The sequence below is a fragment of the Variovorax nivicola genome (assembly GCF_051216475.1).
In the GTDB taxonomy this organism is placed as follows: Bacteria; Pseudomonadota; Gammaproteobacteria; order Burkholderiales; family Burkholderiaceae_C; genus Variovorax.
The window spans coordinates 1-56564 of record NZ_JBPJZK010000009.1 but is presented as its reverse complement, the minus strand read 5'-3'; the positions used below and the strand labels follow the sequence as shown (position 1 = coordinate 56564).

Here is a 56564-nt window from a genome sequence, read left to right as displayed (position 1 = left end):
CGACGCGGTTGAAGGTGATGGTTATCACACCGGCTTCGGTGTGGACGAGGATGTCGCTCATGGGTAGTGTCCTTGGATGAAAAAGGTTGGCGCCGCGGTCAGGCGCAAAGGGCTTCGCGGACGAAATCGAGGCGGTCTTGCCCCCAGAACATCTCGCTGCCGACGAACATGGTGGGAGCGCCGAACACGCCGCGCTCCGCGGCTTCCTGTGTGACGGCCTTGAGGCGGTCCTTGGTTTCCTGCACGCCGGCCAGCGCAAGCAGGCCCGCGGCATCGAAGCCCGCATTTTGCAAGACGGCACCGACGGTTGCCGGGTCGTTGAGGTTCTTCGGATCGACCCACATCGCGTGGAAAACCGCATCGACGTACGCACCGAAACGCGCCGGCTCCTTCATCTGGATGCCGGTGGCGCCGCGCATCAGCAGCAGCGTGTTGATCGGGAAGTGCGGGTTGTGCACGAAGGGCACGCCGTAGCGCTTCGCGAAGCGCTTCAGGTCGGTCGTCATGTACGGGCCCTTGGGCTTGATCTCGGCGGGCGAGTGATTGCCGGTGGCCTGGAACACGCCGCCTAGCAGCATGGGCTTCCACACGAGTTCGGCGCCTGTGTCGGCGCAGATATGCGGCAGCTGTGTTGCGGCCAGGTAGGCGGCTGGACTGCCGAAGTCGAAATAGAAGTCGACTTGTTTTGTCATTGATGTCTCCTTGTTGGTGCTCTCTGGGCGCTTGTTGTTCGGGGTGCGTGCGAATGACACCGGGTACTCCCCTCCGCGAATGTCCCCCGGCCTTCGGCCTCCTCCTTTATTTCGCTGCGGGGAGTACCCGGTGCCATTCGCACATGGACGCGGCTGTGGTGCTGGCCGATCAACCAGTGCTCTGAAACGATCACGTCGATGGTGTGCTCTGCGCAGCGAAATAAAGGAGGAGGCCGAAGGCCGGGGGACATTCGCGGAGCAGAGCACGCCGTCGGCGTGATCGCGCCCTGAACAGCAAAGTCTCATTTCAGAACTTCTCTGACCACGGCCGCAAATCGAGCTCATGCGTCCACGCGTCACGAGGCTGCGAATGCAGCATCCAGTACGCGTCGGCGATGTGGTCTGGGTTGAGGATGCCGTCGCTCTCCTTCAGCGCATAGCGCTCGGGGAAATTGCTGCGGATGAACTCGGTATCGATGGCGCCGTCGACCACCACATGCGCGACGTGAATGCCCTGCGGCCCAAGCTCGCGCGCCATTGACTGCGCGAGCGCACGCAAGGCCATCTTCGCGCCCGAGAACGCGCCGAAGTTGGCCGCACCGCGCAGCGATGCCGTCGCGCCTGTGAAGATGATCGTGCCGCGATGCCCACCTTGCGGAATCTCGCGCCCCACCATCCGCTTCGCCACTTCACGTCCGTTGAGAAAGCCCGAGAAGCAGGCCATCTCCCACACCTTGAAGTACTTGCGCGCCGTCTCGCTAAGGATGCTCTCGGGCACGTTGGCGCCGATGTTGAACACCATCACCCCGATCCGCCCGATGGTCGATTCGATCTGCTCGACGAGCGCGACCACTTCCTCTTCCTTGCGCGCATCGCAGGCAAAGGCATGCGCGCGGCCGCCGTCGGCATCGATCTGTGCGACCAGCGGTTGCAGCTTGTCGAGGCTGCGCCGCGTGACGCAGGTGGCGAAACCTTCGCGCGCGAAGCGACGGGCAATGGCACCGCCGGTGGCATCGCCAGCGCCGACGATGAGTGCGACTTTCTGCAGGGTGGTCATGTCTCTTTATTCCTTGTAATAGACGATCTGGTTCGAGGTGGCGAGCAGCACGCCCTTCTCGCTCCACAGATGCGCTGTCTGATCGAAGAAACCGTTGAAGAACTGCTGCCCCGCCGCGCGGCCCAGCAGATAGCCCGTGCCGACCTCGGCCAGTTGCGCCGGCCCAACGTGGAAGTAGGTGGTGATCGACACCGTGCCCGCAGGCACGTGCTTCGCGCGGCGCAGCCACACGCGCGGGTAGAACATGTCGCTCATCGCGGCGAGCGATGCAAAGTCGAGCGGCCGTGGCTGTGCGTCGCGCAGCCAGATGCGGGTCTCGCTGTGGTTCAAGCGGTCGTCCCACTTCGCGGGAATGCCACCGCTGAAGGGGCGCATCTCGTACTGGTTGATCCAGGCCACACCGGAGGGGCCAATGCTCATGCGGTCGACCGTCTCGGGCCTTGGCGCCTCGGGCATCGGCATGTCGCTCTCGCCCCAGGTGTCGCGGCGCGCGGCCGTCACCACGGTGGCGGTGGTCGTCATGTTGGGCGCGCCGCTGGGGCCGGCCTGCGTGATCTGCACCGTCCAGTGCTGCGTCGAGCGGTTGGTGCGCACGGCCGTGGCCTGGATGTCGAACGCGCCGGCTTCGATTGCAGCCGCGTAGTTGACGGTGAGCGCGATGGGCGTGCCGAGCACGTCGGGGTGCTGCATCACCGACTGCAACGCAAGGGCTGCAGTGGTGCCGCCGAAGGGCCCGACCATGTTCCAGTAGTCGGGGCTGGTCATGCCTGTGAAGTGCCCCACGCGGATGTCGCTGTGGTGGATCGTCAGGGCTTTGTCGAAGGGGTGCTGCTGCGTGCTCATGATCGGCAGTGTGCCTCCGGTAACCAGCGTCACGCAGTCGTGTGCGGGACGTTGGCGTGCTGCACCGCAGTACGTTCGGTCAACGCGGCCAGCCTGTGCAGCTTGTCGACCGTGCTTGGCCACAGGCTCTGGCTGAACTGTTCGCGGAAGAAACCGAAGTGGCCGATGCGCCGGGCCTGCACGTCGGCTGGCGCGATGCGCTCGACCGCGGTCGGTGCACCTGCGTACAGGCTCACCAGGCTTTCGGTGCCGGCGAGCGTCATGAGTTCGTCGTCGGTGATCGACAGTGCAAGCACTGGGAAGCGCACGCGCCCGTAGCTCTGCGATGCGAGCTCGCCCTCGGCGCCCACGCTGTAGCGTGGGTTGAGGCACCAGCGCCGCCATTGCAGGATCACGCCGCGCGGCAGGTCGCCAACCTTCTTCAGCTTGCGGCCGGGGAAGTAGCCGCACAGCCGCGTGGCCAGCGGCACGAGCACGAGCCAGAAGTAGAGGATGCTGCGCTTGAGCTTCGGCGCGTTCTCGCGCCAGTAGCCGCTGCCGGCCGCGATGCTGACAAGGCCGTCGACTTGCTCCGGGCGCTGCAGGAAGCCCGGCAGCTGCGCACCGAGGCTGTGGCCCAACAAGTAGAGCGGTTCACCGGGCAACGCGGCCTTGGCGGCATCGATCACCGCCTCGTAGTCGCGCGCCCAGTCGAACAGGTCGGCCTTGAAGCCTCGTAGCGATGCATCGCCGAGCGAATCGCCCGAGCCCCGGTAGTCGAAGGTCCAGACGCACAGGCCCTGCTGGTCTGCAAGCCACTGCGCGAAGGGTTCGTAGAACGACTGGCGCACACCCATCGCGCCGCCGATCACGATGCTGGCGCGCGGTGCGCCGACAGGCTCGTAGCGACGCACCGCCAGGTGCTGTGCGCCGCCGTCGACCGGGAGCTGCTGCGTCTGCATGGGGCTGCGCGGTTCAGACGCGCTCGAAGATCCCGGCGGCGCCTTGGCCCATGCCCACGCACATCGTGACCATGCCGTACTTCAGGTTCTCGCGGCGCAGCGCATGCACCACGGTCGCCGAGCGGATGGCGCCGGTAGCGCCGAGCGGATGACCCAGCGCAATAGCGCCGCCCATCGGGTTGACCTTCGACGGATCGAGTCCCAGCGTGTTGATGACGGCCAGCGACTGCGCGGCAAAGGCTTCGTTGAGCTCGAACCAGTCGATGTCCTCGTGCTTCAGGCCGGCATAGCGCAGCGCGGCCGGAATGGCCTCGATCGGGCCGATACCCATGATGTGCGGCGGCACGCCCTTGCTGGCGAAGCTCACGAAGCGCGCGAGCGGCGTGAGGCCGTACTGCTTCACGGCTTTCTCGCTCGCCAGGATCAGCGCACCGGCGCCGTCCGAGGTCTGCGAGCTGTTGCCTGCCGTGACCGTGCCGCGCGCAGCGAACACGGTGCGCAGCTTGGCGAGGCCTTCGATGCTGGTGTCGGGGCGCGCGCCTTCGTCGAGGTTCACGGTGCGGGTCTTGGCAATCGACTCGCCGGTCTCGAGGTTCGGCGTGCGGTCGGTCACTTCGATGGGCGTGATCTCGTCGGCGAACTTGCCGGCCTTCTGCGCGGCCAGTGCCTTCTGGTGCGAGGCAAGCGCGAACTCGTCCTGCGCCTCGCGGCTCACCTTCCACTGCTGCGCAACCTTCTCGGCCGTGAGGCCCATGCCGTAGGCAATGCCCACGTCGCCCTCGCGCTCGAAGATCGAGGGCGACAGCGAGGGCGAGTTGCCCATCATCGGCACCATGCTCATGCTCTCGACACCGGCCGCGATCATCACGTCGGCCTCGCCGACGCGGATGCGGTCGGCGGCCATCTGCACGGCCGACAGGCCCGAAGCGCAGAAGCGGTTGACGGTGATGCCGCCGACGCTGGTCGGCAGGCCGGCCAGCACCGCGCCGATGCGCGCGACGTTCAGGCCCTGCTGCGATTCGGGAATCGCGCAGCCGCAGATGATGTCTTCGATGGCCTTCGGGTCGAGGCCGGGCACGGCGGCGAGCGCGGCGCGCAGCGTGGTGGCCAGCAGGTCGTCAGGGCGGTAGTTGCGGAAGTAGCCGCGGTGCGACTTGCCGATGGGGGTGCGGGTGGCGGAGACGATATAAGCGTCTTGTACTTGCTTGCTCATGAAATCTGTCCTTAGTTGCGCACGGGCTTGCCGGTGCTGAGCATCCCCATGATCCGCTCCTGCGTCTTGGGATGCACGATGAGCGAGCAGAACGCCTTGCGTTCCAGCGTCATCAGGTATTCCTCGGTCACGAGCGAGCCTGCGTCCACGTCGCCGCCGGTGACCACGTTGGCGATCAGGCTCGCGATGTGGAAGTCGTGCGCGCTGATGAAGCCGCCGTCGCGCATGTTCACCAACTGGCCCTTGATGGTCGCGGCGCCGCTGCGGCCCGCCACGCGGAAGGTGCGGCGCAGCGGTGCGCGGTAGCCGGCGTCGGCCATGGCCTTGGCCTGCTGCAGCGCCACGTACAGCAGCTCATCCTTGTTCGGCACGATCACGTCGCTGTCGAGCAGGTAGCCCAGCTTCTTCGAGTCGAGCGCACCGGTGCCTACCTTCGCCATCGCGGCGGCGGTGAAGCCTTCGGTGAGGAACGGCAGCAGGTCGGTGCCCGTGGAGGCCGAGGCGTTCTCGGCCGCACGGCGTGCGATGTAGGTCAGGCCGCCCGCGCCGGGGATCAGGCCCACGCCGACTTCGACCAGGCCGATGTAGCTTTCCATCGCCGCCACGCGCTTGGCCGAATGCACGGCCAGTTCGCAGCCACCGCCCAGCGCCATGCCGCGCACGGCGGAGATCACCGGCACGCTGGCGTAGCGGATCTTGAGCATCACGTTCTGCAGCTCTTCCTCGGCGCCTTCGACCGCACCGATGCCCGCGACCACGAAGGCCGGCAGCATCGCCTGCAGGTCGGCGCCGACCGAGAACACCTCGTCGGGCGACCAGATCACCAGGCCCTTGTATTCGGCCTCGGCCAACTCGACCGCGGCACCGAGCGCCTCGGCCACGTCGGGGCTGATGGCGTGCATCTTCGAATGGATGCTGGCGATGAGCACTTCGCCGTCGAGCGTCCATACGCGCACGTCGCCTTCGTCGCTGATCGTGGTGCCGGCCGTGTTGGCGTCGGCGGCGTTCGCGCCGAGCACGCTCTCGGGGAACAGCTGGCGGTCATGCACCGGCAGCCTGCGCTGCGGCACGAACTTGTTCTGCGATGCGCTCCACGAGCCTTCGGGCGTGTGCACGCCACCCGCTTCGGCCACCGGGCCTTCGAACACCCACTTGGGCAACGGAGCAGTGCTCAGCGCCTTGCCGGCGTCGATGTCTTCCTGCACCCACTTGGCGACCTGCGCCCAGCCGGCTTCCTGCCACAGCTCGAACGGGCCCTGCTTCATGCCGAAGCCCCAGCGCATGGCGAAGTCGATGTCGCGCGCGCTCTCGGCGATGTCGCCCAGGTGCACGGCTGCGTAATGGAAGCCGTCGCGCAGGATGGCCCAGAGGAACTGGCCCTGCGGTCCTTCGCTCTCGCGCAGCAGCTTCAGGCGTTCGCCCGCGGGCTTCTTCAGCATGCGGCCGTACACCTCGTCGGCCTTGGCGCCGGCGGGCACGTACTCGCCGCTCTTCAGGTCGAAGCGCAGGATGTCGCGGCCGACCTTCTTGAAGAAACCGGCCTTGGCCTTCTGGCCCAGGTTGCCCAGCTCCAGCAGCTTGGCGAGCACCGGCGGCGTCGCGAAGTTGGCATAAAACGGATCGGTCTCGGCGTTGAGGTTGTCCTGCAGCGTCTTCACGACGTGGGCCATCGTGTCGAGGCCCACCACGTCGGCGGTGCGGAAGGTGCCCGAGCTCGCGCGGCCCAGCTTCTTGCCGGTGAGATCGTCCACCACATCGGGCGTCAGGCCGAACTTCTCGACTTCCTTCAGCGTGGCCAGCATGCCGGCGATGCCGACGCGGTTGGCGATGAAGTTGGGCGTGTCGTGCGCGCGCACCACGCCCTTGCCGAGCGTGCTGGTGACGAAAGCTTCGAGGTCGTCGAGCACCTGCGGCTGCGTGGTGGGCGTGTTGATCAGCTCCACCAGGAACATGTAGCGCGGCGGGTTGAAGAAGTGAATGCCGCAGAAGCGCGGCTTCAGCGCTTCGGGCAGTGCCTCGCTGAGCTTGGTGATCGACAGGCCCGAGGTGTTCGAGGCCAGGATCGAATGCTTGGCCACGTGGGGCGCGATCTTCTTGTAGAGATCGAGCTTCCAGTCCATGCGCTCGGCAATGGCTTCGATGATGAGGTCGCACTCGCCGAGCTTGGCCAGGTCGTCTTCGTAGTTGGCCTGTTCGATCAGGCCCGCGTCGGCCACGTCGCCGAGCGGCGCGGGCTTGAGCTTCTTGAGGTTGTCGATGGCGCGCGTGACGATGCCGTTCTTCGGGCCTTCTTTTGCGGCCAGATCGAACAGCACGACAGGCACGCGCACGTTGACGAGGTGGGCCGCAATCTGCGCGCCCATCACGCCGGCGCCGAGCACGGCGACCTTCTTCACTTGAAATCGGGACATGTTGCTTGGTATTTCTTGGATTGGTTGCGCGCAGACTTACTGCACGCGGTTCCAGGTTTGAGTACGCCAGAAGGGGCCCAGATAGCCGCGCACTTCGAGCTTCTTGCCGCCGTCGACGGGTGTGTAGCTCGCGCGGTATTCCTTGCCGTTCTCGGGGTCGAGGATCTTGCCGCCTTCCCAGACGTCCTTGCCCTCGGCTTTCTTGCCGCCGCGGATGATGTCCAGGCCCACCATGGGCTTGCCCTTGCGGTCGTCGCTGCATTCGTCGCAAGTGGCGCCGGGCTTGGCGTCCTTGCCCAGTGCCTTTTCGATGCGGCCGAGCAGCGCACCGCTGGTTTCATCGATGCGGATCTCGGCCTTGACCTCACCGGTCTTGTCGTCAACGTTGCGCCACAGGCCGACCGGCGTCACCTGGGCCATGGCCGAGGCTGCGGTGACGGCGAACAGAACGGCGGCGAATGTTTTCTTCATGCGTGTCTCCCGGCGAAGTGAAGGAGGAAAAGGCGAAGGCAAAGGGCTTGCTTCAGGCCAGTGCTGCGTCGGTGTCCATCAGCACCTTGCTGCCGGCGCGCGCGGTGCGCATCAGCGTTGCGGTCTCGGGGAACAGCTTGGCGAAGTAGAAGCGCGCGGTCTGCAGCTTGGCGACGTAGAACGGGTCGGTGTTGCCGGCGGCGATTTCGCGCAGGGCCACTTGCGCCATGCGGGCGAACAGGTAGCCGAACACGAAGTGACCGGCCACGCGCAGGTAGTCGACAGCGGCGGCGCCCACTTCGTCGGGGTTCTGGAAGCCCTTGAAGCCGATCTCGGTGGTGAACTTGGTGAGCTGGTCGCCCAGCATCGCAATCGGGTTGATGAACTCGGCCATCTTCTCGTTGACGCCTTCTTCTTCCACCAGTTTCGCAACCAGCTTGCCGAACTTCTTCAGCGAGGCGCCGTTGTTGCCCAGCACCTTGCGGCCCAGCAGGTCCAGCGACTGGATGGTGTTGGTGCCTTCATAGATCATGTTGATGCGGTTGTCGCGCACAAACTGCTCCATGCCCCATTCCTTGATGAAGCCGTGGCCGCCGAACACCTGCATGCAGGCGTTGGTCGCAACGTGGCCGTTGTCGGTGATGAAGGCCTTGACGATGGGGGTGAGCAGCGCGACCAGCTCGCCGGAGTCCTTGCGCACCTTCTCGTCGGGGTGGTTGTGCTCCTTGTCGAGCAGCAGCGTGCAGAAAATTTGCAGAGCGCGGCCACCTTCGGCATACGCCTTGGCAGTGAGCAGCATCTTGCGCACGTCGGGGTGCACGATGATGGGGTCGGCTTCCTTGTCCTTGGCCTTCACGCCGGAAAGTGAACGCATCTGGATGCGGTCCTTGGCGTAGGCCAGGGCGTTCTGGTAGGCCACTTCGGTCAGGCCGAGCGACTGGTTGCCCACGCCCAGGCGTGCGGCGTTCATCATCACGAACATCGCGGCCAGGCCCTTGTTGGGCTCGCCCACCAGCGTGCCGGTGGCGCCTTCGATCACGATCTGCGCGGTGGCGTTGCCGTGGATGCCCATCTTGTGTTCGAGGCCGGCGCAGAAGATCGGGTTGCGCCCGCCGAGCGAGCCGTCGGCCTTCACATGGAACTTCGGCACCACGAACAGGCTGATGCCTTTGCTGCCCTTGGGCGCATCAGGCAGGCGAGCCAGCACCAGGTGAATGATGTTGCTGGTCATGTCGTGCTCGCCGGCCGAGATGAAGATCTTGCTGCCGGTGATGCGGTAGGTGCCGTCCGCCTGCGGCTCGGCCTTGGTGCGCAGCAGGCCGAGGTCGGTGCCGCAATGGGGTTCGGTCAGGCACATGGTGCCGGTCCATTCGCCGCTCGTGAGCTTGGGCAGATAGGTCTTCTTCTGCTCGTCGGTGCCGTGGGCGGCCAGCGCCTCGTATGCGCCGTGCGAGAGGCCGGGGTACATGGTCCAGGCTTGGTTGGCGCTGTTGAGCATTTCGAACAGGCACTGGTTCACCACGAACGGCAGGCCCTGGCCGCCGAAGGCCGGGTCGCACGACAGCGCGGGCCAGCCGCCTTCGATGTACTTGGCGTAGGCGTCCTTGAAGCCCTTGGGCGTCTTGACTTCGTGCGTGGTCTTGTCGAGCACGCAGCCCTCTTCATCGCCGCTGATGTTGAGCGGGAAGGTCACTTCGGCGGCGAACTTGCCGGCCTCTTCGATCACCGCATTGATGGTGTCGGCATCGGTCTCGGCATGGGCCGGAAGCGCCTTGAGTTCCTCGGCGACGTTGAGCACTTCGTGCAGCACGAACTGCATGTCGCGCACGGGTGGGTTGTAGGTAGGCATCCGGAACTCTCCTGGTCGAAGCTAGATAGAAAAAGAAAAAAGGGGAAAACGAAAACGGGACAGGCCGCGCGCTTCTTCAGCGCACGGTCTTGAGGCGGCGGCCGGCCGGCGCGGCCACCGCAGCCGTGTTGGCCTTGGGCGCATCGGGCGTGGCGCTGCGCGCGAGGATGTTGTCGAAGCCGATGTTGGCGCGGCCGATGGAGCCGGGCACCTGCAGGAAGCGCGCTTCGTAGTGCAGCGCGAGGATCAGCCCGTGGATCTCGAACGCCACCTGGCGCTCGTCGGCGTCGGCGCGCAAATGGCCTTCGCTCTGCGACTGCACGATGGCGCGCAGCACTGCCGCCTGCCAGATGCTGACCGACTCGACCAGCGCGTCGCGCACCGGGCCCGGGCGGTCGTCGAATTCGGAAGCGCCGCTGATGTAGATGCAGCCCGAGTCGATTTCGGTCGAGGTGCGCTTCATCCAGTTGGCAAACATGGCGCGCAGGCGCGGCAGGCCGCGCGGTGCCTTCAGGGCAGGGAAGAACACTTCCTGCTCGAAGCGCGCGTGGTATTCGCGCACCACCGAGATCTGAAGTTCTTCGCGCGAGCCGAAGTGGGCGAACACGCCCGATTTGCTCATCTTGGTGATTTCAGCCACCGCGCCAATCGACAGGCCCTCGAGCCCGATCTGCGCGGCCAGCGCCAGCGCGGCGTCGACGATGACGGCCTTGGTCTGCTGGCCCTTCTGGGCGGCACGAGCGGGCTTGGCGGGAACGGCTGCTGCGGTCATCGTGGAATTTCCATGCAAAAACGAACGGTCGTTCTATTTTGCAGGGCTTTACCACTTTCGCCCGCAAGAAACCTTCAGTTATTGAAGGTTAATTGATGCGGGACGGGGCGCAATCGGCCCCATCCCTACCCCTCGGGAAGCTCTCTTCAGAACTCCTGCGACACCGGCCGCAGCACCACTTCGTTGATGTCCACGTTCGCCGGCTGCTCCACCGCGTAGACGATGGCACGCGCCACCGAATCGGACGGGATCTGGTTGGCGTCGTAGAACGCCTTCACGCCCGCCGCGGACTCGGCATCGGTGCTGCCGAACTTCAGCTCCGACTCGACCGCGCCGGGCGACACGATGGTCACGCGCACGCCGCTGTTGCCCACTTCCACGCGCAGGCCTTCGGAGATGGCGCGCACCGCGTGCTTGGTCGCGCTGTAGACAGTGCCGATGGGCGTGAACACCTTCAGTCCGGCAATGGACGCGACGTTGACGATGTGTCCGCTGCCCTGCGCCTGCATGCGCGGCAGCACGGCGGCAATGCCGTAGAGAACGCCCTTGATGTTGACGTCGATGGTGCGGTCCCACTCGTCGACCCTGAGCTTGTCGAGGGGCGACAGCGGCATCACGCCGGCGTTGTTGACCAGCACGTCGATGCGGCCGAAGGCCTCGACGGTGGCTGCGGCGAGCTTGTCGAGGTCGGCGCGCCTGGCGACGTCGGTGGCCACGGCGATAGCCTCGCCGCCGGCTTCACGGATCTCGGCGACGACCTTGTCGAGCCGGTCGGTGCGGCGGGCCGCGAGCACCACCTTGGCGCCGCGCGCTGCCAGGTGGCGCGCCGTCGATTCGCCGAGCCCGCTGCTCGCGCCGGTGACGATGGCGACCTTGCCCTTGATGTTGTCTTGAACGGATGTCATGGAAATTCCTTTCGGGTGTGTGGAAAAAGATGGAAGAAGTGCATGCAGTGTGGAAAATCCACGTGTTCCCGTAAATGAAACTCTGGCGACTTCAGAATTCCCTAAAGAGGAACGCTCTACACCATGTCCAACCGCCTCGAAGCCCTGCGCGTGTTCTGCGCCGCTGCCGATGCCGCCAACTTCCGCGACGCGGCGGTGCGGCTGTCGGTGTCGCCACAGGTGGTGACGCGTGCGGTGCGCGAGCTGGAAGATGAGCTGGGCGAGCCGCTGTTCCACCGCAGCACGCGCGGCGTTCAGCTCACCGACTTCGGTCGGCAGCTCTCGGAGCGGGCGCGCACCGCCCTGAGCGGAGTCGACGAACTCTTCCATCGCACCGACCGCCGCGCACTGTCGCAGCACGAGGGCACGGTGCGGGTCACGGCGCCGGGCATCTTCGGGCGCCAGCTCATCCCGCGGGCGCTGGCGCCGATGATCGCCGCGCACCCGGGCCTGGTGCTCGACCTGCGCGTCTCGGAGTCGCATGCCGACGTGGTCGGCGAGCAGATCGACATCGGCGTGCGCGTGGGCCCGCTGCGCGATGCCCGCTTCGTCGCGCGGCCGGTCGGCCGGATGGCGCTGCACGTGGTGGCCGCGCCCTCGCTGATCGCGCGCACCGGCGTGCCGAAGAAGATCGAGGCGCTGGCCTCGCTGCCGCTCACCGCATTGATCGACCGCAAGTCGGGCCGGCCCTGGCCAATGATGTTCCGCAAGGAGCGCCAGCTGGCCGTTACCTCGCCGGCCTTCGTCACCGACGACTTCGACACCGAGTGCGCTGCGGTACTCGCGGGCCTGGGCTTCGCCCAGTTGATCGGCTCGCTGGCCGAGCCCTGGATCGAGCGCGGCGCGCTGGTGCCGGTGCTGGAGGCCGACGCGCCCGAACCATGGCCAATCTATGTGTACCGCTCGCAGCGTGCGCCGGTGCCAGCGCGCGTGCGGCTGGTGTACGACGAACTGATCCGCGTACTGCGCTGAGCGCTACGCCCGCTGCCAGGCGCCGGGCGTGAAACCGAAGTGGCGCGTGAAGATGCGCGTCATGTGGCTCTGGTCCGCAAAGCCACTTGCGGCGGCGGTGTCCGCGAGGCTCGTGCCGCGGCGGATCAAGGCACGTGCGCGTTCGGCGCGCTGCAGCAGTAGCCACGCGTGAGGCGGCACGCCATAGGCCTTCTGGAAGCGGCGCAGCAGCTGGAACTTGCCGAGGCCGGCCATCGCTGCGAGCTCATCGAGCGTGGGCGCGGCGAGCAGGTCGTCGGCGATGCGCTCGCGCACCAGCCGCACGTTGCCGCCGATCTCGGGCTGCGGCACGGCGGTGGAATGGCCGTCGAGCAGCAAGCCGCAGACTTCGACCAACGACTCTTCGCAGGCCAAGGCTTCGGCGCTTGCAGAGGCGCTCGTGGCGCAATTGCGCCAATCATCGAGGCGAGCGAACAGGCGGCGCAGTGTTTGCACCAGCCGCAAGTCCTTGAGCACGGGCCGCGTGAATTCGACGCTGCCGTCCATCGCAACGCCGCCCCGCATGCCCGCCATCACCGCCGCATCGAAATACACCATGCGCCAGCGACGCGACGGGCCACCGAGCGGCCGGCCATCGTGCACTTCGCCAGGGTTGGTCGTGATGAGGTCGCCCGCATAGGCATCGACCTTGCCGCGGCCGCTGGCCGAGCTTTGCGCGCCATGGTCGAGCAGACCGACGCCGTAGGTCGAATGCCAGTGCCTGCCGTAGTGGCGGGCACTGTCCATCGCGGTGCCATGGACGCCCTCCCAGGGCGTTCCAAAGACCTGCGAGCGATGGTCCGGCGGCGTCTTCATCCGCCGGATGATCTCAGAGAACCTCGTTCAGAGCTTGAACGGAATCACTTCCTGGCGCTGCTCGCCCAGGCCTTCGATGCCCAACGTCATCACGTCGCCCTTCTTCAGGAACAGCGGCGGCTTCATGCCCATGCCCACGCCGGGCGGCGTGCCGGTGGTGATGACGTCGCCGGGCATCAGCGTCATGAACTGGCTCACGTAGCTCACGATTTTGGCCACGCTGAAGATCATGGTCTTGGTGCTGCCGGTTTGCACGCGCTGGCCGTTCAGGTCGAGCCACATCGAGAGCTTCTGCGGGTTCTCGATTTCGTCGCGCGTCACCAGCCAGGGGCCGAGGGGGCCGAAGGTGTCGCAGCCCTTGCCCTTGTCCCAGGTGCCGCCGCGCTCGATCTGGTATTCGCGCTCGCTGATGTCGTTGATGGTGCAGTAGCCGGCCACGTAGTCGAGCGCGCTCTTTTGCGACACGTAGCGTGCGCGCGTGCCGATGACCACGCCGAGCTCGACTTCCCAGTCGGTCTTGACCGAGCCCTTGGGCAGCATCACCGGGTCGTTCGGGCCCTGGATGCAGCTGTTGGCCTTGGTGAACACCACGGGCTCCTTGGGCACCGGCAGGCCAGATTCGGCCGCGTGGTCGGCATAGTTCAGGCCGATGGCGATGAACTTGCCGACGTTGGCCACGGGGCTGCCGAAGCGCGGCTTGCCCTTGACCAGCGGCAGCTTGTCGATCTTCTGCTTGCGCAGCTTGGCAATGGCAGCATCGCCCAGTTGCTCGGGGCCGATGTCCTTGACGACGGCGCTCAGGTCGCGCAGCTGGCCCTTGTCATCGATGAGGCCGGGCTTTTCCTTGCCGGGGTTGCCGTAGCGGACGAGTTTCATGCTTTCCTTTCAGTGCATTGAATTGATCAGTACGTGGAGCGGCCACCGGAGAGGTCGAAGACCGCGCCGGTGGAGAACGAACAATCTTCGGTGCAGAGCCAGCCGACCATCGCGGCCACCTCCTCCACCGTGCCGAAGCGGCCCATGGGAATCTTCGAGAGCATGAAGGCGATGTGCTCGGGCGTCATCTGGTCGAAGATGGCCGTCTTCACCGCCGCGGGCGTCACGCAGTTCACGCGGATGCCGGTGTCGGCCAGCTCCTTGCCGAGCGACTTGGTCAGGCCGATGACGGCCGCCTTGCTCGCGCTGTAGGCGCTGGCGTTGGGGTTGCCGTCCTTGCCGGCCACCGAGGCGATGTTGACGATGCGGCCATAGCCACCGCTACCGCCAGTGCCCTGCTTTCGCATCTGCGCGACCACTTCGCGGCAGCACAGGAACACGCCGTTGATGTTGACGTCCATCACCTGGCGCCAGTCGTCCACTGGGTAGTCCCACAGCTTGACGTTGGGGCCAGTGATGCCGGCGCTGTTGACCAGCGCGTCGATGCGTGGAGCGTGCACCAGCGTGGCGGCCACGGCCTTGGCGACGGAAGGCTGCTGCGACACGTCGACCTTCAGTGCGAAGGCCTTCTCGCCGAGCGACTCGGCCGCTTTCGCGGCGGCGTCTTCATCGCGGTCCCACAGCGTGACGCTGCCGCCCGAGGCCACGAGCCGCTGCGCAATGCCGAAGCCGAGCCCCGTGGCGCCACCGGTAACGACCGCGTGGCGGCCCTTGAAGTCGAGCTGGTTCATATGGTGATGCCGCCGTCGACGGTGAAGGCCTGGCCGGTGGCGAAGACCGATTCGTCGCTGGCGAGGAACACCACCACCGGCGCGATCTCTTCGGCCTGCGCGAGCCGGCCCATGGGCTGGCGCGCGATGAAGGCCTTGCGCGCGGCCTCAGGGTCGGCATTGGCGTTGATGCGGTCGCCCAGCGATGGCGTGTCGACCGTGCCCGGGCACACGGCATTGCAGCGGATGCCCCGGGCCACGTAGTCGGCCGCCACACTCTTGGTGAGGCCCAGCACCGCGGCCTTGGTAGTGCCGTAGACAAAGCGGTTGGGCAGCCCCTTCATGCTGGAGCACACGCTCGCCATGTTGATGATGCTGCCGCGCCCGGCCGCCAGCATGCCGGGCAGCACGGCCTGGATGGTCCACATCTGGGCGCGCACGTTGAGGCTGAAGGCGAACAGCAGGTCGTCGTCGGTGGCCTGCTCGATGGTGCCGTTGTGCACCACGCCCGCGCAGTTGAAGAGAACGTCGAGCGCGGGCAGCTTCGCCACCAGCGCGCCGATGGCGGCCTTGTCGAGCACGTCGAGCTTGAGCGCGGTGACGTTGGGCACGCCCGCGTAGCGTTCGAGCAGCTTCTCGTTGACGTCGGTGGCCCAGACCTGCGCGCCCTCGGCGGCCATGGCCAGCACGCTCGCGTAGCCGATGCCCTGGCCGGCGGCGGTGACCAGCGCGGTCTTTCCCTTCAATCTCATCGGTGTCTCCTCGGGTCATGTCTTCGGGTTAGGCCCGATGATGGCGCGGGCGGTGTATCGTATTCTGAATTGGCCTTACCACTTGTCCAATTCAGGACAACCCTTAAGCCCCTCGACCTCCCTTTTCGCTCCCCCGTGCCGATCCAGACCCTCGAACCCCAGCGCCTCTACCGCCAGATTGCCGAACAGCTGCGCGTGCTCATCGGCAAGGGCGAGTTCGCGGTGGGCGCGCGCATTCCGGCCGAGCGCGACCTGGCCAAGCAGTTGGGCGTGAGCCGGCCCTCGGTGCGCGAGGCGCTGATTGCGCTGGAGGTGGAAGGCTGGGTCGAGATCCGCACCGGCTCGGGCGTGTACGTGCTCGACCGCTCGCACCGCACGGCCCCGCCCGCCAATGGAGCAGCTGGCGCCGAATGGGGGCCGCTCGAGATCATCCGGGCGCGTCGCATGGTGGAGGGCGAGACCGCCGCCACCGCGGCCCAGTACGGCAAGCGCAAGGACGTGGACGCCATACGCCGCGCGATCAAGATGATGCGCGAGATGGCCGCGCGCAGCGAAGTGCCGCACGAGGGCGATCGCGCCTTTCACCTGGCCATCGTCAACGCCTGCGGCAACGTGGTGTTGACCGAGACGGTGCAGGGCTTCCTGGAGTCGCGCCACGGGCCGATCTTCGCGCGGATGATCGATTACTTCGAGACCATGGACTCGTGGCAGGCCGCCATCGGCGAGCACGAAGCCATCCTCGACGCCATCGCCGCGCGCGACCCGGTGGCCGCGCGCGATGCCATGCATCAACATATGGACAAGTTCCACCAGAGATTCAGCGCGAGCTGGCGCCGCGCGAAAGCCTCCTGACAAACAAACAAGCGCCGGCAGGCACTCACGATGACTCCCTACATCCGACTCCACCCCGCCGATGACGTCGTCATCGCGCGTTCGCAACTGCTCGGCGGCACCGTCGTCGAAGGCGTGGCCGTGCGCGGCCTGATTCCGCCGGGCCACAAGATCGCGATGCGCGACATCGCCCAGGGCGAACCGGTGCGCCGCTACAACCAGATCATCGGGTTCGCGAGCAAGCCCATTGCCGCGGGCGAGCACGTGCACACGCAGAACCTGAACATGGGCCCGGACAAGGGAGACTTCGAACGCGACTACGCCTTCGGCGCCGATGTGAAGCCCGCGCCCGCGAAGCGCGAAGCCACCTTCATGGGCATCAGGCGCGCCGACGGCCGCGTGGCCACGCGCAACTACATCGGCGTGCTGACCAGCGTGAACTGCTCGGCCACGGCGGCGCGCGCCATTGCGGACCATTTCTCGCGCAAGACCAATCCGCAGGCGCTGGCGGCATTTCCGAACGTGGATGGCGTGGTCGCGCTCACGCATGGCACCGGCTGCGGCATGGACACCGAGGGCATGGGCATGCAGATTCTGGAGCGCACGCTCACGGGTTACGCCACGCATCCGAACTTCGCGGGCGTGCTGGTGGTCGGGCTCGGCTGCGAGGCCAACCAGATCAACGCCTGGCTCGCGACCGGCCATCTGGCCGAGGGCGAGAACTTTCGCACCTTCAACATCCAGGACACGGGCGGCACGCGCAAGACGGTCGAGAAAGGCGTGGCGCTCATCAACGAGATGCTGCCGCGCGCCAACGCGGTGAAGCGCGAGCCGTGCAGTGCGGCGCACATCACCATCGGGCTGCAGTGCGGCGGCTCCGACGGCTACTCGGGCATCAGCGCCAACCCGGCGCTGGGCGCGGCGGTCGACCTGCTGGTGGCGCACGGCGGCACGGCCATCCTCAGCGAAACGCCCGAGGTGTACGGCGCCGAGCACCTGCTCACGCGCCGCGCGGTGAAGCGCGAAGTCGGCCAGAAGCTGGTGGACCGCATCAAGTGGTGGGAGCACTACACCGAAATCAACGAGGGCGAGATGAACAACAACCCCTCGCCGGGCAACAAGGCGGGCGGGCTCACCACCATCCTCGAAAAGTCGCTGGGCGCGGTCGCCAAGGGCGGCACCAGCAACCTCGAGGCGGTGTACGAATACGCAGAGCCCGTCACCGCGCACGGCTTCGTCTATATGGACACGCCGGGCTACGACCCCGTGAGCGCCACGGGCCAGGTGGCCGGCGGCGCCAACCTGATCTGCTTCACGACCGGGCGCGGCTCGGCGTATGGCTGCGCGCCATCGCCCTCTCTCAAGCTCGCGACCAACTCCGCGCTATGGCAGCGGCAGGAGGAAGACATGGACATCAACTGCGGCGAGATCGTTGACGGCACGGCGTCGATCCAGGAGATGGGCCAGCGCATCTTCGAACTGGTGCTCGCGACCGCCTCGGGCGCATATTCGAAGAGCGAGCAGCACGGCTACGGCCAGAACGAGTTCGTGCCATGGCAGGTCGGCGCGGTGATGTGAACCTATCGACAAGGAACAGCATGGCCAACCTCCCTTTCGGCTTTCTCGAGGGCACCGGCTTCGAGCACCGAGACCCTCGCTTCAAGTCTTGCATTCCCGGCCCCGAACGCGTGCAGCGGCTGTGGACCGGCGCGCGCTGGTGCGAAGGCCCCGCCTGGTTCGCCGCGCACCGCTCGCTGGTGTGGTCGGACATTCCGAACAACCGCATGCTGCGTTACGACGAGGTCAACGACACGGTCGGCATCTTCCGCGAGCCCGCGAACAACACGAACGGCAACACGGTCGACCGACAAGGCCGGCTCGTGAGCTGCGAGCACCTCACGCGGCGCGTGACGCGCACCGAGCACGACGGCACGATCACCGTGCTGGCCTCGCACTGGCAAGGCAAGCGGCTCAATTCGCCGAACGACGTGGTCGTGCATTCGGACGGCGCCGTGTGGTTCACCGACCCGAGCTACGGCATCCTCTCCGACTACGAAGGCCTGAAGGCAGACAGCGAGATCGGTGCCTGCCACGTCTACCGCATCGACCCGGCGAGCGGCGAGGTCGAACGCATGGCCGACGATTTCGTGAAGCCCAACGGCCTGGCGTTCTCGCCCGACGAATCGACGCTGTACATCGCCGACACGGGCGCGAGCCACGCGGCGGACGGGCCGCGGCACATCCGCCGGTTCAGTGTCGGCCCCTATGCCAAGAGACTTGACGGCGGCGAGGTGTTCGCCGAGTGCACCAACGGGCTGTTCGACGGCTTCCGGCTCGACACCGAAGGCCGCATCTGGACCAGCGCGCTCGACGGCGTACACGCCTACCACCCCGACGGCACGCTGCTCGGCAAGATTCTGATTCCCGAGCGCGTGGCCAACGTGTGCTTCGGCGGGCCCAAGCGCAACCGCCTTTTCATCTGCGCGACCACGTCGCTCTATGCCATCACGCTGAACGCGAAGGGAGTCTGATCCATGTCCAGAACACTGGAGGCCAATGGCCTGCAAGCCACCGTTGCCCGCATCCTCGAGGCCGCAGGCAGTTCGCCGGCCGAAGCGCAGCAGGTGGCGGCCAACCTCGTGCTGGCGAACCTGAGCGGCCACGACTCGCACGGCGTGGGCATGCTGCCGCGCTACGTCGATGCAGTGGCCGAGGGCGGGCTGAAGCCGAATGCTGCGGTGCGCGTCAACCTCGACATCGGCACGCTGATGGGCCTCGACGGCCAGCACGGCTACGGGCAGATCGTCGGCGTGCAGGCGATGGAGCTCGGCATCGCGCGGGCCAAGCAGCACGGCAGTTGCATCTTCACGCTCTCGCATGCGCACCACCTGGGGCGCATCGGGCATTTCGCGGAGATGGCGACGGCGCAGGGGCTGGTGGCCATGCACTTCGTCAACGTGCTGTCGCGCCCGGTGGTCGCGCCTTGGGGCGGCGGCGACGGGCGCTTCGGCACCAACCCGTGCTGCATCGGCATTCCGCTGGCCGGCGCCGAGCCCTTCGTGCTCGACTACGCGACCAGCCGCGTGGCGCAGGGAAAGATGCGCGTTGCGCACAACAAGGGCGAGCGCGTGCCCGACGGCTACCTGATCGACGAAAACGGCGCACCAACCAACGACCCGGGCGTGGTGGTGGTGCCGCAGGGCAACGGGCTCTTCGGCGCGCTCATGACTTTCGGGGAGCACAAGGGCTACGGGATGGCTGTGGCGTGCGAGCTGCTCGGCGGTGCGCTCACGGGCGGCGGCACGTGGCACCGGCCAGCGGACACGGCGCGCACGGTGTTGAACGGCATGCTGACTGTGCTGATCGACCCGGCGCGGCTGGGCACGCAGAAGTCCTTCGATGAAGAGGCGCGGGAATTCGTCGACTGGCTGCGGCAGAGCCCGCCGGGGCAAGGTTTTGACGAAGTGCAGATTGCCGGCGAGCCAGAGCGCAAGGCGCGCACGGCGCGGCGCAAGGACGGAATCTGGGTGGATGACGCGACGTGGGGAGAAATCGTCGCGGCGGGAGCCAAGGTAGGCGTGGCCGTCGCGTAGGGCTTTGACGCCGGCTGCTACCGACGGGCGCTTCGCGACTTCTGGCTCAGCACCAGCGCGATGCCTCCCAGAATTGCCACCGAAGCAGCCGCCAGCCGCGGCGTGATCGCCTCCGACAGGAACAGCACGCCGCCGAACGCAGCCAGGAGCGGCACCGACAACTGCACGGTGGCCGCGCGCATGGCCGAAAGGCGGCTCAGCGCCGCATACCAGACCGCGTAGCCGAGGCCCGAAGTCAACGCGCCGGAAGCCACGGCAAGCACAAGGCCCGTCGCGTCCACGCGAGCGCTGGCCGCGAACACCAGGCTCAACGCCAAGGCTAGCGGCACGGCTCGCGTGAAGTTGCGCGCCGTAGCGGCCAACGGGTCAGCCACGCCACGGCCGCGCAAGGAATACACGCCCCAAGCCACACCCGCGATCGCCATCAGCACGGCGCCGAGAAGCGGTGGCGCGGCGATGCCCGGAGACACCAGGTAGACGAGTCCGCCAGCCGCCAGGACGAAGCCGAACCACGCGAGAGCCCCGAAGCGCTCGCCGCCGGAGCGCAAGCCCACGCCGAACATCGTCAGTTGGACCGCGCCGAACAGGATCAGCGCGCCCGTGCCCGCCGGCAGGCTGAGGTAGGCGAAGGAGAAGAACGCGACATAGCCGAACAGCATGACGGCGGCCAGCCAGTCGACGCGGGCGGACGTGGCTGGCGGCTGTGCCCTGAACCGGACGATGAGCCCCAGCATGAGCGCTCCCGCCACGAGCCTGACGCTGCCGAAGCTCGCCGCGTCGATGCCTTCGCGCTGCAGCGCGAGCCGGCACAGCAGCGAATTGGCCGCGAACGCGAGCATGGCCACCGCCGTGAGGAGGATCGTCTGCAGCGTGGGCTGCCGGTTGTTGCGCGCGTCATCGGGCATGCGCCCTCCGTCGAGGAACCTGCGCAAACATTGGCTTGCCACCGAGGCCCGGTGGCAAGGGGCGCATTGATGCTACTCCGCTCGAAGGCTCAAGGCGAGCCGGTCGACGCCCCCCGGAAAGGACGAGGACGAATCAAACGATCAATGCGATCGTGGCTTCGAGGTGTTCAGACGGTGCGCGGCGGAAACCCGAGCGCGCAAAGCGCTGCAGCTGGCCCACCACGAAGGCCGTGAGCGCCGCGGCACGCACCTGCGCATCGACACTGGGCGTGGCCGAGCCGTCGGCCGCGGCGGCCCCGCGCAACACCTGGCGCAGGGTGGCTTCGATCTTGTCGAAGAACTGGTTCATGCGCTGCTGCAGGCGTTCGTTCTCGTAGACCAGCGCGTCGCCCACCATGACGCGGGTCATGCCGGGGTTGCGCTCGGCGAACTGGACCAGCAGCGTGAGGATCTTGGCGGCCTGCTGGGCGCCGGTGGCCCCCTCGCGCTCGAGGATCTGATTGACCAGCGTGAAGACGCTCTGCTCGATGAAATCGATCAGGCCCTCGAACATCTGGGCCTTGCTGGCGAAATGGCGATAAAGCGCGGCCTCGCTCACTTCAAGCCGGGCGGCCAGCGCGGCGGTGGTGACCCGCTCGGCACCGGGCTGCTCGAGCATGGCAGCGAGCGCCTGCAGGATCTGCACGCGCCGCTCACCCGGCTTCGGGCGCTTGCGCGCCGGGGGGGTGAGCGTTTCCGCGGGGGACTCTACGCCGGAAGCACTGGTCGTCTCTTCGTTCTGCATGGGAGCGCGTGCAAAGATGTAATCAATTGATTCTCGCACAGCGCAGTGAGCACGCGCCCACCCGTTCAGCGGGCGCGGATCATCGTCCCGTAGGCCTGGTCGGTCAGGATCTCCAGCAGCATCGCGTGGGGCACCCGGCCGTCGATGATGTGCACCGCGTTCACGCCGCTCTTGGCCGCATCGAGCGCGCCTTCGATCTTGGGCAGCATGCCGCCCGAAATCGTGCCGTCGGCGAACAGGTCGTCGATTTCGCGCGCGCTCAGGTTGGTGAGCAGCTTGCCGTCCTTGTCGAGCACGCCGGGCGTGTTGGTCAGGAGCATGAGCTTCTCGGCCTTGAGCACGGTGGCTAGCTTGCCGGCCACGACGTCGGCGTTGATGTTGTAGCTTTCGTTGTCCTCTCCGAAGCCGATGGGGCTGACGACGGGGATGAAGGCGTCGTCCTGCAGCGCCTTGACCACGCTGGGGTCGATGGAGACGATGTCGCCGACCTGGCCCACGTCATGGTGCACGTTGGGGTCGGCGCGGTCGGCCAGCTTGAGCTTTTGCGCGCGGATCAGCCCGCCGTCGCGCCCCGTGAGGCCTACCGCCTTGCCGCCGGCCTGGTTGATCAGGCCCACGATGTCCTGCTGCACCTCGCCGGCCAGCACCCATTCGACGACTTCCATGGTTTCGGCGTCGGTGACGCGCATGCCCTGGATGAAGCTGCCCTTCTTGCCCAGACGATTGAGCGCCGCCTCGATCTGCGGACCGCCGCCGTGCACCACCACCGGGTTCATGCCGACCAGCTTGAGCAGCACCACGTCTTCGGCGAAGTCGGCCTGCAGCGCCGGATCGGTCATGGCATTGCCGCCGTACTTGATGACGATGGTCTTGCCGTGGAACTTGCGGATGTACGGCAGCGCCTGGGCCAGGATCTCGGCCTTGTCGCGCGGGGGGATGTTGAGGACGGGGTCGGTCATGGGCGGTCAGGCTCCAAAGCGAAGGACAGGAGAAATTCTCGCAAAGAAAGACGTCGTCAGGGGCGCAGCCAGCGCGGGACCTTGAAGCGCACGATCATCAGGTACGCGCCCACATAGGTGGTGACGAACAGCAGGCAGAAGAACATCAGCACGATCGTGTTGTTCCAGAACAGCACGGCCGGCACCACCGACAGCGCGGCAAACATCCAGAGGTACGGCGAAGTGCGGTTGTTGCGCGCCAGCAGCTGCCGGGCTTCGTCGTCCGCGAAAGCCACGCGCACGATGCGGCGGAAGATCAGCTGGTGGAAATGCAGCGCATCGGCCGTGCCGGGCGACTGGCCGCGCGCCAGCTTGCGGTAGATCGAAAACAGCGTCTCCCACACCGGGTAGATCAGCAGCAGCATCGGGAACCAGGGCGACACCACGCGGTGCCGCTGCACCAGCGTCACGCAGGCCACGGCGATCACCATGCCCCAGACGTAGGCCCCGCCGTCTCCAGCGAAGATCTTGCCGCGCGGGTAGTTCCAGACCAGGAAGCCGAAGGTGGCGCCGACCAGGCAGATCACCATGGCCGCCAGTTGCCGGTCGCCCACCTGCAGCGCCACGTGGGAAATTGCCAGGCAGACCAGCACGGCGACCGTGCCCGCGAGCCCGTTGTAGCCGTCGATGATGTTGAAGGCATGCGGCAGGCCGCCGATGGCCAAGGCTGCGAACAGCACGGTGGCATACGGAATCATCGCCAGCCAGCCGTCGACCGTCTCGAAGCCGGTGCGTGCCACGCCCAGCCCCAGCAGCCAGCACACGAGCAGCGCCGAGCCGATGGTGAGCCCCAGCCGGTAGCGCACCTTCACGTTCTGGGTGACGTCTTCGACGATGCCGCCCAGCACCGCCGGCGCAATGCACAGCAGCGTGAGCATCGAGGTCTTGACGGGCCACGACACGTTGAACGGATCGGTGCCGGTGATGCCCGCCGCCAGCCAGGCCACCCCCATGCCCACCAGGATGCCCGCACCGCCCAGGCGCGGCACGTGGCCTTTATGGAAGCGCTGGGGCATGTCGGCGCCGTAGAGGCGGGCATGCCTGCGCGCGCGGCGCATGAACAGCTGAACCGAGAAGGCAGCGACGAAGAAACTGATGACGATCAGAGCAATCATGTGTGGGGGTTGGGGAACCCTAGAATTCCCGAGCGAAATTAGACCATGCCCACGCCCCCCTCCCCCCGCCCCCCCATCACCATTTCAATCGTGAGTCACGGCCAGCTCGCGCTGGTGCTGCCGCTGCTCGAGCAGTTGGACCGCCACAGCCGCGAAGTCATCGACAAGGTTTTGCTCACATTGAACATTCCCGAGCCCGATGTGCTCGCTGGCCGCAGCTGGGGCTTCGAGGTGGAGCGGATCGAGAACGCGAGCCCCAAGGGCTTCGGTGCCAATCACAACCAGGCCTTCGAGCGCTGCGGCACGCCGTGGTTCCTGGTGCTCAACCCTGACATCCGCTTCGACAGCGACGTGCTGACGCCGCTGCTCGCGCAAGCCGCGGCCGACGCCGGTCTGCTGACGCCGCGCATCCTGGAGCCCGGCAAGGCCGAGCCAGAGCCGCACCGGGCACTGCTCACGCCGCTTGAAATCGTAGGAAGAAAGAAGCCCGGCTATGTGCGGCCGGCGGTGCCGGCGTGGATTCCGGGGCTGTTCATGCTGTTTCGCAGCGAGGTCTACCGGCAGCTCGGCGGCTTCGACGAGAAATTCTTCATGTACGGCGAGGACTTCGACATCTGCGCCCGCACCCGGCTCGCAGGCTGGAAACTGCAGGTCGGCGAAGACTTGGTCGCCCGGCATGACGCGCAACGAGAAAGCCACCGGAGCAAGAAATACCTGTACTGGCACGTGACCAGCCTGCTGAAGGTGTGGCTGTCGGGGTCGTTCTGGCGGTACTGGCGGCTCCGCGGCTGATTAAGTCAGTCAGCCGCGTTCGAGCAAGTCTTGCACGATGGCGTGTCCGCCGCGGCCGAAGCGCGCATAGCGGCCGCGAGCCGCCTCGATCAGGATCGGCAGCAGACGCAGTGGGCGCGCCGCCGGAAGCTCCGCCCGGAACCGCTGATGCGCGACCTTGGCTCGCTGTGCCTCCAGGTAGCTGGCCGGCACCTGGGCGCCCAGCTGCTGCAAGCGCTGTAGCAGTGCCTCAGCCCGGCGCAGCCGCGCCACGTGCTTGTCGCCGCGCTCAGCAAAAGCCTTGGCCATCTTCTCTGACAGCGTGAGCCGCCGTGCGCCGATCTGATTGCTGGCGTGCTGGCGGTAGTCGATGGTCGGCTCGGGCAGCACGTCCATGCGGCCGATGGCTGCCGCCACGGCGGCCAGCCACTCGTCGTGCACCCATTCCGGCGCGAACGGCAACGCCGCGTCGAGCAGGGTCTTGCGGAACATCGTGGTGGCGCCCGTCACGAGGTTGCGCCGCAGCAGGACTCCGAAGGCCTCACCGCTAGCGATGGCTGCCAGTTCGGCGGGCTGCACTTCGAGCGCGTGGAAGAGCGTGGAGCCCAGGGGTTTCAGTTCGGCATCGACGAGGCGTGCGTCGGTGTGCAGCAGCAGCAGGTCGGGGCGCGCCTCGAACTGCGCCACCATGCGCGCGAGCCGGCCCGTGTGCCAGACATCGTCCTGGTCGCACAGGGCGATGAGGTCATGGCTGCAGGCACGCGCGGCCTGCTCGAAGTTGCGCGTGACGCCCAGTGGCGGCGTGTTGCTGAACACGCGCAGCGCGACCCGGTCCGCCACGCCGCACTGCGCGAGGGTGTCGCGCACGACGGTCAGGGTGTCGTCGGTCGAGCCGTCGTCGGACAGCACGATCTCCCGCGGCAACGGCGTCTGCGTGCAGATGCTTCGGACCTGTTCGGGGAGATAGCGCGCGCCGTTGCGGGTGCAGAGCGCGACGGAAACGTCGAGAGCCATCAGACCGGAGGCAGGCGGGGCGGCCAGGCGTAGCTGAAGTCTTCGCGGGCCAGCATGAGGTTGGGGCTGTAAGCCGGGTCGTTCTGGATGATGGTGCCCCAGCGTTTGTGCATGTAGGCGGCTTCGTCCTGGAACTGTGCCTGCTTCTGCGGCGAGACATCCTTGGCACGGGTCGCGGACTCGTAGTGGAACAGTTCCGCGTAAGGCGTCCAGACGTTGCGCAGGCCCGCTTCGCGTAGCCGGAGGCAGAAGTCGATGTCGTTGAAGGATTCCTTCAGGTTCACCTCGTCGAGGCCGCCGACTTCGAGGTAATGATGCTTCTGAATCACGAGGCAGGCCGCGGTGACCGCGGAGAGCGTCTGGATCAACGCCGCGCGGCCCGCATAGCCTTCACGGCCCATCGGCATGCGGCGATGCGAATGCGCGGCGATGCCCCCCACGCCCAGGATCACACCGGCGTGCTGCAGGGTCTTGTTGGGAAACCACAGCCGCGCACCCACGGCGCCCACGCCCGGCTGCACCGCAAGGCTCACCATTTCGCTGAGCCAGTCCGGCGTGATGACTTCGATGTCGTTGTTGACCAGCGCCACCAGTTCGCCGTTGGCCGCGGCAACCGCGCCGTTGTTCAGTGCCGCGTAGTTGAAATCGCGGTCGTCGCGCAGCACGCGGACATTCGGCGTCTCCGCGGCAACGCGCTTGAACCAGGCCAACGTGTCCGGATCGTCGGATCCGTTGTCGACGATGATGATTTCGTAGTTCGAATAGCTGGTTTTCTCCAGGATCGATTCGACGCATTGCCGCGTCAGTTGCAAGGCGTTGCGCGTTGGAATGATCACGGAAACCAACGGTAAGACATCGGGCAAGGCGTAATGCACGCGGTACCCGAAATCGAGGTGTTCGGCCGTGGCGCGCACGCCGGTGCGCACGAAATGCTCGTTCAGTGCGCGCTCGCCTGCAAGGGCCGCATAGGGCTTGGCGCTCATCGAACGGGCCGTGCTCTCGACGTGCACGCGCCAGTGGTACAGCACGCGCGGGATGTGCCGAATCTGACCGGGCTCGATGCGCTCCATGCAGCGCAGCACCAGGTCCCAGTCCTGCGAGCCCTCCATGCCGACGCGGAAGCCTTCGACTGAACGCATCAGTTCGGTCGAGAGCACGCCCAGGTGGCTGAACATGTTCTGCGACCGGAAGAGATCGACGTTCCAGTCCGACTTGAAGTAAGGGCCGAACCGGTGGCCGCCTTCGTCGACCTTGTCCTCGTCGGAATAGATCAGCTTCACGTCAGGATGAGCAGCGATGCAATCGGCCACCCAGAAGAGCGCATGGGCAGGCAAGAGGTCGTCGTGGTCCATCAGTGCCACCCAGTCGCCCGAGACCAGTTCCAGCGCGCTGTTGGAAGCGGCTGAGATATGGCCGTTTTTCGGGCGAAACACGACCTTGATTCGCGGGTCGCTCTCGCTGTACGACTTGAGGATCTCGCGCACCTCGGCCGACGGCGACGCGTCGTCGGCGATACAGAGCTCCCAATTCGGATAGATCTGGCTGCGCACCGACTCGATGGCCTCGCGCAGCCAAGCCGGATTGGGGTTGTAGGTGGGCATCACGACCGAGATCAGTGGCCGGTCGCTCATGGCCGCAACGCGCTGGACGATGCGATCGCGCAATTCGGGCGTGAGCGTGTCGTAGCGCTGCACCCACTTCGTATAGTCGTTGTAGCCGCCGAATCGCCGGCCCAGTTCCCAGCGAATGCCCGCCCAACCCGACTTCTTGAACATTCGCCATGCCCGCTGCACGCGCCCCATCATTCCGGGTCCTTGCCAGAGTCCGGCCAGGCCGAGGATGAATCGATAGACAGATTTCATAGAAATTGCGCACCCGCGAGGCGGATGAGGCGGAGCTTGTGAGGAAATACCTGAAATAGACAGGGCGATGCCGAAACATGGCGTCGCTGGCCTTGCGGGAGGGGATTATCTTCGCAACCAGCCGCCACAAAGGATGGCGGTAGCCGTTTCACTCCTACGCCGGCCGTCGGAGGGCTGCCCGTAAAATTGATCGGTTAAAAAGCTAAAGGAAAACAATGAGGCTACTCTCTGTGGTGCTCTCGGGAGGCGCCGGCTCCAGGCTCTGGCCTGCTTCGCGTCAGGCTTTTCCCAAGCCATTCATGAAAATCGGCGACTCCACGCTGCTCCAACAGGCTGTCGAACGTGGACAGGCCTGCGGGACCGGCGACCTGATGGTTGTGACCAACAAGGACCACCTGTTCCTCACGAAGGACGTGCTCGGGCAGATGAGTGACCCGCCAACCACGACCTTTCTCCTCGAGCCCAAGGGGCGCAACACCGGTCCGGCCATCGCGCTGGCAGCGCTTCAATGTGCGCGCCAGTTCAGCGGCGACACCGTGATGCTCGTCCTTTCTGCAGATCACCTCGTGCCGGACGTGCACGCTTTCGTCGCCAGTGCAACAGAAGCGTTCCGCCTTGCCCAGGAAGGCAATCTCGTGGTTTTCGGCGTGAGCCCAACGAGCCCCGACACGGGCTTCGGCTATATCGAGGTCGAACATGTCTCGCGCGAGAGCCAGGAGGTCAAGCGCTTCGTCGAGAAGCCCGACCTCCAGACGGCGCAGAAGTATCTGGCCACCGGCCGGTACTACTGGAACAGCGGCATGTTCGCGTTCACTGCCGACACCATCATCGCGGCGCTCGAGAAGCACGCCCCGGACGTGATCAGAGCAGCAAGGCGTGCGCTCGAAACCGCCAAGACCTCCGGTGCATCCATCAACTTCGATCTGCATGCATTCGGCTTGCAACCGGACATCAGCATCGATTACGCGGTGCTGGAGCACGCCTCGAATGTCCACGTGGTGCCCGCCAAGTTCAGCTGGAGCGACGTGGGTTCATGGCCCGCGGTGTCCAACGCTCTGACGCCTGACGCCAGCGGTAACACGCTTCCCGACGATGTCGTCGCCCTCGACACGACGGGCACGCACGTGCAGGTCGAAAGTTATGGCCCCAAAGTCGTTGCCACCGTTGGCGTTCATGACCTCGTGATCGTCGACACGCCCGATGCGCTGCTGGTGCTTCACAAGGACAGTGCGCAAAAGGTGAAAAAGGTCGTCGACGTGCTCAAGGCACGCAAGCACGACACAGTGCACCTGCCGCCGGTGGTCCACCGTCCGTGGGGCACTTACGCCTCGCTTAAAGAGGAAGAAGGCTACAAGGTCAAGCGCATCACCGTCAGACCTGGCGAAGCGCTGTCCCTGCAATACCATCACCAGCGCGCAGAGCATTGGGTGGTCGTACAGGGCCGCGCCATCGTGCAGATCGGAGAGACCGAGCATGAGACGCTTCCGGGCCAGTATCGCTACATTCCCTTGAAGGAAAAACACCGCCTGACCAATATTGGCGACGAGGAGCTGGTGCTCATCGAGGTCCAGTGCGGCGGTTACCTGGGCGAAGACGACATCGTCCGCCTCGCAGACACTTACGGCCGTACATGAGTCAAGTCCATTCCAATCTTCACCGAAGCGCCTTGTCCGACTGGTGGCAAGGCACCCGCCGCACTGACATCTGGTGGACCCTCGCCTGGTTTGACATCGTCCTGCGCTATCGCCGCTCCATGCTCGGCCCGATGTGGCTCACCCTGAGCATGGGCGTGATGATCGGCGGCATGGGGCCGCTGTACAGCTCGCTGTTCGGCACCGAGCTTTCCCGGTTCTTTCCGCACCTGGCGCTGGGCATCATCTTCTGGGGCTTTTTCTCCAGCATCGTGACTGATGCATGTAATGCCTTCGTCGGATCGTCGAACTACCTCAAGCAGGGCTATTTCCCGATCAGCCTGTTCGTCTGGCGCGGCCTGGCGCGCAACCTGATCCAGTTTGCACACCAGATCGTGCTCTACATTCCAGTGGCAATCTGGGCCGGTATCTCGCTGTCTTGGTCAGTGTTGCTTGTCGTGCCGGCGTTTGTCATCCTGATCATCAATGCGCACGCGCTGGGATTATTGCTTGGCCTAATCTGCACGCGTTATCGCGACGTCACGCAGATCGTCACCAGCGTGATGCAAATGCTGATGTTCCTCACGCCGGTGTTTTGGCTGCCCGAAAGCCTTCCCGGACGTGCCAAATACGTGCTTTGGAACCCGTTTGCGCAGATGCTGGACTTGCTTCGGACCCCATTAATGGGGGGGGTGGCACACGTCCACAGTTGGCTGGGCATCCTGTTCTGGACAGTCCTGTGCCTTGCCGCAGCGACCCTGCTGTTCTCGAAGTACCGCCGTCGCGTCGTCTACTGGCTCTGATCCATGGCATTCATCTCACTTAAAAACGTCGCCGTCAACTTTCCAATTTACGGCGCTGGAGCCAATTCACTCAAGAAGACGCTCGCAGCCTCCGTGACCGGTGGACGCTTCGGTAAGGAAACCGGCGTGACCGTGGTGCAGGCGCTCAGCGGCATCAATCTTGAATTGAAGAGCGGAGACCGGCTCGGACTGGTTGGTCACAACGGCGCAGGCAAGTCGACATTGCTGCGCACACTTGCCGGCGTTTACGAGCCGTCATCAGGCGAGTTCGCGCGTCAGGGATCGGTGGCTAGCCTGATCGACCCTTCGCTAGGTATCGAAATGGATGCGACGGGCGTCGAGAACATCATGCTTCGCGGCCTCGTGATGGGCATGAGCAAGAAAGACATTGACCGCCTCACGCCCGACATCTGCGAATTCAGCGGCCTAGGCGAATACGTGAACATGCCGGTGCGCACCTATTCGACCGGGATGCTGATGCGGCTCGCGTTCTCAATCTCGACCAGCGTCGAGGCCGACATCCTGCTGATGGACGAATGGCTGTCGGTCGGGGACGCCGCCTTTACAGAAAAGGCGGAGAAACGGATGAAAGACGTGGTGGCTAAATCCGGCATTCTGGTGCTCGCCTCGCACTCGCCAGACCTGATCGCCAAGGAGTGCAACCGGGTGATCCACCTCGAGCATGGGCGGATCGTCGAACGCTAGCTGACGCTAGCGCGGCGCGCGCCGTCGAAGCGTCTCGATTTCATCGAGGCGTTCGGCAATGCGGCGCCCCGCCGCGCCGAGTGATAGATTGACTTCAGCGCTTTGCTTGCCGCGAGCGCCCATCTCGCGCGCCCATTGCTGATCCTCGTACAAGCGACGCATCAACTGGGCCGCATGCTCGACCGAAGGTTCAGCCCACTCCAAATCGGCGTCGTACGGTGGGATAGGCCTGCCGACCTTCACCCGCTCGTAGGGCACCAGAAGACTGTTCTCGTCGTTCATGAAATCCATGTTTCCCGAGAAGGCCGTTGCAATCACGGGCTTTCCCATCAGCATCGCTTCAGCCATGGTCAACCCAAGTCCTTCGCTGCGATGGAGCGAGACATACGCGTCGCACGCATTCATCAGAGAAAGTACCTCGTCGGAACTGAACACCTGATCAATGATCTTGATCGTTGGGAAATCGGCCGCCGCATCGCACAGTTCCTGAAACTGGACCGGGTACCGATCCCCGAACGATGTCTTCAACACCAGCGTCACTGACTCGTCGCCACGAAACGCCATCTTGAATGCGCGAATGAGTCCGAGCGGGTTCTTGCGCTCCATCACGCTCACCATGTGAAAAGTGAAGAGGAAAGTGAAGCGGTTCGCATCCAGGTTGAAGTACGCGCGATTACGGACCTGAAAAGGGGCCAAAGTCACGCCCGGAAAGAGCGTGCGCACCGGCACGGACAAGCGCTCACGCAGACCGCTTGCGATGAACTCAGTGGCCGTCCAAACCTCGTCGACTTGATCTGCGTAGGCACACCAAGACTGAGGGATCGAATCGAACTCCCAGTACCAATATGCGATGCGATAGGTACGTGGCGCACGCTCAGCCAAGTCTGCCCTGGCGTAAGCTCTTGCAAAGAAAGGCTCGGGCTGCACGTGGATGATTGTGATATCGCTGGATTCAAGGCCATCGAAACGTACGTGGCGAGGGTCATCTCGCACATCCGTCCTGACATCGCGCAACGACGTCCGAATGCCCGCGAGTCCCAACGCCTCGATCATGGCCTCCACAGAAACGCGCAACCCCGAGGGATAGCAGAAATGGCCAATGACATTGACTCCACCGTTGAGCAATTCGGGGGCCAGTGCGTCAATATCAAGCCCGGCACACCATGCGCACGCCTCCGGCGCAATTGATGCCTCTGCGCCGGATCCAAGCCATGCGAGTAACGCGCGAGCGGCAGCGATACTTGAAAATGCATCGGGGTGCGCACGCTGCCATGCAGCTCGCGCCAAGTACCCCATACGCACTTGCAGTGCTGGCTCCGGAAACCCAGAAATCTCGGTCGAACCCGATGGTAATCGGTCAGCGCCATAGGTATTCGCAACCCAGTCCGAGAATCGGGTCCAGCCAAAAACCGTCAGTGCGTCAGGGAAACGTTGCTGCCATTCCGGTGTAAACAGAAAAGCCCGCACCAACTCGGCTTGCGGGTTCTCCTGCGCTTGCAGGAACAGCCACCAAACTTCTTCGAGCGCCAAGTCACCGGTTTCCAGTCCGTGCTGCATGAACCACCGGAAAAGACCGCGTCGGCCCGACGGCATCAGTCCGTGTGGCAAGACCGCTCGAACATCGTCGTTCGCCAGAAAAAATTGCCTCGCCCGCTCTGCAAAGTCCTCCGAAAGAAGTGCAACCAGATGCAGCACGCTCTCGGACGTCAACTCCAGGGCCTGTTGTCCGTCGCGACTGTGCAGCCATTCGGCAAAGCCATTTCCGCCTGGAGCGGAGAACACGTAGGGAAAACGATTACGAAGCTCCCCTCGCTGACGTAGCGTATCCATCAAGAAGCGTGCCGCACTCTCTCGATCTACGACCGACCGGGCGTTCGTCTGCGGCCAGAAAACCTTGTCTCGAGGCAAACCCGCAGCTTCGAGGACGTCGTCGGCACTATAAAGATCGAGGGCGGCAACGAAAGTCCCCCCTCCTTCCTGTTGCAGAGCCTCTTGGCGTGAGTGCTCCTCATCAAACAACAGCTTCAGAGACTGCGCTCTTGCCTCACGGATAGCGCGTTCCCGAAGAAACTGCAGTCGTTCCGGCATGCGCCAAGGCGTCATCAGCCAGTAAGCGGCCTTGGGAACCTTGCGCGCGGCTCGGCGCAGCACATCAAGCCTTCGCATGGCGGCGCGGTAATTTCGCTAACAAACGTAACTTCATCATGGCGGGTCTTATTCGAGTGCGGTCATCATGCTAATGATCACCTGTTTCCGCCTCGTAAAATGGCGGTATGCGTGAAAGCATGCATTTCCCTGGGAGGACCACCGGCTCAGCCGCAAGTCGCACATGACTCAAAACAACAGTTCCAAGGTTTTTACTTCGTACGCACAGAACTTCGAGGACGTAATGCTCTGGCGGGCGCTGAAGCACGTACCTGCGGGCGTCTACGTCGACATCGGTGCCCAGCACCCCGTGGTGGACTCCGTCAGCAAGGCGTTCTACGAGCAGGGGTGGCGCGGCGTGCATGTCGAACCTGTTCCGTACTATGCAGAATTGCTGAGACGGGACAGGCCCGACGAAGTCGTTCTGCAGGTTGCGCTTTCTGACGCGGCGGGCATCCTTGAACTCCACGTGATCGAGGATACGGGTCTCAGTACGGGTGTGAAGGCCTATGCCGACATCCATCAAGCCGAACATGGCTTTGCATACAAGACCGTACCGACGCCCATGCTGCCGATGAAGACCGCCTTGGCATCGCTGGACGGCCGCCCTGTGCATTGGCTGAAGATCGACGTCGAGGGACTGGAGGAAGAGGTGCTTCGAGGTTGGGACAGCAAGACGCTGCGGCCCTGGATCATCGTGATCGAGGCCACCGTGCCGATGTCGACCGAACTCCACTACGACGGCGCCGAACGTATTCTGGTCGACGCCAGCTACCAATTCGCATACTTCGATGGGCTCAATCGTTTCTATGTAGCGGCCGAACATGCGGATCTTCTGCCGGCCTTGCGGATTCCGCCCAACGTTTTCGACTATGCCGAACTCAGCGGGTACTCGGGAACTTGGTGCAACGGTCTTATCGCACGCCATCAGGAGGCGCTGCGAGCCTGCACAGCTCAACTCGAGGCCGAACGCGCCGAGCGGGTCCAGATCGAACTCACAACCCGAGCCGAACTGAACAGCGTACGAACCGCACTTGATGATGCAAAGAACCGAGCGCATCAGGTCGCGATGCGCACTGTTGAGGCCGAGGCACGCGCCGCCATCGCCGAGGCAAGTGCCAATCACGCCAACGAGCGGGCACTTGGCGCAGAAGCACGCGCAGTTGATGCAGAAACGCGCGCACTACAGGCAACGAATACACCAATGCGACGACTGGCTTCCGCAGCGATGGAGGGCCGCATCACGAGTGGAATCAAACGTCGCGTCAAGGTCGCCCTTCGTGTAGCGGCGATCACCGTAGGTCACCACCCGACGCTGAAGCGAACGGCCGTATTTGCCTTGAGTTGCGTCCCGCCGTTGAGACGCCGCCTGCAAACGATGCTCTCCCCCCCACCCGCTTGCGCACCGCAGAACGCCCTGGAGAAACCTCTGTCCATGTCCCCCGATACCGCCCTGGTTTACCGGCAACTGCGTCAAAGTCAGCATCGATCGGGGCGCACCTGATGCGGATTGTCATTGACCTTCAGGGTGCCCAATCTACCGGCAACAGACACCGCGGTATCGGACGCTACTCTTTGTCTCTGGCGCAGTCGATGGCGCAGCGCGCGGGAAAGCACGAGCTTTGGCTGGCGTTGAACGGGCGCTTCCCCGACGCGGCGAACGATATCAGAACCGCCTTCAGAGGGCTGATCGACCCAGCGAATATCAAAGTTTGGTACCCCGCCGCGCAGTCCGGTGCCGGAGCCCGGGCACCGAGCGACGTGCGGGCAGACGAAAAGCTCTACGAGGCATTCCTGGCCAGCCTGCGGCCCGACGCGGTGCACGTGTCGAGCCTGTTCGAAGGCTTGGGGGACGCGACGGTCACCAGCGTGGGCCGCTTCGCACGCACCCCCACGGCCGTCACGCTCTACGACCTCATTCCGCTGATCAACCCACACCCCTACCTCGACAACCCGGTCATGCGCGACTGGTACATGGGCAAGGTGGAGACGATGCGCAAGGCGAACCTCTGGCTCGCCATATCGGAGTCATCGAGACAAGAAGGCCTTTCTCACCTGGGCCTGGATGCAGCGCGCTGCGTCAACGTGTCGACGGCCGCGGGCGATCATTTCAGGAAGCTCGACATCGCTCCCGAGCGCGCACGTGCACTGCGCGCCCAGTACCGCCTGCATAAGCCGTTTGTGATGTATACCGGAGGCATCGACCACCGCAAGAACATCGATGGGCTGATCCGGGCGTTCGCGCTGCTACCTCCTGAAATGCGCTCTGGACACCAACTCGCGGTGGTGTGCTCGGCGCGATCAGAAGACCGCGAAGCACTGGTGGCGTTGGCCCGCCAGCAAGGGTTGGCCGAGGGAGATGTCGCGGTCACGGGGTTTGTGCCGGAAGAAGACCTGGTCGATCTCTACAACCTGTGTGCGCTGTTCGTTTTCCCATCGTGGCATGAAGGGTTTGGCCTGCCGGCACTGGAGGCGATGCTGTGCGGCGCTCCCGTGATCGGAGCCAACACGTCGAGCCTGCCCGAAGTCATTGGGCGGGAAGACGCGATGTTCAATCCGCGGGACGACAAGTCCATCGCCGCGAAGATGTCGCAAGCGCTCGGCGACGACGCTTTTCGGCGTGTCCTCGTCGAGCATGGCGCGCAACAAAGCAAGAAGTTCTCGTGGGATGAATCGGCACGACGCGCGCTACAGGCCTTCGAACAGCTGCACGACTCGACGTCCACGGCAAGTTCCGGCGCAGCGACTGCTCCATCAACCGGTGCGACACGTCCCCGCTTGGCCTATGTGTCGCCCTTGCCGCCCGAACGCAGCGGCATTGCGAACTACAGCGCCGAGTTGTTGCCGGAGCTCGCGAAGTTCTACGACATCGAACTGATTACAGAGCTCAAGGCGATCGACAAGCGCGAACTGAGCGAGTCGTTTCCGTTACGCAGCATCGAGTGGTTCCAGAACAACGCATCCGCTTTTGATCGAGTCCTCTATCACTTCGGAAACTCCGAGTTTCATCAGCACATGTTTTCGTTGCTGGAAGAAATCCCCGGGACCGTTGTCCTCCACGATTTTTATCTGAGCGGAATCCAGGCACACAGAGAGAACGCTGGTGGTGAACCTTTTGCATGGACGCGCGCACTCTATGAGTCGCACGGGTATCACGCCGTTGCCGAGCGTGCAAAGGCGGTAGATACGGCTGACGTGATATTCAAATACCCTTGCAACTTCGACGTACTGCGGCTCGCGTCCGGTGTCATCGTTCATTCGCCCTACTCGCTGGAGCTTGCAAGACAATGGTTCGGCGGCAGGAGCACGGACAACTGGACACTGATTCCGCTGCTGCGCGTAATGCCCGAGTCGATAGACGAAGCAAGACATCGCGCACGCAAGGAGCTGGGCTTGAATGACGACCAGTTCCTGGTTTGCGCATTTGGTCTGCTCGGTCCAACCAAATTGAACCACCGCTTGCTCGATGCGTGGCTGCAGTCGTCCCTGGCCACAGATCCCAAATGCCGTCTCGTGTTTGTCGGAGAGAACGACAAGGGAAGTTATGGGGTGCAACTGCAACAGGTCGTTTCCCGCCGCGATCAAGCCGCGCAGGTAGACATTACTGGCTGGGTCGATTCCGCAACATTTCAACGCTATCTGAGCGCCACGGATGTCGCGGTTCAACTGCGAACGCTGTCACGCGGAGAAACCTCGGCCGCTGTCCTGGATGCATTGGGGCGAGGTGTTGCCACGGTGGTCAACGCTAACGGGTCGATGGCATACCTGCCATCCGACGCGGTTGTGATGCTGCCCGAAGAGTTCAGCGACGAAGAGCTGATCAAGGCACTGGAAGCTCTGCGTCAATCCCCAAAAATTGCGCGCTCTCTTGGAGAGAAGGGCCAGCAGTTGATCAGCACGACGCATGCGCCGGCCGATTGTGCTCGGCAGTACGCCCATGCAATTGAGCTGTTTGCATCGCGCGCTGAGTACACGCGCGCGGGCCTGATCAGATCGATCGGAGCGGATGCTTCGTTGTCCGATGAAAGCTTGGCCAAGGCCGCACGGAGCATTGCACGGGCCCTGCCGATGCCGGCCGCGAAGCGCCAATTCTTTGTCGATGTGTCGGAGTTGGTGCAACACGACTGGCAAAGCGGCATTCAACGGCTGGTGAGGTCATTGCTCCGATCGTTATTCGACAGCCCGCCGGAGGGCTACCGGATAGAACCGGTCTACGCCTTGAAGGGCGAACCAGGATACAACTACGCACGGAAATTCTCATTGCGTTTTCTCGGTTGCTCGCCGCAGGGCCTCGATGACGCGCCTATCGACGCGCGAGATGGCGACATCTTTGTAGGCTTGGATCTGCAACCACACATCGTCCCGGAGCAAGCCGATTTCTACAAGGCGCTGAGGCAACAAGGAGTCCGTGTCGAATTCGTGGTGTACGACCTGTTGCCGGTCTTGTTGAGTCATCGATTTTTCCAGGACGCAAAGGCTGTGCACGAGCGTTGGTTGAAGGTGATCGCCGAGAGCGATGGTGTTCTTGCGATCTCCAACGCAGTCGCGGACGAGTTCACGGCATGGGCTTCCGAGAACGCGCCCGAACGTATCGGGGCAGGTCTCAAGGTGCGTGCTTTCCACTTGGGCGCGGACATTTCGTACTCGATGCCGACGAACGGTCTGCCGCTCGCTGCCAAGTCAACGCTGGCCCAGATCGCGGCCGCGCCGGCCTTCCTGATGGTCGGCACAGTCGAGCCTCGCAAGGGGCATGCACAAACGCTCGATGCGTTCGAACAGCTCTGGCGCAACGGCATCAACGTCAATCTCGTGGTTGTAGGCAAGACAGGCTGGATGGTCGAGGAAGTCATCGAGCGGCTGCAACGACACCCGCAGCGGGGCCGACGGCTGTTCTGGCTCGAAGGGATCAGCGACGAATACCTGGAGCGGCTCTACGACGATAGCGCATGCCTGATCCTGGCCTCCGAGGGCGAAGGTTTCGGGCTGCCGTTGATCGAGGCCGCCATCCACAAGTTGCCGATCCTCGCGAGGGATTTGCCCGTGCTCAGGGAGGTCGCGACAGACCATGCACTCTATTTCGAAGGCATGAAAGGCGAAGACATCGCCGCAGCGGTCGTACGATGGCTCGAACTCTTCAGGACGGACCAGCATCCGCGCTCGGAGACAATGCCATTCTTGACTTGGCAACAGAGTGCAGAACAGTTCAAGGCTGCACTTTTCGACCAGTCTTGCTCCGGGACCGCGCCGTAGCGGTCTCAATCAGAGGTGTATTGCGCAGAGCTCAAGTCAGCATTTCAAAAGATGTCGCCCGAGCATGCTCATGCACAACCCAGTTATTCAGTTAGAAAAGAAAAGAGGACTTCGATGAAAAAGCGCGCTGTTGTAACAGGCATCACAGGCCAGGACGGTGCCTACCTGGCGGAATTGCTGCTGGCCAAGGGCTACGTGGTTTATGGGACTTATCGTCGTACGAGTTCCGTCAACTTCTGGCGCATTGACGAGCTCGGAATTCAGAACAATCCCGATCTTCATCTCGTGGAGTACGACCTCACGGATCTTGGCAGTTCGATCACGCTGATCAAGGATGCGAACCCTGACGAGATCTACAACCTCGCCGCACAGAGCTTCGTTGGCGTGAGCTTCAACCAGCCTGCCGCAACTGCCCAGATCACCGGCGTCGGCGCACTCCATCTGCTCGAGGCCATTCGCCTAGTCAACCCGAAGATTCGTTTCTATCAGGCGTCGACCTCCGAGATGTTTGGCAAGGTGCAGGCCATTCCCCAGGTCGAGAGCACGCCGTTCTATCCGCGCAGCCCTTATGGTGTAGCAAAGCTCTACGCGCACTGGATGACGATCAACTACCGCGAGAGCTACGACATCTTTGGCTCCAGCGGCATTCTGTTCAATCACGAGAGCCCGCTGCGCGGCCGCGAGTTCGTCACCCGCAAGATCACCGACAGCGTTGCCAAGATCAAGCTCGGCAAACTCGATGTGCTCGAACTCGGGAACCTCGACGCCAAGCGCGACTGGGGCTTCGCCAAGGAATACGTCGAGGGTATGTGGCGCATGCTGCAGGCCGACGAACCCGACACCTTCGTGCTGGCCACCAACCGCACCGAGACCGTGCGGGACTTCGTCAAGCTCGCATTCAAAGGCGCAGGCATCGGCGTCGAGTTCAAAGGCTCCGCGGAATCCGAGATCGCGGTCGACACCGCCACCGGCAAGACCGTGATGCGCGTGAATCCCAAGTTCTACCGGCCGGCGGAAGTCGAGCTGCTCATCGGCGACCCCGCCAAGGCCAAGGCCAAGCTGGGCTGGTCGCCGGCCACCACGCTGGAACAGCTGTGCCAGATGATGGTCGAGGCCGATCTGCGGCGCAACACCCAAGGCTTCTCGTTTTGAAGATCCTGCTGACCGGGGCGGAAGGGTTTACCGGTCGCCTATTTGCCGAGCATGCAACCGCGGCGGGCCACACCGTGGTCGCGCTGCAGGCCAACCTGACGAACGCGGACGCCCTGCGCGACGAAGTCCTGGCCACCGCGCCGGATGCCGTCGTGCATCTTGCCGCGATCAGTTTCGTCGGCCATGCACACGACGAAGCGTTCTATGCCGTCAACGTGATCGGCACGACCAATCTGCTCAACGCGCTGGTGCAGCTACCGGTTCGCCCGCGGCGCGTGCTGCTGGCCAGCAGCGCCAACATCTACGGCAACACGGCCGAGTCGCCCATTGGCGAGACGCACGCGCCGGCACCCGTCAACCACTACGGCATGAGCAAGCTCGCCATGGAGTACATGGCGCGAACGTATGCCGATCGGCTGGATCTCGTGATCACGCGCCCGTTCAACTATACGGGGCCCGGCCAGGACGACCATTTCCTGATTCCCAAGCTTGCGATGCACTTCGCGGCCCGCGAGCCTTCCATCGCGCTGGGCAACCTGGACGTGGAGCGCGAGTTCAACGATGTGCGAATGGTCTGCGACGCGTACCTACTGCTGCTTTCGCACGGCGAGCCCGGCGAAACCTACAACATCTGCTCCGGCCAGCCCTACGCATTGCGTTTCGTCATCGACACCTTTGCGCGCCTGACGGGATATTCGCCGCGCATCGAGGTGAACCCCGCGTTCGTCCGGGCCAATGAGGTGCATCGGCTTTGCGGCAGTGCGGCGAAGCTGCGGGCACTTTTTGCAACGCACGGCGTCACGCTGCTCAGTCCGCCACTGGAGGAAACACTGCAGCGAATGCTGCAGACGGCCGGATCCGGCAAGGCTACTTGAACGTCAGCATCCGGTGGCCGAAGTAGCTCGTGACGACCGGCACGAGAACACCGACCAGGTGCGCCACGGCCTCGGCATGCTCGGCGATGCCCATCTTCGGAAACACCCAGCGGGCAAGGACGAGGCTGATCGCCAGCGTCTGCAGCACAGCGAGCACATTCACGCCGACGAACTTCATGATCTGCGGGCCGAGCGCGCTCTTCTTTGCGTCAAACACATGCTGGCGCATCAGCACGAAGGCGACCACCATCCCCACCAGGTAGGCCAGGACAATGGCCGTGCTGTAGCCCAGCCAAAGGCTGAACAGGAAGCGCGACCCGTAGTTGGCGGCGGCGGCAATGCCGCCGGCGATGAGAAACCGGAGGAACTGCGGCGTCAGCAACGCGCTCTTCATCGGGTTTGCGCGGCCGCGGCCGACTTTGCCAGTTCGCGCCCGAATCCGATGCTCTCCGAGATGCCTCGGTCTTCCGGGTAGTAGTACGACGTATCCGCCACCCACAAACCCTGTACCGGCAAGGCGGCAGGCGGAAGGCGATCCAGATAGCCTGGGTCACAGATCGGCTGCGCGTAACGGTAGCGGCTGGCGCGCATATCGATGAAGTCGTCTTCCGTCAGCGCCGGATTGATCTTCATGCAGTACCGGCGAACCTTGGCCAGGAAGACTTCGTCCGCGTCCTGGAACTTCGGATGCTCACCCGGCATGTAGAACGGAACGTACAGGACATGAGGGTCCAGCGGCCGCAAATTGCTGTACTCCACCAACCCTGGGATGTCCATCTCGGGGTCGTTAATGTTGAGCCAGAAATTCTCGGTCAGGGGCTTGCGCAGCTTGGCGATGACGCAGACCACGGCGATGTTCTTCAGCGCGGCAAAAGCTTGCAACGTCTGCGCCGGCAGCTCCGGCATCAGGCGCGGCACATAGGGCAAGGGAACGGTGCTAATGATCTTGTCGAAGACCTCCATCCCCGCCGCCGTTTGCACCCCCTTCACGGCGCCATCTTCGATCACCACCTTGGAGGCCGGGGACGCGAGACGGACCTCGCCGCCCTTGGCCTCGATCGCCGCCTTCAGCGCATCCAGCAACGTTTGCGATCCGCCGTCCAGGTAGCCGAGCTTTTCCTTGAACAGGCTGTAGCGGGAACGCCCGATGCGGCGAATGCGGCTCCAGATCCACGCGGCCGACAGGTTGGAGCTGTGCTCGTAGAACTTGTAGTCGAACAGGCGCTTCCACAGCACCTCGTAGGCTTCGGCGCCGACCCATCGCTTGATCCAGCCGGTGGCCTCGACGTGGTCGAGCGGCTTCCAGTCGTTTCGCTTGGTTGAAAGAAAAGCGTGCAGGCCGTAACGGAACTTGGCGACCAGCCCCAAGCCTTTGAACGTCAGCAAGGCCATCGGATTTCCCCATGGCTGAAGACGGTTCTGGTACCAGTAGCCCATCTTCGTGGCCACCCAGTGCATCTTCGAGGAGAGGCCGAGTTCTTCGAGCACCTGGAAAAAGGCCGTGTCCGAGGTGCAATGGAAATGGTAGTAGCGCTCAATCTGCAGCCCGCCGAAATCAAAGGCCGCGGTCATTCCGCCCACGCGGTCGTCGGCTTCGAACACGACGGGCCGGTGCCCGTCGAGGGCCAGTTGGTAGGCGACAGCCAAGCCCATGGGGCCGGCTCCCAGAACGGCAATGCGTTGCCCGCGCGGCGAGCCCGGAGCGACAAGGTTCGATTCCGCCACGTCAGAACTCCAGTGCGATCTTGCTGTAGACCGGATGATTAAAGGTCTCCTCGACAGCCTCATTGAACGGCGTGCTGCGCACACCGAAGATTCCGGGCCAGTCGATCACCTCGAACTCGTCGCGCGCCACCAGAGCCTGGAGCTGCTGTGTGGTGAACGGCGGATTGCGATCGAACAACGACCAAGTCCACAGCAAGCCGTAGAACAGGCCATAGGGAATCTTGACGATCCGAGCCTTCGCCTTGGTGGCGCGCTTGATCTCGCGAATGATGTCGATGTAGTCGACCTGCTGATGCCCGGTGATGTTGAAGATCCCGGTGCGGACGGTGTTTTCGATGCAACTGATGATCACGTTGCAGAAGTCGCCGACGTACAGCGGCTGGCGCATGAACTTGCCGTTTCCCGGCACGGGAAACACGGGCACCTTCGCCATGAAACGCGACAGCCATCCGAGATGCTTTCGATCAAACCAGCCGAACATCAGGGTCGGTCGCAGGATCGGGCATTCGATGCCGCTGTCTAGGACCATACGCTCCTGGTCCTTCTTGCTGCGGGTATAGAAATCGTCGGCCACGGACTCCACCACCGACGAGCTGATATGGACCAACTGGGGCACCTTGTTCTTCTTGACGGCTTCGAGGATGAGTTCCGTGGAAATCACGTTGTTGTCCACGAATTCCTGGTAGTCGATGCCGCCGATCTGCGCTTGCAGCATGACCACCACGTCAGCACCTTCGAAATGCGCAAGCCAGTCGCCGCGCTTGGAAACATCCGCGTATTCCGCAACTACGTCGGGATGCGCTCGCGCCAGCACCTCGAGGTTGGGACGGTGCTTGTCCAGCACGACGATCTGCGTGAATTTTTCGCGATTCAGGCGGGCAACCAGGTTTTGCCCGACGAGACCAGCCCCTCCAGGAAGAATTATTTTCATACCGAAACCCTAACAAACAAAATGAGGCACATGCTATTGCGCGTAGCGAACGCCAACGCCGAGCAATCCGATGGAGAGGCGCCGGTCGTCGCCGGAAAGACCCAACTCTTTGGGAGACTGCTTTCCATCGAGCTTCAGCACGACCGTCGTGATGGGAGATCTGTTCCACAGCATCGGGCCGACGCTCACATGCACGACGCCCTGACCTGAAACTTCCTCGCCGCCGATTTCCTCGCCATTGACAAGCACACCCACGTGCTGCGACTTGATCTTTCCGTTGCCCAGATAAGGAAAGACCTCAAAGCTCAGGTCGACCGGCTTCGACGCGCTCTTTGACTTGAATTGCAACGCGATCATGTTGGCGGACAACCATTCCCATTCGTCCGGCTTGCCGGGACGCGGGGACGGCGCAGCAACAATTTCGCATTTCGCTTTCAGCGGATTGAATTTTTCGATCTCGCCGCGGGTGTCCAGGATCGGCGAATCGTCACGGATCCGGCAATAGTCGCTCTCGGTGAACTCGGAAGGAAGATGGTCCACCTTCGCGGTCCAGATTTCCACCGAGTTGTTCTTGTCTATCAAGCGCTCTTCGGTGTAGCCGGTTCCCCAGCCGAAGACATAGGTCCAGTCGTTCGGGACGAAGTAGGGAACGTTCGATCGAGTCAAGCGCACGGCCAGGCCTGTATTGATGCCCCAATCCTGTCCGTCGATCTGGTTGATGGCGATCCGGCTGCCGGGCTTTTCAAGATGAACCGGCTCGCTGCCGCCCAGCATCGTCGAGTGCTTGCTGAAAACCTCGAAGTTCGCGTTGTACCGCGGCACGATGAAAAAGGCGGCCACGATCCAGAGAAGCGAAAAAACCAGCAACACCGGGCGAGGCAGCCGCGCGATGAGGCAGTAGACGACCAGCAATCCCAGCAGGCCGACGATCGAGTACACGAAGAAGGAGTTGAATTCGTAGAGCGGCCCCGTGATCCGAAGCGCCCACAGCGTCGAGAACGCCAAGGCCAGAATGCAGAACAGGGCTAGGCGCTGCAGTTCGACCCTTGACTTCTTCAGGTTCAGCAGCCACTTCGTCGGAAGCACGAGTGCAGCGGCCACCATGAGCAGTTCGAAAAGAACCTTGAGGCTGCCCAGCTTCACGTCTCGGGCAGTGTCCAGCCACTCCGGCTTTCTGTCGAAGATGAAATAGGAAGCGACGTAGTTCATCGCCTGGTTGAATTTGGGCGTCTGACCATGGTTCGACTTCATGTACGTCAGGACTCGCACCGCGTTGCAATCCGGGCAACGGGTCAGGTCGATGATGATAGGAATCAGGAAGATGCCCATGATCACGAACGAGGCAGCAAAAACCCCTGTGCGCTTGCGGCCAAAAGTCCACGCAGGATCGATCACCTGCCGCGCCTTCGCCGCCCATGCAAAGCTCAGGATTGCGGCAAGAAAAACCGGGAACGTGAGCACCGGCTGCGCGATGTGCCCGTGGCACAGGACGCAGACACAGAAGACGCACACGGGCAGAAAGCGGAACCAGCCCAAGCTCAGCGCCGCCGAGGAAATCAGAAGCAGCAGATACGGGCCGAACAGCACATGCGGCGCCCAGATGCTCGATACCGCGATGTAGCCAATGCCCGCGCCCAGGCACGCCACCAGAATCCATGCGAGAAGAATTCTCTTGTCGCGCACCAGAAACAATGAAATGGCGACCGAACTCGCAATGAATCCGCTCTGGAGAATGATGCCGAAGAACACATGCGCCTGATGCGGCGAGGGAACGAAATGCAAGAGGTCGACCAGAACCATCTCGCCGAAGGCATACACATAGAAGAAGAACGGGCCCGGATGGTTGAACTGCCATCTCGAGTAGTTCCCGTAGATCTCATGGAAACTTTTGGCGCGGATGATGTTCAGTGCATTGGCCGCAAAATCGCCCGCCTCCAGCCTGTAGGGGCCGAAGACGAAGCCAGCCGCAGTTGCCAGGACGATCGCAAAAACGGCAAAAAATACGATCCACCAATATCGCCATTCGACACGGGCCGCAGCATTGCCTCGAACTGACTCACTCATCAGGTTATCCCTCACCCTTACAGCCCAAGTTTCTTGAAAATGAATGTCGGAATCATCTTGATGATCGTCATGATGATTTGCCAGAACCAGGGCACGTAGATGACGGCCTTCCTTGCGCTCACCGCATCGACGATCGTCCGGGCCACGCGCTCCGGCGTCGCAGTCAACTTCTTGGGCAGATCGAGCCCGGCCGTCATGGGCGTGGCAACGAAGCCCGGCTTGATCAGCAACAGGTTGACGCCGCGCTTGAAAAGCCTTCCCCGCATGCCGGAAGCAAAAGCCTCCACGCTGCTCTTTGCGGCGCCATAAAGGAAGTTGCTCGGCCGGCCGCGATCTCCGGCCACGGAGCCGATCACCGCCAGCGTGCCCCTTCCTTGCGCTTCGAACCGAGGCGCCAGCGCGAGCATGCAGACAATCGCGCTTTCGCCGTTGGTACGGAACTGCTCGATGGCGTAGTCGAGGTCTACTGCCGCACGCGCCTGATCGGGCAGCGTGCCGTGGGCAATCAGCGCCACGTCGACCTCGCCGAGGTCGCGCCATGCGCGCTCGACGACATCGGGGAACTGCTTTGGCTCGGCCGCGTCCCACACATAGCTGAACATCCCCGTGGCGCCGCGGGCGCTCAGGTCGCTTGCGACGACCTCGAGTTTGTCCTGTGCGCGCGCCACAAGCGCAAAGGTGCAGCCTTCGGCGGCATATCGCCGCGCCACGGCCTCGGCGATACCGGAGGTCGCACCGACGATGAGGATCTTCTTTCTTGTTGACATGGAATGGGTCTCAGGGAGTTACGCGGTTCCAGAACCGCGATTTCAGATGCGGGTCGCGGAACGCTTCGACTTGGGGCCAGGCCGGGTAGGCTTGCTGAAAATGCACCGCGCTCATGTGCGCGTCCTTCGCCGGGTAGAGGCGCCCTCCGGCCTCGTGAATCAATGCATCGAGCTTGGCGAACAACCGTGCGTTGGCAATGTCGCGCTGCGCAAAGTCGAGCGCCAGCGAGACGCCCGGCAAGGGGAAGGACAGAAGTCCGGGCGACGGAACATCGCCGCACCGCTTGAGCACCGCGAGGAAAGAGCCGCTGCCGCTGCGCGCGATCTCTGCGAGCACCGCACGAATCGCGTCCCGCGAACTGGCGAATGGCACAACGCACTGGTATTGCTGAAACCCGGCTCGCCCGTACATCCGGTTCCAGTGCAGCAGCTTGTCGAGCGGATAGAAGAACGGGTCATAGCCGACCGTCGCGTGGACCTGCCTGGCTTGCTGCCGGTGGTAGTAGAGCGTGTTGAAGATCCGCAGGCTAGCCACATTGACGAGCGACACAGGAGGATCGACCGGCATGCTCTTGGGCTTCGCGGAAGAGACCTGCAAGCCACCTTCCTGTGCATGGTTGCCCACGATGTAGTGTCCTCGCCCCGCCTGCCGGCCGGTGGCGAGGCAGTCGACCCAGGCCACGGCATATTCGTGCTGCGCATCGAGCTGCTCGGACAGGTCGAAAAACTCGTCCAATCCACCGAACTTGATCGAGCGCTGCGCCATGTAGGCAGAGGGCACGCGACGCAGCTGGATTTCAACCGACAGCACGATGCCGGTCAGGCCCAGCCCCCCGACGCTCGCACGGAACAACTCGGCGTTGTCCTGCGGCGAGCAGTCGACCACCCCGTCCTGCGTCCTGAACAGCGCCAGCCGCCTGATGTGGCAACCGAAGGTGCCCATCACATGGTGATTCTTGCCGTGCACGTCGTTGGCCACGGCGCCGCCAAGCGTGACGAACTTGGTCCCCGGTGTGACCGGCAGGAACCAGCCCCGAGGCAGCGCGATGTCGATGAGCGCTCCCAGGGTGAGGCCGGCTTGTGCGACGACCACGCCGGTTTCCCAGTCCGCTGCGATCACGCGGTCCATGCCTGCCGTCGCCACGACATGGTCGGACGCCGCCATACAGGAGTCGCCGTAGCTGCGCCCCATGCCGAACGCGAGCGTGCCACCGCTGCCTTGCGCCAGCGCGGATGCGGCAGCGCCTTCGACCTCGGACGGCCAATGAACGGCGTGTGCCATTTGCGGGTGGTGGGGATACCGCCCCCACGACAGGCGTGCGGACGAGTTCAAAATGCGGCTGCGACAAAAGTGGCGGCGAACGCAATGCCAATCCAGCGGCTGACACGGTCACGCAGTGCGAAGACGATCGGATCGTCATTCATGCGCCCCCGGTGCGCGATCAACCAGACCCGGCTCAACCAGAACAACAACAACGGGCACGCCACCCACAGCACCTTCGGGTGTCCATACAGGTGCAGCGAGGCCACGTCGTTGATGTAGAGGGCGAGCACGAGCACCGACAGATACCCCGACGACCCGCCCAGGGACGCCAGAAGCTCGAAATCCTGGACCTCGTAGCCTCGCCCCGGTGCGGCGTCGTCCCGCCCTTGCTCCCTGGCTTCATAGAGTTCGGTGTACCGCTTGACGAAGGCCAGGCTCAGAAACATGAAGATGCAGAACGCCAGGATCCAGAACGTCAACGGCGCGACGATCGCGGCGGCGCCGGCGACGACGCGCACCGTGTACAGCATCGCCAGCGTGACCACGTCGAGCATGACCACGCGCTTGATCCAGAGCGAATACGCCAGCGTCAGGAGGTAGTACACCCCGAGAACCACCGCGAATCTCGCTGGCAGCCACAGCAGCGACGCACCGAACGCGAACACCAGCAGCGCGGGCATCCAGACCATGGCGTGGAAGACCGGAAATGTCCCGGCCGCCAGCGGCCGATTGCACTTCGTGCGGTGCCTGCGGTCGTCCTTGAGGTCGAGCAGGTCGTTCAGCAGGTATACGCTGGAGGCACAGGCACCGAAGCACAGGAACGCGAGCGCGCAATCGCCCAGCAGTTGCCAGTGGCTCAACTTGTGCGTTGCCAGCAATGGCACGAACACGAGAAGGTTCTTGGCCCATTGGTGTAGCCGCAGCGCCTTGCGCAACACACGCAGGTATCCCACGCGATCGTCGAACACCTCGCCCAAGTGTCCGAGACGGCGCGCGCGCGCCAACACATTGAACTCGGGGTTCACCACGTGGGCGACGTTCGCGGAGCGCCAGACGTCCAGGTCGGCGGTCGAATTGCCGACGTATTCGAAGCGCTGTTCGCCGTAGCGGGAAACCAGGGCATCCCGCTTGTGTGCAGAAGCAAGGTTCTTCGCCTCGGTGCCGAGCACCTCGTCGAAGATACCCAGATGGTCGGCCACCTGGCGTGCAAGCCGCGCGTCGGAAGCCGTTGCGAGCACCAGATGCACGTCACCCAGGGCTTTCTGGCTCTCGAGCCAGGCCACCAGAGGCTTGTTGTAGGGAAGCGTAGCGATGACCGGCGTTGCCACGTCGGCGACGCGCCGCTTGAAATAGGCTTTTCCCTTCAACAGCCAGAACAGCGCCTTCAGGAACAGCAGGGGCTGGTAGCGCAGCATCAGGAAGACGCTCTCGACCAGCAGGTCCGATCGAATCAGCGTTCCGTCGAGGTCGACCGCGATAACCCGGCGGCCCGCAGTGGCGCGGCCCGATCGTGCATCGCCCAGGCTCATCGCTTGCTCAAACGCAGTCATGGGAACAGATCGGCCTTTTCCAGCGAAACGCCGGCGGCATCCTTGGCGGACAGTTGAGGGGACATGTCAGGCCAGGCGATGTTCAAGGTCGGATCGTTCCACGCGATGCAGCGCTCGTACGCCGGCGCGTAGTAATCGGTGGTCTTGTAGAGAAACTCGGCCGTGTCGCTCAACACCAGGAACGCATGGGCAAACCCGGCAGGCACCCAGAGCTGCTTGTGGTTTTCGTCCGTCAACTCCACGCCCACCCAGCGCCCAAAGGTCGGAGACGACTTGCGGATGTCGACGGCGACATCGAACACCGCCCCGCGCACGACACGCACCAGCTTGCCCTGCGGCTGTTGGATCTGATAGTGAAGACCGCGCAGCACGCCCTTGGCCGAGCGCGAATGGTTGTCCTGGACGAACTCGACGTGCTTCCCGACGGCCTCGTCGAAGGCCTTGCCGTTGAAACTCTCGAAGAAGAAGCCGCGCGCGTCACCGAAGACCTTGGGCTCGATGACCAGCACGTCGGGTATGGCGGTCGGTGTTGCTTTCATGATTTGTCCAAAACTCAAATGGGTCACGCCACGCGACGAAGGTAGCCGTCCGGGGCCACGCTGACGAGAAGCTTGTTGTCGATGGCCCGGTCGATCTCGAACGCATGCGAATGCGTTTTGAGGAATTCGTGAACCGCTGTCTTCGGATTGTCGCCGGGTCCCCATGGGCGGTCGGGAAACAGGCTGTCGGGCAGATCTTCCACGATGGTGTCGAACACGACGCAGTAGCTGCCGACGCTCACCAGCGGCGCGTAAGCGCGCAGCTCGTCGAGCACGTGGGCATGGGTGTGGTTGCTGTCCAGGCAGACCAGGACGGACCGTTTATCCGAAGCCGCGGCCTTGACCTTGTCGATCACGTCCTGCGCGATGCTCGAGCCTTCGATCATGGAAATGCGCTTCATCATGGGATGCGCCTCGATCGCCTTGCGATTGTGCGAACGGATGTCGATGTCGATACCCAGCACCCGCGCATCGGCCGGGCCGCCGCACGCCGCATTCAGCTCCAGCATCGCCGCGGAGAAGATCAGCGAGCCGCCGTGCGCGATGCCGGTCTCGATGATCAGGTCAGGCTGCACACGCCAGATGAGCTCCTGCATCGCCAAGATGTCCTGCGGATACTGGATGATGGGGCGCCCCATCCAGGAGAAGTTGTAGGAATAGCCTGCGCGGATGGAGGAGCCGATCAGCGCCTTGGCGTCCGCCTGCAAGGTCGAATTGGTTTCGTTGGCCGCAACGCGTGCGGCCACTTCATCGTCAAACGTCATTTTTTGTCTACCTTTACGAGTCGAAATCTGCCGCGGGACTGTGCCACGATCTCTTCGAAATAATTGGAGTTCATCACGAACACGTGCGCGCCCGGCGGCAGCGACTCGAGCGCGCGATCGGGAGAGACGATGGCCAGCCCCGTGCCGGCCATGTACTTGCCTTGCTTGATCGGGTTGATGTCGATCGCCACGTCGAATTCCACGCCTGCGGCGCGAAGGTGGTGCGAAAAGATGACGCCCTTGGAAGAGGCGCCCCAGATCGCCATGGGCCCGGAATCGGCGAGCGCAAGGGCCTTGCTCTGTTCGACACCGGCCATGAAGTCGGCCGGCAACGCGATCGACTCGCGCGGCGGCGCCACAGCCTGCCGCAACGATGCGAGGTCTGCGACGACATAGAGATACTGGCCGCCGAACACGTGTCCCGCCTCATGGACGCATTCGAACATCCTCTCGAAGTCCGCCGCGCGAAAGTAGTTGACGTGCTCGTAGAAGATGTCGAACCAGGCACCGTGCCGGCAGATCCAGTCGAAGCACGGCACCTCGATGTAGATCTTGCCCTGACCCCCATTGGCGTCGGCGATCTCCTTCAGGAATTCGAAGGGTCGCGGAATGTGCTCGAGCACGTGGCGAAGCACGATGGCGTCCGCGGACAGCCCGAGTGCTCGCGAGAAGGGAGCGGCAACGACATGCGGGCTCTCACCCTCGAAGGCGGGGTCGATGCCGGTCGCTTCGTAGCCGGCTTCGCGCAGGTGGTTCAGAAAGTAGCCCTTGCCGCAGCCGACCTCGATCAACGACGGCGTCTGAAAGTGACGCCTGATGATGCTTAGCACGGCGTCCAGGTGCTCTCGGAAGACCGACGAGCATGCCTGCTCGTTCTGGTAGTCGGCGTCATAGGTCAGCAGCGCCGGGTCGAATGCCTCGTTGAAGACAAGCCCCGTGACCTCGTCCCGCACCAGGACCATGTCGCCCCGGGCCGAGCCGATGCCCGCCTCGACGCTGTCGAACACGCGGTTCTGCAGGACGGGCAGCCCCTCGATGCGCAAGAGTTCACGATGCATCGGCCACCTCCCGCGTCAGTCGAATCAGTTTGGCATTGCTGCCCCAAAACGCCATCGGCTCGTAATTCGGATAGGGAAAGTGTCCCAGGGCGAGCGCGATCGGCGAGCCAAGGGAATCGCGCCAGCCCTCGACGAGCGAGCGCACCGAGGTGGGCCGGCCCGAACAGACATTGACGATCCCGTGCGCCTCGTGGCCGAGGGCCAGGGCCACAAGGTGCTGCGCCACGTCGGCCACGGGCAGGAAATCGCGCAACTGCTCGCCGCCGGACATCCGGAACTCGGCATCGCCGCGCCCGGCGGCCGCCATGAACTGGGTGTACAACGCGCCCGGCGCCTGCCCTTCGCCGTACATGTAGAACAGCCGCGCCCAAGCCAGGCGCACCTGGCTGTCCGCGGCCAGGAACTCGAGCTCCCGACGCAATGCATCCTTCGCGAAGCCGTAGGGGTTGCGAGGATCCGTCGGAAGCGATTCGTCGAGCTCGCCGGATTGCATGCCGTATTCGAAGCAGGTGCCGGCACACACCAGCGTCGACAGCCCGGCCTTCACGAGCTGTTCGAGAAACCGGTACTGCTCGCCCAGGTGTGTGTCGAAATGATGCCGCGATTGGTAGTTCGGCAGGCCGCTCCACGCCAGATGAATGAGCGCATCGGGCCGTCCCAGCCATTCGAAGGCGCCTTCGGAAGCCGCACTCATGTCGGCCGCCACATGCGCGACGCCCTCCGGCAGCCAGGCGCCCGCGCCCCGCCTCGACACGGCGACAACGCGGACGCCGGGCAGCAAGGACAACCGGCGAACCACGTGCCGGCCGATGAAACCGCTGGCACCAGTGACTGCGACCTTCATAGGACTTCCAGGCCGGGCACGGCGCAGACGAATTGCCCACCCCACTCGCGGATGTAGGCCAGCTGGCTCATCACTTCCGCCTTGAGGTTCCAGGGAAGGATCAGCACGTAGTCGGGCTTTTCGCGCTGAAGGCGCGCCTCGTCCACGATCGGAATGCGGCTGCCGGGCATGTACTGGCCCTGCTTGGCGGGATTCCTGTCGACGACCCAGGGCAGCAGGCCGGGCCGAATGCCGGCGTAGTTGAGCAAGGTGTTGCCCTTGGCCGCGGCGCCATAGGCGCCGACGCGCTTGCCGGCCCTGCGGGCCTCGATCAGGAAGGTGACGATGCCGTCGCGCACGTCGTCGGCCCGCGACTGGAAGCCTTCGTAGTAGGCCGGGGTCGTCAGTCCGGCATTCAATTCGACGGCCAGCAGGCGCGCCACGGTTGCCTCGGCCGCACGCTCGCCCGTGTCGCGACGTTGCGCGAAGACCCGCAGGCTGCCGCCATGCGTGGCGAGCTCCTCGACGTCGAAGACGCACAAGCCATTGGCCTCGAACAGCCGATGCACCGCGCTCAGGGACAGGTAGGAAAAATGCTCGTGATAGATGGTGTCGAACTGACAGTCGGCCACCAGCCGCATCAGGTGCGGAAACTCGAAGGTGGCCACTCCATGCGGCTTCAGCAGCTCAGCAAAGCCGGCCACAAAGTCGTTGATGTCCGGCACGTGGGCCAGCACATTGTTGGCGGCGATTAGGTCCGCGGCCTTACCCTCGGCAACCAGTTGCCGGGCCAGTGCCACGCCGAAGAACGCCTCGACCACGCTCAGGCCCTTCTCGCGCGCGGCGCGTGCCGTGCTGGCCGTCGGTTCGATGCCTGTGCAGGGGATACCGGCCTGCTGCACATACTGGAGCAGGTAGCCGTCGTTGGCAGCCACCTCGACCACGTGCGATGCTGGTGACAGTGCAAAACGCCGCACGACCTCATCGACGTAGCGCTTGCTGTGCGCAAGCCAACTCGTCGAATACGAACTGAAGTAGGCGTAGTCGCTGGAGAAGAGCTCCGCGTAGTGCGCGTAGTCCTCGGTCTGGACAAGCCAGCATTGGGAACAGGCGAGCACGCGCAACGGATACCACTTTTCCGGTGCGGCGAGTTGCGCGGCGCCTAGGTAGGCATTCGAAGGCGGGGACGACCCCAGGTCCATGAGTTGCAGCGACAGTTCTGCGTGGCAATGGCGGCACCTCATGTCAAACACCGCGGAAGTCGGAAGGGATGAAAGGGTGCGCGGCATCGCGTGCGGACAGGTCTGCGAACGCGAGCGGCCAGGCAATAGCAAGCGCGGGGTCTACGGGGTTCAGCCCGCCTTCGGCGCCTTGCACGTAGGGAGTGGTATGCAAATACAGCAATTCGGTGTCGTCGGAGAGTGTCTGGAAGCCGTGTGCGAATCCGTTGGGGATGAGCAGGCTGCGCGCGTTCTCGGCGCTCAATTCTTCGGCGTGCCAAGCCAGGAAGGTCGGCGAATCCCTGCGCAGATCGACGGCAACGTCGAAGACCTTGCCGCGCAGGCAACTGACCAGCTTGTCCTCGGCATGCGGCGGGTACTGGAAATGCAGCCCGCGCACTGATCCGCGCCGGTGCGTCAAGGTGTGATTCATCTGGGCGACCGGCTGCGAAAACCCCGCAGAGGCCAGTTCCTCGGCACAGAAGAAGCGGCTGAAGAACCCGCGCGAGTCTTCCAGCTTGTGCCGCTGTATCAGCTTGAGCCCGCTGAGGCGGGTGGCGGTGACGTCAAACCTCGGCATGCGCTGCCCCGCGTTCGTGCGCCGCGATCTGCCCCAGGCTGACCGCCTGCATGTCTTCACCCGCACGCCAGGCGCGATCCCATTCGACGATCCTGTCGAGCGCCTCGTCGAGCCTCCAGCGGGGGTGCCATCCCAGTTCGCTGCGTGCCCTGCTGCTGTCGAGCTTGAGGTAGCCGGCCTCATGCACGGTCTTGGCATTCGTTTCCCGCCACTGCGTGCCTGGCACCTTGCCGACCAGGCGGTCCAAGAGCTGGCGCACGGGGATGGCGTCCTCGTCGGCGGGGCCGAAGTTCCAGGCGGAGGCCGCCAGCGCGTCGCCCTGGACGAGGCGCTCGGCCAGCATCAGATAACCCGAGAGCGGCTCCAGCACATGCTGCCAGGGTCGGGTGGCGCCGGCATAACGCACATCGAGCGCTCTTTGTGCCTGGAGAGCGCGGAAGAAATCGGGAACGAGTCGATCATCGGCCCAGTCGCCGCCGCCGATCACGTTGCCGGCCCGTGCTGTGGCGACCGCCACGCCGGCCTGCGCGAGGAAAGAAGTCCGATAGGCGGCCGTCACCAACTCGGCGCACGCCTTGCTGCTCGAATAGGGGTCGGTCCCGCCAAGCGCTTCGCTTTCCCGGTAGCCCCACAGCCACTCGCGGTTGTCGTAGCACTTGTCGGTCGTGACATTCACGACCGCGCGCACGCCCTCGCAGGCGCGGACAGCCTCCAGCAGGTTGACGGTGCCCATCACGTTGGTGGCATAGGTCTCGGCCGGTTCCTGGTAGGAGTACCGAACCAGGGGCTGCGCGGCCAGATGAAAAACGATCTCCGGCATCGCCTCGCGAACGGCATGTTTGAGCGCTTGGCCGTCGCGCACGTCCGCAATCGCATGGCTCTGCAGCAGATCGGCGACGCGTGCCTGCGTGAACAGGTTGGTCGGCGTCGGCGGCGGCAGCGAGAAGCCGTGGACTTCGGCACCGAGCGCATGCAGCCACATCGCCAGCCAACTTCCCTTGAAGCCGGTATGCCCGGTTACCAGCACGCGGCGGCCCTGCCAGAACGAGGGGGTCACGGCCACACCTTCCACGGCGCCGAATGGGTGGACCAGAGCTGCTCCAGGTGGTTCTTGTCGCGCAGCGTGTCCATCGGCTGCCAGAAGCCGGCGTGTTCGAAGGCCATCAGCTGGCCCTCCCCGGAGATGCGGGCCAGCGGCTGCCCTTCCCAACTGGACTGGTCACCTTCGATGTAGTCAAGGCATCGAGGCGACAGAACGAAGAACCCGCCGTTGATCCAGCCGCCGTCGCCGCGCGGCTTCTCGATGAACCCCCGTACGGCATCGCCATCGCGTTCGATCGCGCCGTAGCGCCCGGCGGGCTGCACCGCCGTGACCGTGGCGAGGCGCCCGTGGGCCCGATGAAAGTCGATCAGCTTGTCGATTCGCAGATCGGCCACGCCGTCGCCATAGGTGAAGCAGAAGGCATCGTCGTCCTTGAGGTATTCGCCGACGCGCTTCAGGCGTCCACCCGTCATCGTCTCGTCGCCAGTGTCGACGAGCGTGACTTTCCAGGGTTCGGCCTTGCGCTGGTGAACGTGCATTTCGTTGCTGCGCATGTCGAAGGTCACGTCGGACATGTGCAGGAAGTAGTTGGCGAAGTACTCCTTGATGACGTAGCCCTTGTAGCCGCAGCAGATGATGAAGTCGTGGATGCCGTAGGCCGAGTACAGCTTCATGATGTGCCACAGCATGGGCTTGGCACCGATCTCGATCATGGGCTTCGGCTTGAGATGCGTCTCTTCGGAAATGCGCGTACCCAGGCCGCCCGCCAGAATGACTGCTTTCATGCGACTAAGACCCTTTGCGTTCTTGCAACTAAAGAAGCCTCAGCTTCTTTCCGATTTTTACGAAGATGCGTCCGTTTAGCTCGTTCAATTGCCGTTCAGTTGCCAAGCGCCCCTGCTCAGCCCCCTCGGACAACGAGAAAGCGGCGCGCTCCCGATTCCTTGATGCAGAAAGTTCCGCAACCAACTCATCATGCTGACGTGACAGTCGAAGGATCTCGTTAGAAAGCTCTGCATGCATGTCCGATCTTTGCTGTGCAGCCACGCCGATCTCTTGCTCCAGAAGCTCTGCGTTCTGAGCGGCCGATTTCATCCAGGCAATGACCGATTCGACCAAGTCTGCTGACTTGTCCGCCGTGCCAGCCAGTTGAGTTGGCATTTTGCGACCGGCAGCGGGAAACCGGAAAACATCGCTGCCCGTCGAGGTGAACTCAGTTCGCCCGGCGTCAATCAATGAAAAAGCCGTGTCCCAATCACCGAGTCGAAATCCAACGGCCGATGCAGCAGAACTTCGCTCCTTGGCAGATAGCTCAATTTTTGCGGGTGCTCGCCAAGCACCTCGATACCGTTCCTCAAGCAGCTTTCGAAGTGGCAGATACTCCTCTAGCGTGAAGATCTTTCGCCGACTGATCTCTCGGTCCAGTCGTTGAAACAACAAAGCCCAGGAATGGATGTGAGAAACGTCAAAATCGTGACTAGCTTGGCCCGCGTGGATCGAATAAACAGCGCCTGGCCGTTTGCACAAGTAGACTGGATATTGACAAAAAATCTGAACCTGAAAATCAACATCGCTTGGCAGTCCCGTACATAGATACGGGTGCCCCACGCTGGCCAAGGCTTCTCTGCACCACAGGACAGAGCTCCATCCATAGTGGAGATGAGTCATCCAATCGGTCAGATGCTCGCGCGGCTGCAACAAGCCAAAGTGCAACTTGTCGAGAGGCGCAGGATAGGTGTGAAGAAGCGCGCCAGTCCCATCCCGTGCCTCCGTCACGAATACGGCAGCCCCAGCCTCCCGATACTCCTCAAGGATTTGGTAGGCATCATGCAGAAAATCGGGCAGCAGCCAGTCGTCGTCCGCCAAGGGTACGAAATAGGCCGTCGAAACGTGCGCCAGCGCGTCTTGGTAGTTGCCGGTGGAGCCGATATTCTCGGGCCGCCTCAGGTAGCGTACGCGTGGGTCCTGCGCCATGAGAGAACACACGTACGCCTCGGTTTCGTCCGTCGAGGCGTTGTCGAACACGTGCACGAGCACCGGCACACGGCGCTCCTGCAGGACGCTTTCAATTGCCTTCTGCAGCTGCACCCGCCGGTTGAAGGTGGGAATGATGACCGTGATTGTGTGAGTTGACTCCTTGGTCAGCAACTCATGACCGCTCACGAACGCACCTTGTCCGTCAACAGGTGCCTCAGGTATTTGCCATACCCGCTCTTCTCAAGCGGCGCGGCGAGCTTCTCGAGCTGGGCACTATCAATGAATCCATTGCGCCACGCAATCTCTTCAGGACAAGCGATCTTCAGCCCCTGCCGATGCTCCAGCGTCGCGATGAACTGCCCCGCCTCCAACAGGCTGTCGTGCGTGCCTGTATCCAGCCATGCGTAGCCGCGCTGCATGATCTGCACA

Annotated in this window: 51 protein-coding genes and 1 pseudogene (1 of these 52 running past the window's edge); 13 read left to right on the top strand and 39 right to left on the bottom strand. The window is 63.8% G+C overall.

What is annotated here, in order from left to right; all coding sequences use genetic code 11:
* The 11 genes from ACSFBF_RS28640 to ACSFBF_RS28590 all read right to left on the bottom strand — a co-directional run.
* Positions 1–61: the start of an enoyl-CoA hydratase gene (locus tag ACSFBF_RS28640; protein ID WP_435472915.1), read on the bottom strand. It extends 704 nt beyond the left edge of the window; the window shows 61 of its 765 coding nt (coding positions 1–61); the start codon lies at positions 59–61; its stop codon lies beyond the left edge, outside the window.
* A 37-nt stretch (positions 62–98) separates the two neighbouring features.
* Entirely contained in the window at positions 99–692 is a 594-nt protein-coding gene (locus ACSFBF_RS28635) for a 2-hydroxychromene-2-carboxylate isomerase (protein WP_435472913.1), read from the bottom strand.
* A gap of 307 nt (positions 693–999) precedes the next feature.
* Positions 1000–1749, bottom strand: a complete 750-nt coding sequence (locus ACSFBF_RS28630) for an SDR family oxidoreductase (RefSeq protein WP_435472911.1) — start codon at positions 1747–1749, stop codon at positions 1000–1002.
* A 6-nt stretch (positions 1750–1755) separates the two neighbouring features.
* Positions 1756–2592 (bottom strand): acyl-CoA thioesterase, encoded by an 837-nt coding sequence (locus ACSFBF_RS28625; protein ID WP_435472909.1) that lies wholly within the window; start codon positions 2590–2592, stop codon positions 1756–1758.
* 29 nt (positions 2593–2621) lie between these two features.
* Positions 2622–3533, bottom strand: a complete 912-nt coding sequence (locus ACSFBF_RS28620) for an alpha/beta hydrolase family protein (protein WP_435472907.1) — start codon at positions 3531–3533, stop codon at positions 2622–2624.
* 13 nt (positions 3534–3546) lie between these two features.
* Positions 3547–4746 (bottom strand): acetyl-CoA C-acyltransferase, encoded by a 1200-nt coding sequence (locus ACSFBF_RS28615; RefSeq protein WP_435472905.1) that lies wholly within the window; start codon positions 4744–4746, stop codon positions 3547–3549.
* 11 nt (positions 4747–4757) lie between these two features.
* Positions 4758–7157 carry a 3-hydroxyacyl-CoA dehydrogenase/enoyl-CoA hydratase family protein gene (locus ACSFBF_RS28610; protein ID WP_435472903.1) on the bottom strand — a complete coding sequence of 800 codons (2400 nt, stop codon included), beginning with the start codon at positions 7155–7157 and terminating at the stop codon, positions 4758–4760.
* A 36-nt stretch (positions 7158–7193) separates the two neighbouring features.
* Complete coding sequence (locus ACSFBF_RS28605; protein WP_435472901.1) at positions 7194–7628, bottom strand: DUF2147 domain-containing protein; 435 nt, start codon at positions 7626–7628, stop codon at positions 7194–7196.
* Between the two features lie 52 nt (positions 7629–7680).
* Complete coding sequence (locus ACSFBF_RS28600) at positions 7681–9477, bottom strand: acyl-CoA dehydrogenase C-terminal domain-containing protein (RefSeq protein ID WP_435472899.1); 1797 nt, start codon at positions 9475–9477, stop codon at positions 7681–7683.
* Between the two features lie 76 nt (positions 9478–9553).
* Positions 9554–10249, bottom strand: coding sequence for a TetR/AcrR family transcriptional regulator (locus ACSFBF_RS28595; protein ID WP_435472897.1), 696 nt, complete (start codon positions 10247–10249; stop codon positions 9554–9556).
* A gap of 146 nt (positions 10250–10395) precedes the next feature.
* Positions 10396–11154, bottom strand: a complete 759-nt coding sequence (locus ACSFBF_RS28590) for an SDR family oxidoreductase (RefSeq protein WP_435472895.1) — start codon at positions 11152–11154, stop codon at positions 10396–10398.
* Between the two features lie 123 nt (positions 11155–11277).
* On the opposite strand from ACSFBF_RS28590, the gene ACSFBF_RS28585 reads away from it, so the two are divergent.
* Positions 11278–12165 carry a LysR family transcriptional regulator gene (locus tag ACSFBF_RS28585; protein ID WP_435472893.1) on the top strand — a complete coding sequence of 296 codons (888 nt, stop codon included), beginning with the start codon at positions 11278–11280 and terminating at the stop codon, positions 12163–12165.
* Positions 12166–12168: 3 nt separating this feature from the next.
* Here ACSFBF_RS28585 and ACSFBF_RS28580 read toward each other — a convergent pair whose 3' ends face one another.
* Genes ACSFBF_RS28580 through ACSFBF_RS28565 form a run of 4 tightly spaced genes read right to left on the bottom strand, consistent with a single transcriptional unit; the run spans position 12169 to position 15397 of the window.
* The gene (locus ACSFBF_RS28580; protein WP_435472891.1) at positions 12169–12999 is read right to left on the bottom strand and encodes an AraC family ligand binding domain-containing protein; all 831 of its coding nucleotides are present in this window, start codon (positions 12997–12999) and stop codon (positions 12169–12171) included.
* Positions 13000–13026: 27 nt separating this feature from the next.
* Positions 13027–13875 (bottom strand): fumarylacetoacetate hydrolase family protein, encoded by an 849-nt coding sequence (locus tag ACSFBF_RS28575; protein ID WP_093057288.1) that lies wholly within the window; start codon positions 13873–13875, stop codon positions 13027–13029.
* Between the two features lie 26 nt (positions 13876–13901).
* Positions 13902–14666, bottom strand: coding sequence for an SDR family NAD(P)-dependent oxidoreductase (locus ACSFBF_RS28570; protein WP_435472888.1), 765 nt, complete (start codon positions 14664–14666; stop codon positions 13902–13904).
* A complete protein-coding gene (locus ACSFBF_RS28565) occupies positions 14663–15397 on the bottom strand; it encodes an SDR family oxidoreductase (protein WP_435472886.1) in 735 nt (244 codons plus the stop codon). The genes ACSFBF_RS28570 and ACSFBF_RS28565 overlap by 4 nt, the downstream gene beginning before the upstream one ends.
* 135 nt (positions 15398–15532) lie before the next feature.
* On the opposite strand from ACSFBF_RS28565, the gene ACSFBF_RS28560 reads away from it, so the two are divergent.
* Genes ACSFBF_RS28560 through ACSFBF_RS28545 form a run of 4 tightly spaced genes read left to right on the top strand, consistent with a single transcriptional unit; the run spans position 15533 to position 19821 of the window.
* A complete protein-coding gene (locus ACSFBF_RS28560; protein WP_435472885.1) occupies positions 15533–16249 on the top strand; it encodes a FadR/GntR family transcriptional regulator in 717 nt (238 codons plus the stop codon).
* A gap of 30 nt (positions 16250–16279) precedes the next feature.
* On the top strand, positions 16280–17806 hold the full coding sequence (locus ACSFBF_RS28555) for a UxaA family hydrolase (RefSeq protein WP_435472883.1): 1527 nt from the start codon (positions 16280–16282) through the stop codon (positions 17804–17806).
* Between the two features lie 20 nt (positions 17807–17826).
* Positions 17827–18759 (top strand): SMP-30/gluconolactonase/LRE family protein, encoded by a 933-nt coding sequence (locus ACSFBF_RS28550; protein ID WP_435472881.1) that lies wholly within the window; start codon positions 17827–17829, stop codon positions 18757–18759.
* 3 nt (positions 18760–18762) lie between these two features.
* A complete protein-coding gene (locus ACSFBF_RS28545) occupies positions 18763–19821 on the top strand; it encodes a malate/lactate/ureidoglycolate dehydrogenase (protein WP_435472879.1) in 1059 nt (352 codons plus the stop codon).
* Positions 19822–19838: 17 nt separating this feature from the next.
* Here the strand turns inward: ACSFBF_RS28545 and ACSFBF_RS28540 are convergent, their stop codons facing one another.
* The 4 genes from ACSFBF_RS28540 to ACSFBF_RS28525 all read right to left on the bottom strand — a co-directional run bounded on the left by ACSFBF_RS28540 (position 19839) and on the right by ACSFBF_RS28525 (position 23623).
* Positions 19839–20726 (bottom strand): DMT family transporter, encoded by an 888-nt coding sequence (locus ACSFBF_RS28540; RefSeq protein ID WP_435472877.1) that lies wholly within the window; start codon positions 20724–20726, stop codon positions 19839–19841.
* Between the two features lie 133 nt (positions 20727–20859).
* Positions 20860–21510, bottom strand: a complete 651-nt coding sequence (slmA, locus tag ACSFBF_RS28535) for a nucleoid occlusion factor SlmA (protein WP_435472875.1) — start codon at positions 21508–21510, stop codon at positions 20860–20862.
* Between the two features lie 65 nt (positions 21511–21575).
* A complete protein-coding gene (gene argB, locus ACSFBF_RS28530; RefSeq protein ID WP_093057279.1) occupies positions 21576–22469 on the bottom strand; it encodes an acetylglutamate kinase in 894 nt (297 codons plus the stop codon).
* A gap of 56 nt (positions 22470–22525) precedes the next feature.
* On the bottom strand, positions 22526–23623 hold the full coding sequence (locus ACSFBF_RS28525; RefSeq protein ID WP_435472873.1) for a glycosyltransferase family 4 protein: 1098 nt from the start codon (positions 23621–23623) through the stop codon (positions 22526–22528).
* 45 nt (positions 23624–23668) lie between these two features.
* Between ACSFBF_RS28525 and ACSFBF_RS28520 the strand changes: the two genes are divergently transcribed.
* Positions 23669–24415: a glycosyltransferase gene (locus ACSFBF_RS28520; RefSeq protein ID WP_435472871.1), complete on the top strand. Its 747-nt coding sequence runs from the start codon at positions 23669–23671 to the stop codon at positions 24413–24415.
* A 9-nt stretch (positions 24416–24424) separates the two neighbouring features.
* Here the strand turns inward: ACSFBF_RS28520 and ACSFBF_RS28515 are convergent, their stop codons facing one another.
* Positions 24425–25408: a glycosyltransferase family 2 protein gene (locus ACSFBF_RS28515; protein WP_435472869.1), complete on the bottom strand. Its 984-nt coding sequence runs from the start codon at positions 25406–25408 to the stop codon at positions 24425–24427.
* Positions 25408–27270, bottom strand: a complete 1863-nt coding sequence (locus tag ACSFBF_RS28510; protein WP_435472867.1) for a glycosyltransferase family 2 protein — start codon at positions 27268–27270, stop codon at positions 25408–25410. Before ACSFBF_RS28510 ends, ACSFBF_RS28515 begins: the two co-directional genes overlap by 1 nt.
* Positions 27271–27485: 215 nt before the next feature.
* On the opposite strand from ACSFBF_RS28510, the gene ACSFBF_RS28505 reads away from it, so the two are divergent.
* From ACSFBF_RS28505 to ACSFBF_RS28495, 3 genes are read left to right on the top strand one after another with little or no spacing between them, the layout of a single operon-like run.
* Positions 27486–28904 carry a mannose-1-phosphate guanylyltransferase/mannose-6-phosphate isomerase gene (locus ACSFBF_RS28505; RefSeq protein ID WP_435472865.1) on the top strand — a complete coding sequence of 473 codons (1419 nt, stop codon included), beginning with the start codon at positions 27486–27488 and terminating at the stop codon, positions 28902–28904.
* A gap of 32 nt (positions 28905–28936) precedes the next feature.
* Positions 28937–29704 carry an ABC transporter permease gene (locus ACSFBF_RS28500; protein ID WP_435472863.1) on the top strand — a complete coding sequence of 256 codons (768 nt, stop codon included), beginning with the start codon at positions 28937–28939 and terminating at the stop codon, positions 29702–29704.
* Between the two features lie 3 nt (positions 29705–29707).
* The gene (locus ACSFBF_RS28495; RefSeq protein WP_435472861.1) at positions 29708–30409 is read left to right on the top strand and encodes an ABC transporter ATP-binding protein; all 702 of its coding nucleotides are present in this window, start codon (positions 29708–29710) and stop codon (positions 30407–30409) included.
* Between the two features lie 6 nt (positions 30410–30415).
* On the opposite strand, the gene ACSFBF_RS28490 is transcribed toward ACSFBF_RS28495, so the two are convergent.
* Complete coding sequence (locus tag ACSFBF_RS28490) at positions 30416–32575, bottom strand: glycosyltransferase family 4 protein (RefSeq protein WP_435472859.1); 2160 nt, start codon at positions 32573–32575, stop codon at positions 30416–30418.
* A 163-nt stretch (positions 32576–32738) separates the two neighbouring features.
* Between ACSFBF_RS28490 and ACSFBF_RS28485 the strand changes: the two genes are divergently transcribed.
* The 4 genes from ACSFBF_RS28485 to ACSFBF_RS28470 all read left to right on the top strand — a co-directional run bounded on the left by ACSFBF_RS28485 (position 32739) and on the right by ACSFBF_RS28470 (position 39831).
* On the top strand, positions 32739–34058 hold the full coding sequence (locus tag ACSFBF_RS28485; protein WP_435472857.1) for an FkbM family methyltransferase: 1320 nt from the start codon (positions 32739–32741) through the stop codon (positions 34056–34058).
* Positions 34058–37804, top strand: coding sequence for a glycosyltransferase (locus tag ACSFBF_RS28480; protein ID WP_435472855.1), 3747 nt, complete (start codon positions 34058–34060; stop codon positions 37802–37804). The genes ACSFBF_RS28485 and ACSFBF_RS28480 overlap by 1 nt, the downstream gene beginning before the upstream one ends.
* 114 nt (positions 37805–37918) lie before the next feature.
* Positions 37919–38956, top strand: coding sequence for a GDP-mannose 4,6-dehydratase (gene gmd / locus ACSFBF_RS28475; RefSeq protein WP_435472853.1), 1038 nt, complete (start codon positions 37919–37921; stop codon positions 38954–38956).
* On the top strand, positions 38953–39831 hold the full coding sequence (locus ACSFBF_RS28470) for an NAD-dependent epimerase/dehydratase family protein (protein WP_435472851.1): 879 nt from the start codon (positions 38953–38955) through the stop codon (positions 39829–39831). The genes gmd and ACSFBF_RS28470 overlap by 4 nt, the downstream gene beginning before the upstream one ends.
* Here ACSFBF_RS28470 and ACSFBF_RS28465 read toward each other — a convergent pair.
* From ACSFBF_RS28465 to ACSFBF_RS28385, 17 genes and pseudogenes are all read right to left on the bottom strand, one after another.
* Entirely contained in the window at positions 39824–40225 is a 402-nt protein-coding gene (locus ACSFBF_RS28465) for a GtrA family protein (RefSeq protein ID WP_435472849.1), read from the bottom strand. The genes ACSFBF_RS28470 and ACSFBF_RS28465 overlap by 8 nt on opposite strands.
* Complete coding sequence (locus tag ACSFBF_RS28460; RefSeq protein ID WP_435472847.1) at positions 40222–41556, bottom strand: NAD(P)/FAD-dependent oxidoreductase; 1335 nt, start codon at positions 41554–41556, stop codon at positions 40222–40224. The genes ACSFBF_RS28465 and ACSFBF_RS28460 overlap by 4 nt, the downstream gene beginning before the upstream one ends.
* Before the next feature lies 1 nt (position 41557).
* Positions 41558–42487 (bottom strand): NAD-dependent epimerase/dehydratase family protein, encoded by a 930-nt coding sequence (locus ACSFBF_RS28455; protein ID WP_435472845.1) that lies wholly within the window; start codon positions 42485–42487, stop codon positions 41558–41560.
* A 33-nt stretch (positions 42488–42520) separates the two neighbouring features.
* Complete coding sequence (locus ACSFBF_RS28450) at positions 42521–44551, bottom strand: hypothetical protein (protein ID WP_435472843.1); 2031 nt, start codon at positions 44549–44551, stop codon at positions 42521–42523.
* 17 nt (positions 44552–44568) lie between these two features.
* The gene (locus ACSFBF_RS28445) at positions 44569–45318 is read right to left on the bottom strand and encodes an SDR family oxidoreductase (RefSeq protein WP_435472841.1); all 750 of its coding nucleotides are present in this window, start codon (positions 45316–45318) and stop codon (positions 44569–44571) included.
* Positions 45319–45328: 10 nt separating this feature from the next.
* A complete protein-coding gene (locus ACSFBF_RS28440; protein WP_435472839.1) occupies positions 45329–46600 on the bottom strand; it encodes an FAD-binding protein in 1272 nt (423 codons plus the stop codon).
* Positions 46601–46647: 47 nt separating this feature from the next.
* Positions 46648–48132, bottom strand: a complete 1485-nt coding sequence (locus tag ACSFBF_RS28435; protein WP_435472838.1) for a UbiA family prenyltransferase — start codon at positions 48130–48132, stop codon at positions 46648–46650.
* Positions 48129–48671, bottom strand: a complete 543-nt coding sequence (gene rfbC, locus ACSFBF_RS28430; protein ID WP_258351361.1) for a dTDP-4-dehydrorhamnose 3,5-epimerase — start codon at positions 48669–48671, stop codon at positions 48129–48131. Before rfbC (ACSFBF_RS28430) ends, ACSFBF_RS28435 begins: the two co-directional genes overlap by 4 nt.
* A 23-nt stretch (positions 48672–48694) precedes the next feature.
* Positions 48695–49435, bottom strand: a complete 741-nt coding sequence (locus ACSFBF_RS28425) for a cephalosporin hydroxylase family protein (RefSeq protein ID WP_435472836.1) — start codon at positions 49433–49435, stop codon at positions 48695–48697.
* The gene (locus ACSFBF_RS28420; protein ID WP_435472834.1) at positions 49432–50493 is read right to left on the bottom strand and encodes a class I SAM-dependent methyltransferase; all 1062 of its coding nucleotides are present in this window, start codon (positions 50491–50493) and stop codon (positions 49432–49434) included. The genes ACSFBF_RS28425 and ACSFBF_RS28420 overlap by 4 nt, the downstream gene beginning before the upstream one ends.
* Positions 50483–51337 carry an NAD-dependent epimerase/dehydratase family protein gene (locus tag ACSFBF_RS28415; RefSeq protein ID WP_435472832.1) on the bottom strand — a complete coding sequence of 285 codons (855 nt, stop codon included), beginning with the start codon at positions 51335–51337 and terminating at the stop codon, positions 50483–50485. Before ACSFBF_RS28415 ends, ACSFBF_RS28420 begins: the two co-directional genes overlap by 11 nt.
* On the bottom strand, positions 51334–52560 hold the full coding sequence (locus ACSFBF_RS28410; RefSeq protein ID WP_435473232.1) for a methyltransferase domain-containing protein: 1227 nt from the start codon (positions 52558–52560) through the stop codon (positions 51334–51336). The genes ACSFBF_RS28415 and ACSFBF_RS28410 overlap by 4 nt, the downstream gene beginning before the upstream one ends.
* Before the next feature lies 1 nt (position 52561).
* Entirely contained in the window at positions 52562–53116 is a 555-nt protein-coding gene (gene rfbC / locus ACSFBF_RS28405; RefSeq protein WP_435472830.1) for a dTDP-4-dehydrorhamnose 3,5-epimerase, read from the bottom strand.
* Positions 53103–54173, bottom strand: coding sequence for a CDP-glucose 4,6-dehydratase (gene rfbG / locus ACSFBF_RS28400; protein WP_435472828.1), 1071 nt, complete (start codon positions 54171–54173; stop codon positions 53103–53105). The genes rfbC (ACSFBF_RS28405) and rfbG overlap by 14 nt, the downstream gene beginning before the upstream one ends.
* On the bottom strand, positions 54170–54943 hold the full coding sequence (gene rfbF, locus ACSFBF_RS28395) for a glucose-1-phosphate cytidylyltransferase (protein ID WP_435472826.1): 774 nt from the start codon (positions 54941–54943) through the stop codon (positions 54170–54172). Before rfbF ends, rfbG begins: the two co-directional genes overlap by 4 nt.
* A 28-nt stretch (positions 54944–54971) precedes the next feature.
* Positions 54972–56321 carry a glycosyltransferase family 2 protein gene (locus tag ACSFBF_RS28390; RefSeq protein WP_435472824.1) on the bottom strand — a complete coding sequence of 450 codons (1350 nt, stop codon included), beginning with the start codon at positions 56319–56321 and terminating at the stop codon, positions 54972–54974.
* Positions 56318–56564, bottom strand: a pseudogene (locus ACSFBF_RS28385) (glucose-1-phosphate thymidylyltransferase RfbA); the annotation flags it as partial. The gene ACSFBF_RS28390 and the pseudogene ACSFBF_RS28385, both read right to left, overlap by 4 nt.

Bases quoted from the DNA above. Each gene is read 5' to 3' on its own strand.
- ACSFBF_RS28635 (WP_435472913.1), bottom strand. From the start codon at position 692: ATGACAAAACAAGTCGACTTCTATTTCGACTTCGGCAGTCCAGCCGCC.
- ACSFBF_RS28630 (WP_435472911.1), bottom strand. From the start codon at position 1,749: ATGACCACCCTGCAGAAAGTCGCACTCATCGTCGGCGCTGGCGATGCC.
- ACSFBF_RS28625 (WP_435472909.1), bottom strand. From the start codon at position 2,592: ATGAGCACGCAGCAGCACCCCTTCGACAAAGCCCTGACGATCCACCAC.
- ACSFBF_RS28620 (WP_435472907.1), bottom strand. From the start codon at position 3,533: ATGCAGACGCAGCAGCTCCCGGTCGACGGCGGCGCACAGCACCTGGCG.
- ACSFBF_RS28615 (WP_435472905.1), bottom strand. From the start codon at position 4,746: ATGAGCAAGCAAGTACAAGACGCTTATATCGTCTCCGCCACCCGCACC.
- ACSFBF_RS28610 (WP_435472903.1), bottom strand. From the start codon at position 7,157: ATGTCCCGATTTCAAGTGAAGAAGGTCGCCGTGCTCGGCGCCGGCGTG.
- ACSFBF_RS28605 (WP_435472901.1), bottom strand. From the start codon at position 7,628: ATGAAGAAAACATTCGCCGCCGTTCTGTTCGCCGTCACCGCAGCCTCG.
- ACSFBF_RS28600 (WP_435472899.1), bottom strand. From the start codon at position 9,477: ATGCCTACCTACAACCCACCCGTGCGCGACATGCAGTTCGTGCTGCAC.
- ACSFBF_RS28595 (WP_435472897.1), bottom strand. From the start codon at position 10,249: ATGACCGCAGCAGCCGTTCCCGCCAAGCCCGCTCGTGCCGCCCAGAAG.
- ACSFBF_RS28590 (WP_435472895.1), bottom strand. From the start codon at position 11,154: ATGACATCCGTTCAAGACAACATCAAGGGCAAGGTCGCCATCGTCACC.
- ACSFBF_RS28585 (WP_435472893.1), top strand. From the start codon at position 11,278: ATGTCCAACCGCCTCGAAGCCCTGCGCGTGTTCTGCGCCGCTGCCGAT.
- ACSFBF_RS28580 (WP_435472891.1), bottom strand. From the start codon at position 12,999: ATGAAGACGCCGCCGGACCATCGCTCGCAGGTCTTTGGAACGCCCTGG.
- ACSFBF_RS28575 (WP_093057288.1), bottom strand. From the start codon at position 13,875: ATGAAACTCGTCCGCTACGGCAACCCCGGCAAGGAAAAGCCCGGCCTC.
- ACSFBF_RS28570 (WP_435472888.1), bottom strand. From the start codon at position 14,666: ATGAACCAGCTCGACTTCAAGGGCCGCCACGCGGTCGTTACCGGTGGC.
- ACSFBF_RS28565 (WP_435472886.1), bottom strand. From the start codon at position 15,397: ATGAGATTGAAGGGAAAGACCGCGCTGGTCACCGCCGCCGGCCAGGGC.
- ACSFBF_RS28555 (WP_435472883.1), top strand. From the start codon at position 16,280: ATGACTCCCTACATCCGACTCCACCCCGCCGATGACGTCGTCATCGCG.
- ACSFBF_RS28550 (WP_435472881.1), top strand. From the start codon at position 17,827: ATGGCCAACCTCCCTTTCGGCTTTCTCGAGGGCACCGGCTTCGAGCAC.
- ACSFBF_RS28545 (WP_435472879.1), top strand. From the start codon at position 18,763: ATGTCCAGAACACTGGAGGCCAATGGCCTGCAAGCCACCGTTGCCCGC.
- ACSFBF_RS28540 (WP_435472877.1), bottom strand. From the start codon at position 20,726: ATGCCCGATGACGCGCGCAACAACCGGCAGCCCACGCTGCAGACGATC.
- slmA (WP_435472875.1), bottom strand. From the start codon at position 21,510: ATGCAGAACGAAGAGACGACCAGTGCTTCCGGCGTAGAGTCCCCCGCG.
- argB (WP_093057279.1), bottom strand. From the start codon at position 22,469: ATGACCGACCCCGTCCTCAACATCCCCCCGCGCGACAAGGCCGAGATC.
- ACSFBF_RS28525 (WP_435472873.1), bottom strand. From the start codon at position 23,623: ATGATTGCTCTGATCGTCATCAGTTTCTTCGTCGCTGCCTTCTCGGTT.
- ACSFBF_RS28520 (WP_435472871.1), top strand. From the start codon at position 23,669: ATGCCCACGCCCCCCTCCCCCCGCCCCCCCATCACCATTTCAATCGTG.
- ACSFBF_RS28515 (WP_435472869.1), bottom strand. From the start codon at position 25,408: ATGGCTCTCGACGTTTCCGTCGCGCTCTGCACCCGCAACGGCGCGCGC.
- ACSFBF_RS28510 (WP_435472867.1), bottom strand. From the start codon at position 27,270: ATGAAATCTGTCTATCGATTCATCCTCGGCCTGGCCGGACTCTGGCAA.
- ACSFBF_RS28505 (WP_435472865.1), top strand. From the start codon at position 27,486: ATGAGGCTACTCTCTGTGGTGCTCTCGGGAGGCGCCGGCTCCAGGCTC.
- ACSFBF_RS28495 (WP_435472861.1), top strand. From the start codon at position 29,708: ATGGCATTCATCTCACTTAAAAACGTCGCCGTCAACTTTCCAATTTAC.
- ACSFBF_RS28490 (WP_435472859.1), bottom strand. From the start codon at position 32,575: ATGCGAAGGCTTGATGTGCTGCGCCGAGCCGCGCGCAAGGTTCCCAAG.
- ACSFBF_RS28485 (WP_435472857.1), top strand. From the start codon at position 32,739: ATGACTCAAAACAACAGTTCCAAGGTTTTTACTTCGTACGCACAGAAC.
- ACSFBF_RS28480 (WP_435472855.1), top strand. From the start codon at position 34,058: ATGCGGATTGTCATTGACCTTCAGGGTGCCCAATCTACCGGCAACAGA.
- gmd (WP_435472853.1), top strand. From the start codon at position 37,919: ATGAAAAAGCGCGCTGTTGTAACAGGCATCACAGGCCAGGACGGTGCC.
- ACSFBF_RS28465 (WP_435472849.1), bottom strand. From the start codon at position 40,225: ATGAAGAGCGCGTTGCTGACGCCGCAGTTCCTCCGGTTTCTCATCGCC.
- ACSFBF_RS28455 (WP_435472845.1), bottom strand. From the start codon at position 42,487: ATGAAAATAATTCTTCCTGGAGGGGCTGGTCTCGTCGGGCAAAACCTG.
- ACSFBF_RS28450 (WP_435472843.1), bottom strand. From the start codon at position 44,551: ATGAGTGAGTCAGTTCGAGGCAATGCTGCGGCCCGTGTCGAATGGCGA.
- ACSFBF_RS28445 (WP_435472841.1), bottom strand. From the start codon at position 45,318: ATGTCAACAAGAAAGAAGATCCTCATCGTCGGTGCGACCTCCGGTATC.
- ACSFBF_RS28440 (WP_435472839.1), bottom strand. From the start codon at position 46,600: ATGGCACACGCCGTTCATTGGCCGTCCGAGGTCGAAGGCGCTGCCGCA.
- ACSFBF_RS28435 (WP_435472838.1), bottom strand. From the start codon at position 48,132: ATGACTGCGTTTGAGCAAGCGATGAGCCTGGGCGATGCACGATCGGGC.
- rfbC (WP_258351361.1), bottom strand. From the start codon at position 48,671: ATGAAAGCAACACCGACCGCCATACCCGACGTGCTGGTCATCGAGCCC.
- ACSFBF_RS28425 (WP_435472836.1), bottom strand. From the start codon at position 49,435: ATGACGTTTGACGATGAAGTGGCCGCACGCGTTGCGGCCAACGAAACC.
- ACSFBF_RS28420 (WP_435472834.1), bottom strand. From the start codon at position 50,493: ATGCATCGTGAACTCTTGCGCATCGAGGGGCTGCCCGTCCTGCAGAAC.
- ACSFBF_RS28415 (WP_435472832.1), bottom strand. From the start codon at position 51,337: ATGAAGGTCGCAGTCACTGGTGCCAGCGGTTTCATCGGCCGGCACGTG.
- ACSFBF_RS28410 (WP_435473232.1), bottom strand. From the start codon at position 52,560: ATGAGGTGCCGCCATTGCCACGCAGAACTGTCGCTGCAACTCATGGAC.
- rfbC (WP_435472830.1), bottom strand. From the start codon at position 53,116: ATGCCGAGGTTTGACGTCACCGCCACCCGCCTCAGCGGGCTCAAGCTG.
- rfbF (WP_435472826.1), bottom strand. From the start codon at position 54,943: ATGAAAGCAGTCATTCTGGCGGGCGGCCTGGGTACGCGCATTTCCGAA.